Below are 44,462 nucleotides of genomic sequence, written 5' to 3'. Positions count from 1 at the left end.
AAGGTTTGCGTTTCGCAATTCGGGAAGGTGGCCGTACTGTTGGCGCCGGTGTTGTCGCTAAAATTATTGAGTAATTAGAATGAGTAACAATCAAAACATTAAAATAAGATTAAAATCCTTTGATCATCGGTTGATTGATTTGTCAACTCGTGAAATTGTAGAGACAGCAAAACGAACTGGTGCGCAAGTGCGTGGACCAATACCGTTGCCTGTCCGTAAGGAGAAATTTACTGTATTGACTTCACCGCATGTTAATAAAGATGCTCGAGATCAATATGAATTACGTACTCATAAACGCTTGGTCGTTATCGTTCATCCAACTGAAAAAACAGTAGATGCATTGATGAAGTTGGATCTGGCTGCTGGGGTTGATGTTCAGATTAGCCTTGATGACTAAATGTTAGGGTGAAGGATATTAAAGAGGTGTTAGAATGATGATCGGTTTATTAGGCCGTAAAGTCGGTATGACGCGGGTTTTCACGGCAGATGGAGTTTCAGTTCCTGTTTCTGTTGTTGAAGTTCACCCTAATAGAGTTTCCCAGGTTAAAACTAAAGAAACTGATGGTTACACCGCTGTTCAATTAACAGGCGGTACAAAAAAAGCAAGCAAAGTTAACAAACCTTTGACAGGCCACTTTGCAAAAGCTGAAATTGAAGCAGGTGATATGTCTGTAGAATTTTTAGTTGATTCAGAAGATGCATTTAAAGCAGGTCAGGTAATCACAGTATCGGATGTTTTTGCTGTGGGACAGTTTGTTGATGTTGCTGGAATCACTAAAGGTAAAGGTTTTGCTGGCACAGTCAAGAGATATAATTTTAGAACACAAGATGCTACTCATGGTAATTCCAGATCGCATCGTGTACCTGGCTCTATTGGTCAAAACCAAACTCCAGGACGTGTGTTCAAAGGTAAGAAAATGGCTGGTCATTTAGGTAATGTTCGTTGTACCGTTCAAAGCCTTGAACTAGTGCGCGTAGATGCAGAAAGAAATTTACTTCTTATCAAGGGTGCAATACCTGGTGCTCCTGGCTCACAAGTTGAGATTAAGCCTGCAGTTAAAAAGCAAGTGCGAGGTGAGTGATGGAAATTACTACTATAGATACAAATTCAAAATTAATACTTGACCAAGAAGTATTTGCATATGGTTATAACGAGGGCTTAATCCATCAAGCTGTGATAACATATATGAACAATGCGCGCAGTGGTAATAGCGCTCAAAAAACTCGCTCCGAAGTACGCGGCGGTGGTAAAAAACCGTGGAATCAAAAAGGTACTGGACGTGCTCGAGCTGGTACCATTAGAAGTCCATTATGGAGAAGCGGTGGGGTAACCTTTGCATCTAAAAAAAGAGATTATTCACAAAAAATTAATAAAAAAATGTACAAACGTGCATTACGTAGTATAATCTCCGAGCTTTGTCGCACTGGAAACTTGGTTGTTGTTAGTGATTTCCAATGTGAAAGCAAAAAAACCAAAGATTTTGTTAATAAAATGAGCCAACTCAATATTAATAACGCACTTATCGTGATGAGTGAAGTTGGTGAGAATGAATATTTTGGTTCAAGAAACTTAATTGATTATGATATCTGCGACGTCACAACTATAGATCCTGTTTCTTTACTCAGATTTGAAAAAGTTGTTGTTACAGAAGCTGCAATTAAAAAAATTGAGGAACAGTTACAATGAACGCTGAAAGATTGTTGATGGTTTTACGTGAACCACATACTTCTGAAAAAGCTACTGTCATAGCTGATAAGCTGAAACAGTTCACTTTCAAGGTATTGAAAACTGCAACTAAAAATGAAATAAAAATGGCGGTAGAGAATATATTTAACGTTAAAGTTAAAAATGTATCTGTTATCAACGTGAAGGGAAAAACAAAGCGTTTTAAACAAACAAGCGGAAAACGTAGTGATTGGAAAAAAGCATTTGTAACTCTTCATGCTGATCAAGATATTGACTTTACAGCTACCGAATAAGGCAGATTAAGATGGCACTATTAAAATCTAAACCTACATCGCCAGGAAAGCGTGGCGAATTACGCGTGGTTCACCACCATATTCATAAAGGGAAGCCGCATGCGGCTTTAGTTGAAAAACTGAAAAAAACTGGCGGACGTAATAACCAAGGTAGAATTACTGTAAGACATATCGGTGGCGGTCAGCGTAATCAATATCGCATCATTGATTTTAAACGTAATAAAGATGGAATTGAAGCACGTGTTGAGCGCATCGAGTATGATCCAAATCGTACTGCACTGATTGCATTAATTGTTTATAAAGATGGTGAAAGAAGATATATTATTGCACCAGCTAATTTGAATGTTGGTGACACAGTTATAAGTGGTGCTGATTCATCAATCAGTATTGGTAACTGTCTTCCATTAAAAAATATTCCTGTTGGTACTACAATTCATTGTGTTGAAATGAAGCCAGGAAAAGGTGCCCAGGTATTACGAAGTGCTGGAGCAAGCGGACAAATTGTTGCTAAAGAAGGTATTTATGCAACATTAAGACTTCGTTCTGGTGAAATGCGTAAAATTCATGTTCTTTGTAGAGCGGTGATTGGTGAAGTCAGTAATAGTGAACATAGTTTACGTGCATTAGGAAAAGCTGGAGCAAAACGCTGGAGAGGTATTCGACCAACTGTTCGTGGGGTAGCTATGAACCCGGTTGATCACCCACATGGTGGTGGTGAAGGCCGTACCTCTGGTGGACGTCATCCAGTGTCACCGTGGGGTGTTCCTACTAAAGGTTATAAAACCAGAAGTAATAAGCGTACTGATAATTTTATTGTCAGAAGACGTAAGAAGAAATAATTATTGAGAGGATATCAAGTGTCTCGTTCTATAAGAAAAGGTCCTTTTGTTGACCATCATTTGATTGCCAAAGTAGAAGCTGCAATTGAATCAAAATCTAAAAAACCAATCAAAACTTGGTCAAGAAGATCAACGATCGTTCCTGAAATGATTGACTTAACAATTGCTGTGCATAACGGCAAAGACCATGTTCCTGTCTATATAACAGATAATATGGTTGGTCATAAATTAGGTGAGTTTGCCATGACTCGTACATTCAAAGGCCACTCTGGTGACAGAAAGGCTAAAGGCAAATAAGAGGATATGATGGAAGTTACAGCAAAGTTAAAAGGTGCTCCCTTATCCGCTCAGAAGGGCAGATTGGTGGCAGATATGATACGAAATATGAATGTATCTGGTGCGCTTGATGTCCTCAAGTTTACACCAAAAAAAGGTGCTCAATTAATGCTTAAATTGTTAGAATCAGCAATTGCAAATGCTGAAAATAATAATGGCGCAGATATTGATGATTTAAAAGTAGGTATGGTCTGCGTTGACGAAGCAATGACATTAAAGCGTATTAGTCCCAGAGCTAAAGGACGTGCAAATAGAATTTGCAAACGTACCTGCCATATCACGATAAAAGTGTCTGACGAGGAATAGTAATGGGACAAAAAGTTAACCCTATAGGTATACGTCTTGGTATTATTAAGGATTGGAACTCTAAATGGTTCGCAGGTAAAAAATACGCTGAATTTCTAATTCAAGATATCAAATTACGTACTGAACTGAAAAAGAAGCTTATGGCAGCTGCAGTAAGCAAGGTTCTTATTGAGCGTCCTGCTAATAATGCTGTTGTTACAATACAAACTGCTCGGCCTGGTGTGATTATCGGTAAAAAAGGCGGTGGTATTGAAACGCTACGTAATGAAATTTCTAATAAATTAGGTGTGCCTGTTCATCTTAATATTGAAGAAATTAAAAAACCTGAACTTGATGCAACACTTGTTGCTGAAGGGATTGCGCAGCAGTTGGAACAGCGCGTTATGTTTCGACGTGCTATGAAACGTGCAGTAACCTCAGCTCTTAAAGCAGGAGCTAAAGGAATTAAAATTTGTGTTAGTGGTAGACTAGGTGGTGCTGAAATTGCTCGTAGTGAATGGTATAGAGAAGGTCGTGTACCTTTACATACTTTTAGAGCAGATATTGATTATGGCACGGCGGAGTCTAAAACTACCTACGGTATTATTGGTGTAAAAGTCTGGATCTTCAAGGGTGAAGTTCTCCCGCAAAAGAAAAGATCATCTGACGTTGCCCAGTGAGTGAGGATTAAGAATCATGTTACAACCTAAACGTACAAAATACCGAAAACAGATGAAAGGCCGTAACAGAGGTTTAGCTCTACGCGGCAGTAACATTAGCTTTGGTGAATTTGGTTTGAAAGCTCTTGAGCGTGGACGTTTAACTGCAAGACAAATTGAAGCAGCACGAAGAGCAATGACACGTCATATTAAACGTGGCGGTAAAATTTGGATTAGAGTGTTCCCAGATAAACCTATTACACAAAAGCCTTTAGAAGTAAGACAAGGTAAAGGTAAAGGTAGTGTTGAATATTGGGTTGCTCAAATACAACCAGGCAAGGTTTTATTTGAAATGGAAGGTGTATCCAGAGAGCTTGCTATGGAAGCTTTTGATCTGGCTAAAGCAAAACTACCTTTCAAAGTTATATTTGAAGAAAGGAAGGTAATGTAATGAAAAAAATTGATGAATTACGCGGTTTATCAGTAGAAGAACTGCAAAATGAATTGCTTTCATTGCGTAAAGAACAATTGAATTTACGAATGAAGAAAGCAAGTGGCTCACTAGATAAAACACATCTCATCACCATGGTGCGTAAGTCAGTGGCAAGAGTAAAAACAATGTTGACTGAAAAGGCAGGTAAGTGACATGTCTAATAGTGAATCAAATGCCAGAACAATGGTTGGAAAAGTAGTTAGTGACAAAATGGATAAAACTATAGTTGTGATGATTGAGCGTTCTGTTAAACATCCAAAGTATGGAAAAATTATGAAACGTAGATCAAAGTTACATGCTCATGATGAAAATCAAGTATGTAAAATTGGTAACATAGTAAAAATCCGTGAGTCAAGACCACTCTCTAAAACAAAAAGCTGGGTATTAGTCGAAGTAATTTCTTAATCAATCATGTTGATTTACTTTTAAAACCCTAAAAGGACTGATATAATCAGCAACCTTTTTCTGGTCGAAATCAGAGCTGGAGTAAAAAATGATCCAAATGCAGACGGTGCTCGAAGTGGCTGACAATAGCGGAGCACGTAAGGTTATGTGTATTAAAGTGCTTGGCGGTTCACATCGTAGATATGCACGTGTAGGTGATGTAATCAAAGTAAGTATTAAAGATGCAATACCCAGAAGTAAAGTAAAAAAGGGTGCTGTGATGAAAGCAGTAGTTGTTCGTACAGCACAAGGCGTTCGTAGAGACGACGGCTCTTTGATTCGTTTCGACGGTAACGCTGCAGTACTGTTAAATAACCAAAACGAGCCAATTGGTACTCGTATATTTGGCCCTGTTACTCGCGAGCTACGAGAGAGATTTATGAAAATAATATCTCTGGCTGCAGAAGTTTTGTGAGAAGGATTTAGATATGAAACGTATTAAGAAAGGCGATGATGTAGTTATAATTGCCGGCAAAAGTAAAGGTCATAGAGGTAAGGTTTTGCGTGTGACTGAAAATGGTGTTGTTGTTGAAGGCGGAAACTTAATCAAAAAACATGTTAAGCCTAATCCACAAAAGCCAGAAAATAAGGGTGGTATAATTACCCTTGAAGCGCCAGTACATGTTTCTAACGTTGCTCATTATAATCCCAACACAAAGAAAGCAGATAAAGTAGGGTTTAAATTTATTGATAGTAACGGGATAAGTAAGAAAGTTAGATACTTTAAATCTGACAATGAAATAATTGACCGTGTTTAATTAGGTGATTGAAATGGCAAGACTTAATGAATTTTATAAAAAAGAAATCATCCCTATGATGATGAAACGGTTCAAATATTCCAGCGTTATGGAAGTTCCAAAGCTGCTTAAAGTCACCTTAAATATGGGTGTTGGCGAAGCTGTTGGTGATAAAAAGGTAATGAATCATGCAGTTGAAGACATGACTTTAATTGCGGGACAAAAACCTGTTGTTACTAAAGCAAGAAAATCTATTGCTGGTTTTAAAATTAGGGAAGGATGGCCAATAGGCTGTAAAGTAACACTAAGACGTCAACGTATGTATGAGTTTTTAGACAGATTAATTTCCGTAACGTTACCGCGCGTAAGAGATTTTCGTGGTTTAAATCCTAAGTCTTTTGATGGAACTGGTAATTACAGTATGGGAATACATGAGCAAATCGTATTTCCTGAAATTGATTACGATAAAACAGATGGTATTCGTGGTTTAGATATTTGCATAACTACAAGTGCTAAAACAAATGAAGAAGCTAAAGCTTTATTAGAAGCCTTTAACCTTCCATTAAAAGATAGAGATAAAAAATAAGGGTGAAATTGTGGCTAAAAAATCAATGCTTATTAGAGAGTTAAAGCGTAGCAAACTAGTAAATAAGTACAGTAAACGCAGAAACGAATTGAAAAAATTGATTAAATCATCTGATGATTTTCAGGTAATTATGGATAGTCAGTTAAAGTTAGCTAAATTGCCTGTTAATTCAAATCCTGTTCGTTTTAAAACACGATGTCAGCAATGTGGTCGCCCACATGGGGTTTATCGTAAGTTTGCACTTTGTAGAATTTGCTTAAGACAACAACTAATGGTTGGTAATATACCTGGCGGAAGAAAATCCAGCTGGTAATTTTTTAATTGGAGAACGATTGTGAGTATGCATGATCCAGTTGCTGATATGCTGACCCGAATTAGAAATGGTCAACAAGCAAAGCATCAGCAAATAACTTTAACTTCTTCTAAATTGAAAGAAGAAATTGCTCGTGTCTTAAAGGAAGAAGGATATATTGAAAACTTCTTTGTAGAATCACTAGATAATAATCTTAAATTAATGACGATTAAGCTGAAATATTATCATGGCCGACCCGTTATTGAATTGATTAAGAGAATTAGCAGGCCTGGATTGCGAGTCTATAAGTCTTATAGAGATTTGACATCTGTTCCTGGTTTTGGCGTAGCTATTTTGTCTACATCACAAGGTATAATGACTCATATATCTGCAAAGATGAAAGGCGTTGGTGGCGAAGTCATTTGTGAAGTGGCTTAATACTTGCGAGGAATAATATGTCTAGAGTAGCAAAAGCCCCGGTAGTTCAACCTGAAAATGTTGAAATAACAATAGGTGATGGTGAAATTACTGTTAAAGGGCCTAAAGGAACACTAACCCAAAAAATTAATAGGTTAGTTAAAGTAACTAAAAACAAAGAATCTAATCATGTTGAGTTTGCGCCGGCAAAAAATGATCCTAAGGCTTGGGCTCACGCTGGAACAGCTCGTGCATTAGTAAGCAATATGGTTAAGGGTGTGACGGAAGGTTTTGTTGTTACCTTGGAACTGGTTGGTGTAGGTTATAGAGCACAATCTAAAGATAAGTCGATTACATTATCATTAGGTTTTTCTCATCCTATAGAATACCACTTGCCTAAAGATGTTTTAGTTGAAACTCCAAGCAATACTGTTATATTGCTGAAAGGAGTTGATAAACAAATTTTGGGTCAAGTTGCTTCTGAAATAAGAGCATTTAGACCACCAGAGCCCTATAAGGGTAAAGGTGTTAAACTTGCTGGCGAGTATATTGCTCGTAAAGAAGCGAAAAAGAAATAAGGTTTAAGTCATGAATAAACACAACACACGTGCTCGACGTGGATTAAAAGCAAAAGCACTGATTCGTAAATCAGGCAGAGCAAGACTAGTCGTTTATAGAAGTGGTTTGCACATTTACTCACAAATCATCGAAGCAGATAAGCTTGGTGATATAGTATTGGTGTCATGTTCAACTAATGATAAAGAATTGCGTACAAGCCTGACCGGTAAATGTAAAGTAGAACAAGCTAACCTAGTTGGTAAACTTCTTGGGAAGCGTGCAAGCGAGCGTGGCATTACTCAAGTTGCATTTGATCGTGCTGGTTATAAATATCATGGCCGAGTGAAAGCACTTGCAGAAGGTGCGCGCGAAGCTGGATTAGATTTTTAAGGAACGATTATGGCATTCGATGAATCATCAACTAAATCAGATGGCTACCAAGAGAAGCTTGTATCAGTTAATCGTACAGCTAAAGTTGTTAAGGGAGGCCGTGTTTTTGGCTTCGCAGTACTTGTTGTTGTTGGTGACGGCAAGGGCAAAGTTGGCTTTGGTAGAGGTAAAGCGAGAGAAGTTCCAATTGCTATTCAAAAAGCAATGGAGCAAGCTAAGAAAAATATGGTTTATATTCCACTTTCTGGATCAACTATATTTCACGAAATCACTTGGAATTACGGTGCTTCAAAGGTTTTTATGAAGCCTGCAAGTGAAGGTACTGGAATTATTGCTGGTGGCGCAATGAGAGCCGTCTTGGAAGTATTGGGCGTGCAAAATATATTAGCTAAAAGTATTGGTTCTACCAATCCTAGCAATATTGTAAGAGCTACAATCGCTGCTTTAACTAATATTGGAACCCCAGATTATGTTGCTGCCAAGCGTAGTAAAACTGTTGAAGAAGTTATGGCGGGCTAATTATGGAAAAGAAAATTAAAATAACTTTGGTTAAAAGCATTATAGGCAGAAAGCCAAAGCACATTTCTATCGTAAAGCAATTAGGTTTAGGTAAAACTAATTCGAGCGTATCTCATAATGATACCCCAGCAATTCGTGGCCTTATTAATAAAGTTGAGTATCTATTGCTGGTTGAGGAGAGTGTATAATGAATTTAAATTCACTATCACCAGATCCTGGTTCAAAACGTCCCAAAAAACGATTAGGACGTGGTATAGGATCCGGGCTAGGTAAAACAAGTGGTAAAGGTCATAAGGGGCAAAAAGCTCGTGCTGGTGGCTTTCATAAAATTAATTTTGAAGGCGGTCAAATGCCTATTCAAAGACGTCTACCTAAAATGGGTTTTAAGTCACGAGTTGGTAGAACTGTAGATCAAATATGCCTTAGTGAGCTTGCAAAGTTATCTGCTGACGTAATTGATCTAAACACATTACGTGAAGCAGGTCTAATTAGCAATTCAATTAGTGATGTAAAAGTTATTTTGTCCGGTGAATTAACTACTGCCATCAAGCTAAAAGGTTTAAGGGTCACTAAAGGAGCTCGTTTAGCCATTGAGGGTTTAGGCGGCAGCATAGAAGAGTGACTATGAAAAACCAAAAGCATAATGCAAGCCAATCACGTGGAGGATTGGCTGAATTGAAATCAAGATTACTTTTTGTTGTTCTTGGAATTTTAGTTTATCGCTTGGGAGCTCATATACCAGTTCCTGGTTTGGATCCTGCACGATTAGCTAACTTTTTTAATGAGCAGCAGAATACAATTTTTGGCTTATTCAATATGTTTTCTGGAGGCGCATTATCACGGGTGACTGTTTTTGCAATTGGTATTATGCCTTATATTTCTGCATCTATTATTCTTCAACTTTTTACTGTTGTTTCTCCTAAACTTGAACAACTAAAAAAAGAAGGTGAATCTGGACGTAGAAAAATAAATCAATACACTCGATACCTGACCTTGGTACTTTCGATATTTCAGTCTTTAGGAATGGCGCGTTGGTTAGCCGGACAACAGATTGCACTGCAAGCTGACTTCTCATTCTACTTTACTGCAGTGGTTACCTTGGTTACGGGAACTATGTTTTTAATGTGGTTGGGTGAACAAATTACTGAAAAGGGTGTCGGTAACGGTATCTCCTTAATAATCTTTTCAGGAATTGTATCAAGTATGCCCTCTGCTATAGCATCAGTTCTTCAACAGGTTAAAGAAGGGCAAATGCAAGCATTAACCCTAGTTATTATTGCTGTTGTTGTAGTGGTTGTAACAGGATTTGTAGTATTTATGGAGCGTGCACAAAGACGTATAAGAGTTAATTATGCGCAAAGAACGCAAGGTAGAAAGGTATATGCTGCGCAAACGAGTCATTTACCTTTGAAGATCAATATGTCTGGAGTAATACCACCTATTTTTGCATCCAGCATCATATTATTGCCTGCAACTTTAGCTCAATTTTTCTCACATACTAAGGGTTTGGGATGGTTGGCTGATGTTGGAATGGCTCTATCTCCTGGACAACCTTTGTATTTAATCGTGTATGCTGTTGCTATAATATTTTTTGCGTTTTTTTACGCAGCTTTGGTGTTTAACCCCAAAGATACTGCTGATAATTTAAAAAAATCTGGTGCATATATCCCTGGAATTAGACCAGGTGAACAAACAACTAAATATATTGATGGTGTAATGACTCGCTTAACATTAGTTGGCGCGATTTATTTGGTTTTGGTATGTCTTTTGCCTCAGATTTTGATGTATACATGGCATGTCCCTTTTTATTTCGGAGGAACGTCATTGCTGATTATCGTTGTTGTTATTATGGATTTTGTAGCTCAGGTACAAGCTCACTTAATGACTCAGCAATATGATTCTTTAATGAAAAAGGCTAATTTTAAAGGTACTAAATTACCTGGTCTTTTATGATCTTTATCGGAGTTAGGAATGAAAGTAAGAGCATCTGTAAAGCGAATTTGTCGCAATTGCAAGATTATTAAACGAAGTGGCACTATACGGGTAATTTGTAAAGATGCCAGACATAAGCAAAAGCAGGGTTAATATCCGCTTGATTTAATTTTATAAAAATAGTATTCTTCTGTCCCTTTCGACAGAACAAAATAACGTTCGGAGAAGTTAATGGCTCGTATTGCAGGAGTAAATATACCTGATCACAAACACATTGTGATTGCTTTAACAGCAATATATGGTATTGGTAAACCTACATCCTTGAAATTATGTTCAACAGTTGGTATTGAACCTTCAACAAAGGTATCAGAACTAACCGATGCTCAACTTGAGTCTTTGAGAACAGAAATTACAAAAATAACAGTGGAAGGTGATTTGCGTCGTGTTGTGACAATGAACATTAAGCGCCTTATGGATCTGGGATGTTATCGTGGTCTAAGACACAGAAGAGGATTGCCATTGCGAGGACAACGTACGAAAACTAATGCTCGTACACGAAAAGGTCGCAGAAAAGGCACTACCGTTTGATTTTTCATGTAGGAATGTAAGATGGCAATAACAAAGTCAAAACAACAAAAAGTACGCAAAAAGGCAAAACGTGTCGTATCAGATGGTATTGTGCACGTTCATGCATCTTTTAATAATACTATAGTTACCTTTACTGATAGGCAAGGTAATGCACTATGCTGGGCAACATCTGGTGGTTCAGGATTTAGAGGGTCAAGAAAAAGTACTCCTTATGCTGCACAGGTTGCTACTGAGCGTGCTGCTGCTGTTGCGAAAGAATACGGTATGAAATCTGTGGCTGTATTTGTTCATGGTCCCGGGCCTGGAAGAGAGTCCACTATTCGTGAATTAATATCACAGGATTTTAAAATTGTTGAAATTACCGATGTTACAGGTATACCTCATAATGGGTGTAAACCTCCTAAAAAACGTCGTGTATAAGACTCAGGAGTAATTAATGGCTAGATATCTTGGTCCAAAATGTAAGCTATCACGTCGTGAAGGTTGTGATTTATTACTTAAAAGTGGTGTCCGTGATCATAAGTCCAAGTGTAAATCTGAAAAGTTACCTGGACAACATGGTGATAAAAAACCACGCCTGAATGGTTATGGAATTCAGCTCAGAGAGAAACAAAAAATTAGAAGATTGTATGGTGTTCTTGAAAAGCAATTCCGTGGCTACTATAAAATGGCTGCTCGTATGAAAGGTTCTACAGGCGAAAATCTGATGTCTTTACTTGAAAGACGTTTGGATAATGTCGTGTACCGTATGGGTTTTGCAAGTACACGTGCTGAAGCACGACAACTTGTTACACACAAGGCCATACTTGTTAATGATAAAATAGTTAACGTTCCATCTTTACTAGTAAAACCTGGAGATGTTATATCTGTTCGTCAAAGAGCACGAAGCCAAGGTCGTATCCAAGCAGCTTTAGCTTTGTCAGAACAAAGAACTCCATGTGATTGGATTACTGTAGATACTTCTTCTTGCAAAGGGACATTTTCTACAGCACCAACGTTAACTGACTTATCTTCAGACTACAACGTAAACTTAGTTGTAGAACTTTACTCTAAGTAAGCTCGGAGAAATAGCTGAATGTATACTGAAATCAATGAAATGTTGACACCTAATGTTCTTAAGGTCCAGGCAGAATCGCCCTATAAAGCTAGAATAGTTTTGGAGCCTTTGGAGCGTGGCTTTGGTCATACTCTCGGCAATGCTTTGAGACGTATATTGTTATCATCAATGCCTGGAAGTGTAATTACAGAAGCTTCGATTGATGGTGTTCTGCATGAATACAGTACAATTGAAGGCGTACAGGAAGATGTTGTTGACATATTACTGAACCTGAAGCTAGTTGCAATTAAAATGACAGTTGGCGAAGAAGCCACAGTAACATTGAGCAAACAAGGTCCTTGTCAAGTTACTGCTGGAGACATTCAGCTGACTCATGGATTAGAAGTAATTAATCCTGGGCTGGTCATTGCTAATTTGAATGAAAAAGGCAAATTAAATATGACTTTGAAAGTTGAGCGAGGAATTGGTTTCCACACTACTGATTCATTTATTAGACATTTCGATGATGAAATAGAAAGAAAATCTGTTGGGAAACTTAAAATTGATAATAGTTTCTCTCCAGTTAAGAAAGTGGCTTACTATGTTGATAGTGCTCGTGTAGAAAACCGTACTGACCTCGATAAATTAACTATTGAGTTAGAGACTAACGGAACTATTGATGCTGAAGAATCAATACGGATCTCTGCTAGCATTCTTCAAAGACAACTTCATGCTTTTGTTGATATGAAATTTGAAGAATCTCGATCTGATAATAAAGAACGCAATGATTTTGATCCTATTCTATTACGCTCTGTTGATGATTTAGAGTTAACTGTTCGATCTGCAAATTGTTTAAAAGCAGAAAATATTCATTATATCGGCGACTTAGTACAAAGAACTGAAAATGAACTCTTAAAAACGCCTAATCTTGGTAAAAAATCTTTAACTGAGATTAAGGATGTTTTAGCTTCACGTTCTTTATCGCTCGGTATGAAACTTGAGAATTGGCCGCCAGCAAATCTTGGCGAATAAAGTTTAGGAGTTTTGGTTATGCGTCACCGTAATTCAGGCAGAAGTTTTAGCCGTACAAGTAGCCACAGAAAGGCTATGTTTGCAAATATGTGTTGTTCTTTAATTGAGCATGAGTTGATTAAGACTACTTTGCCTAAAGCTAAAGATCTTCGACGTTACATTGAACCTTTAATTACTGTTTCAAAGGTTGATTCCGTTGCTACACGTCGTCAAGCGTTCGATGTATTAAGATCTAAATCAGCTGTTGGTAAATTATTTAAAGATTTAGGCCCACGTTTTGTAGAGCGTCCTGGTGGATATATACGTATCATCAAGTGTGGTTATAGAGATGGTGATAATGCACCTATGGCAATTGTTGAGTTATTAGATCGACCTGTTGCCAGTGATGATGCTGAAGAATAAATTAGCTACTTCCAATTTGATAACCCGCATTTGCGGGTTTTTTTTTAGAAGTTAACGTGTAACCTGTTTAAAGTACAACCTAACTCGGGTTTACTTTGACATAATTCCTGGGGTCTGCCGTGGGTTCACTACGATTTTAATAAAGTAATATGGAATACGAATTTTCTTTTGCTTTATCGAATTAAATTCATGGTTGCTTATTCACATTCAACACTCTTAATACTTACAGTTTTTCTGTTGATTTTGGTTATAATAAGATGACATGCACTTCTTCATCTGCTCCAGCTTTTCAAGCTCTTTTTATAAGAAACACATTTTGATACATATATGGTAACTTGGTAAAATTAATATTTAAAAGAAATCTTAATAATTTTATGGATGATCATGGAGATAATGGATGTCTTCCTATATTTATTTAATAAATGAAAATCAAAATTTAGTTTATGTATTTATTAGAGCTGTATTGTTATTAGTAATAGGTACACTTTTGATTCGATTTGGTGATCGAAGGTTTAAATTAAACAACTCTTTTGATTTATTAATTATTGTGATTTCAGGTGGATTAATTAGTAGAGGAATAAATGGATCTACTACTTTTTTTTCTACAATTATTGGTTTAGCTGGCTTGATAGTAACGCATAAAATATTAGCTATATGTACTAGAAAATCTTTAACATTTGAAAGCTTATTTAAGGGTAAACGCTATCTTCTTATAAAAAATGGTATTCTTCAAACGAACGTGTTGCAAAGTTTAAATATCACTAAAAGTGATATAAAGGAACAAATGCGTCAACAAATAAATACTTCCTCTTTTGATAAAGTACTTTATTCATATTTGGAAAGAACAGGTCATATATCATTTATAAAAAAAGAGTGATAACTGGATTTAATTGAAAATACAGCGTCAGTTTTTTTAGATAGTATTCCTGGTGTCAGCTTTACTGCAAATAGGCTACAGTTATTTTAAAAGATATAAACGAGTAGTTATATCCGCCCTTATATATAAGGGCGGTAATAGACAATATAATGGCTTAGGTCCTGATGGAGTTAAAATGGAACATCATCATCCAATTGATCAAAAGCATCTTGAGGTACTTGCGCAGGTTGTTGTTTTCCAGCACTTTGGTTGCTTTGTGTAAATTGGGCTTGTGGTATTTCATCAAAGCTTGATGATGCTGCTCCTTTACTGTCAAGCATTTGAATGTCATTAGCTACAATCTCAGTAGTATATTTATCTTGACCTTGTTGATCTTGCCATTTTCTGGTTCTTAAACTCCCTTCAATGTAGAGTTTAGAGCCTTTGCGTACGTATTCACCAGCTATCTCTCCTAAACGGTTAAAACATACTACACGATGCCATTCAGTTCGCTCTTGTTTTTCTCCTGTTACTTTATCTTTCCATGCTTCACTCGTGGCAATTGATAGTGTAGTGACTGCATTTCCATTAGGTAAATAACGGACATCAGGGTCAACACCCACATTGCCAATTAGGATGACTTTATTTATACCACGTGCCATTTTAGATCTCCTGTATGCGAAAGTTAGGAAAAGAGTATACCTAATTTATATATCCCTTGCACTGATGAGTTAAAGATGAACTTTTAATTGTGTTACTAAATAGAAAAAACAAGACCTCTGGTTTGATATGCTTGATATTGATTCGGATCAGGTACAAACGATAATGATTGCTTAGACGTAAAACTGGCTTTAAGCAAACCAATTTTTGTCGTAGTGATGTAGTGTTCTTACACAAACTTGTGTCAATCGACTAAACTTTTTTGCATACTTTGTTTCATCTTTTTCCTCCTTAGTCATAAGGCTAATTTATGTTATAAGGTTTGAGTCAAGTACATGCTCAATCAAAGAGTGTTTTATCGGAACTGCAAACAAGTTCATGCAGACGAATAATTTGTTTTTGTGTCACTCTAGGGGTTGAGAGCGCTGGTAAGTTGGCTAAATCAAAAAAATCAATTTCAGAGATTTCTAAATTTTCTTTTGCTGTTCCCGACATAATTTCACAATGAAAAAAGCATTTATAAGTATGTGGCCACTGTAGCGGATGCTCATGTTTTTGTTTATCCCATAATGCCAGTAATCTGATTACAGAAACATCAAATCCAGTTTCTTCCTTAGCTTCTCTAATCACTGATTCTGATGCTGACTCATTTGTTTCTGCCCAACCGCCAGGCAAGGTCCACAATGCATCGGAACGTTCTTTAACCAATAAAATTTTATTATCTTTTAGAATAAATGCACGGACATCTACTTTAGGAGTAGCATATCCCTTTTCTAGTGAAAAGATTTGTTTTATCTCAGCGAGTGGAGTATCAGAATAATTCGCCATAAATGCAGAAGCAATCTCGCGAAGTCTTAAATAACGTTCTTTATCAAACTCATTATTTGAATAATTCAGTCCATTTTGAGCGATTGCTTGAATTTCAGTAATATACTTTAACCAACTAAGATCATTTTTAGACATGGTTTTTGTTATCCCTATAATGTATTTTTTGCTTTCAGCTATTGACTCTCACGTTACGTGATAGTTTAGAATCAACTTTCAGGAGAAAGTTGAATGAAATATTACCAAATTAAAGAAATTAGCCAAATGACCTCATTAACCATTAGGTCATTACAATATTATGATGAAATTTGCTTATTAAAACCAACAAAACGCTCAATAAGTGGTTATCGTCTTTATTCTGAAACGGATTTAATACGATTACAACAAATTACCACCTTAAAGTTTTTGGGTTTTTCTTTATCAATGATTAAGAAAATTATGGAAAATCCACATTTCGATGTGATGACGTCCATTGGCATACAAGCACGTGAATTAACCGAGAAAGCGATGCGAATTAATGAAGCAGCATCATTGCTCACTTATATTTCCACCCAAATGGAAATGAATCAACAAGTGAATTGGAAAAGCACGGCAAAAATTATAGAAATATTGGAGTTAAATACAATGAACGATCGAGTATTACAAAAATATCAATCCGAAGCGGAACAATCCGAATTAGGTAAAAAATCTGCATATGATGAAACTTATAATCCAGATCGATTATACCCTATTCCGAGGGCAGGAAAGCGACAGGAAATTGGGGTTGATCCAGTGCAATTACCTTTTTATGGCTTTGATTGCTGGAATCACTACGAGGTTTCCTGGCTTAATGCTAAAGGCAAGCCTATGGTTGCGATTGCTGAATTGTTTTATGACTGCAGTTCACCTAACTTGATTGAGTCAAAATCATTAAAACTTTATTTTAACTCATTCAACAATACACGAATTCAAAACGTTAATGAATTAGAAAATACAATTAAAAAAGACTTACAAAAATGCGTTGGTGCAGAAGTTTGGGTCCATATTCATCTTTTGGAAGAGACCATTGAGTTTGCTGTACAAAAGCCTTTAATAGGGGAATCGCTTGATGAGCTTGATATAGAGTGTTCTATTTATCTTGTTGAGCCTTCATTCCTCTCTATAAGTGATGAAATTGTGGAAGAAACCTTATTTTCCAATCTATTGAAATCAAATTGTCTCGTTACAAGCCAACCTGATTGGGGAAGCGTACAAATTACCTATGAAGGGAAAAAAATTAATCGAGAAGGTTTATTGAAGTATCTTATTTCCTATCGAAATCATAATGAGTTTCATGAGCAATGTATTGAGCGCATTTTTGTTGATATTATGAACTATTGTAAGCCCGAAAAACTGACTGTATACGGCCGTTATACACGACGAGGTGGCTTGGATATCAATCCGTATCGCTCTACGGAAAAGACTTCATTTGCAGGTAAAAATGTGCGCTTGGCCCGTCAGTAGCTTAATTGCGCCAACTTACGGATAGGGAGGCAAATAGGTGGGTTTGGCGCTAAGTGTAGCGCGCCAACCTACCTTAGATAGAGTGATAGAGCGAACAGAGTAAACTAACCAACTAATTGATGTTGTTCTTTGTCCATGCTGTCCGACAAGAAATAAAACAATTGCATATTCCTCCCAATAATATTTTACTGTGTTCTGTGGCTTGATGTTCCAAAGAAATTTTCATTTAAACACTCTATTAATTATCGATTTCCCTTATGAATTATTTTTTCAGCGCTGCCTACAAGATAGCGATCTCTGTTCACACGTAAATAAATTACCCGTTCATCTTCTGCGAATGCCACTTCAATTACTCCTTTAACATGTAACAATTCATTGATGATATTTACTTCTTTTCCAGTCCAGGAACAAGGTAAAATAAGTGTTGCAATAGAAACGTTTGATTTCATTGAAAAAGAAATAAGTAACCATAAAGCACTGAAGATAGTATTAGTAATAAAAATTCCCTTGCTGCCACTCCATTGATACAAAACACCTGACATTGCTCCACCAATAAAAAGGCCTAAAAATTGACTGGTTGAGTAAACGCCCATGGCAGTTCCTTTACTGTTGGGATTTGCCTGTTTGGATACTAATGAGGGTAATGCAGCTTCGAGAATGTTAAAAGCAATAAAATAAATTAACATAAGGAAGCACAGACTCAGCCAATTTTGAAAATTATAAGCTAATAATAATTGTGCTATTACCATAGTGAATACAGATAAAATAAAAACACTTTTCATGTGTTTTTTCCTTTCGGCAATCACAATAAACGGGATCATGAGTATAAATGAAATGAGCATAAGGGGCAGATAAAAATGCCATTGTTGTGATAAATGCCCTTGTTCCACCTGTTTTCTTAAAATGTAGGGAATGGCAAAAAATGTTGCTGTGAGAATAAAATGCTGGCAAAAAATGCCCATATTCAGGCGTTGTAATTGTAGATTAGAGATAACTTGTTTCAATAAAGCGGGATTAGTTTCACTATCAATATGAAAGGGTTCATTTACGGGTTTAGGAATGACTAAATGAAGCAATCCTATTCCTATAATCGCTAATAAAGTAGTAAGGTAAAAAATACCAGATAGACCAAAATGATGGGTAATGGATGGGCTAATGATCATGGCCAAGCTAAATGTTGTGCCTATGGTCATACCAATAACAGCCATTGCTTTGGTACGATGTTCGTCAGGCGTTAAATCAGCAAGTAAAGCGATTAAAACGCTACCAATTGCACCGGTGCCTTGTAAGGTTCTTGCAAGAATCATTCCATAAATAGAATCAGTTATGGCGCCCAACAAGCTGCCAAAAGCAAAAAGAATCAAGCCCACAGTAATCATGGGTTTTCTTCCTATTTTATCGGAAAGCATGCCAAAAGGCATTTGGAGAAGACCTTGCGCAAGGCCATAAATTCCTAGAGCAAGTCCCACTAAAGCAGGAGAGGCATTCTGCAAGTTTTCTGCATAAATACTAAATACAGGTATGAGTAAAAACAAACCGAGCATGCGAAAGGAAAAAATCGCGGCTATAGGAAACACAGTTTTAAACCAAGAATGCTTCATTCATTAATATATGTTTATCTTAATCGTGTGCCGATAGTACAAAGTTAGCTCTCTAGAAACAAGATATTTAATAATTTAATGATCTAATCATTGCTTTATCGATGAATAAAAATGAAAATGTAGCTATTGTAACTGCTTATCCAATGGTATCAATGTATAAGCACTTGGTATCTTGAAATCATGGCCTGGGTGGAATGAGGCGGACCCGGGTTTTATTGGGAATAAATTTCAGGGGTTCTGCTTCGTTTTCATCCAGGCAATATAGGGACTATGATTTCTTAAGTTGGTTTTATCAACAGTTGCATTTTTTATTCATTTAGATAAATTGAAGTTGATGAGGAATATTCCATGAGTTTGGTTTTTTCGGGTAAAGTTGGATTAATTACTGGCGGTGCACGAGGCATCGGTAAGGCGACTGCATTAAAGTTAGCTCAAGCAGGAAGTGATATTGCTATAGTTTATTACAACAGTTCTGATGAAGCCCAAGCTTTGGTTGAAGAACTCCATGCTATGGGCCGTAAAGCAATTGCTTTACAAGCTAATGTAGCAGATCATCAGTCTGTAAAAGAAATGTTAATTCAGTTTCGTGAACATTTTAATCACCTTGATTTTTTAATTAGTAATGCTGCGAGTGGTGTTTTAAAACCGGCACTTAAGATGTCAACCAAGCATTGGCGTTGGTGTCTGGAAACCAATGCTTTAGCATTAAATCATTTGGCTACAGAAGCCCGTTTATTAATGCCGAAGGGTGGTCGAATTATTGCCTTATCTAGCCTTGGTGCATCTCGGGCGATTCCCAATTACGCATTTATTGGTGCATCTAAAGCCGCTCTTGAGGCTTTAGTTCGTTCGTTGAGTCTGGAGTTGGCTGTTGATGGGATTACAGTAAATACAGTTTCTGCTGGAGTGGTTGATACTGATGCATTAAAGCATTTCCCTAATAGAGAGCAGTTACTTGATGAATATCAAGCCCACTCTTTGGCTGACAGACCCTTGACAACACAAGATGTAGCCAATGCTGTTTATCTCTTGTGCTTGCCAGAGGCATCTATGATTAATGGGCATACTTTATTTGTTGATGCAGGGTATAGTCAGGTCGGTTAATATCTAATCACGGTTAATTTTGTGTCTTTAAAAAAATCTATGGTATAATTCCAGGCTTTTTAAATTAGCTGATCTCTGAGGAACAAAATATGAATGTAGCAGACGTTTATCCTAAAGTTAGGGAAATTGTTGCTGATGTGTTAGTAATTGATGTAGAAGAAATATCTCTTAACAGTCGGTTGATAGCAGATCTAGGCGCTGAATCTATTGATTTTCTTGATTTGGTTTTCCAATTAGAAAAAGAGTTCAAAATTAAAATTCCTCGTGGTCAATTGGAAAAAAATGCACGTGGTGATTTGGCAGAAGATGAATTCGAGAAAGGGGGTATTATCACCGAACAAGGTTTGATTGCCTTGCAAAATTATTTATGTGAAGTTCCTGCAGAGCAATTCAAGCCAAATATGAAAGTAAATGAAATACCCATGTTATTTACCATTGAAACGTTTTGTAAATTAGTTGTTGCTGCGACCAAGGAGCAACAAACCGCTGGAGCTGAGGCTTAATTGGGTGTTACTTTAAAATCAAGTTAAAAGGACATAATAAATACTGATGAGATTCTTATTTGTTGATCGTATAGTAGAGTCATCTCCTGGGCGGTTGATCCGGGGAGTCAAACATGTTACCTCAAATGATACATTCCTCACAGTTGATGAACAGGGACGCCCCTGCTTTATCCCTTCTTTAATCGGTGAAACATTAGGACAATTGACCGCATGGAATGTGATGGAGCTTCAGGGGTTTACCCGCAGACCTGTTGCAGGTATCGTCGCCAGTGCTTCCATGCATCGACCGGCTTATGTAGGGGAGACTTTATTGCTTGAGTCATTTATTGATCGTTTAGATGATTCAGTAATGCAATACCATAGCGAAGCAAAGGTGGGTAATGAGCTTGTTTTTCGTATTGAAGGTGCTTTGGGGCCTTTATTACCTATGGCTGATTTTATTGATTTGGATGAAGTAAGGCAGCAATTTTCTGAAATTAATCGTCCTGGGGATTGGTCAGTTATTAGCAAGGAAAGTGCACCAGGATTGAACGACGATCTGATTATGAGTTTGGAATTGCCCATAGTGCCCATGACTTTTGATAGAGTTCGCTCCAGTCAGCCAGGAGTCAGCTTAGTCGCTGAAAAAAGAATATCACGAGCGGCTCCTTATTTTGCGGATCATTTCCCTAAGAAACCCGTATTACCCCTGACAGTATTATTGGAATGCAAGTTAAATTTGGCATATGAATTTATTCGACGGTCAGGATATTTAGGACACTATAAAGTGAGTGAATTGCGCAAAATAAAAATGAGTGAATTCGTTTATCCGGGTGATATTCTTGAGTGCTTTGTAACAGTCAAAAAACAAACAGATGATGGGTTGATCTTGGCTTATCGCACTGAGGTTGCAGGAAAACGTGTTTGTGTCGTGGATATAGTACTTGATTCCCAGAGGTAAATAAAGTGAAAAAAAGACGAGTGGCTATTACAGGTTTGGGAGCAGTTTCTCCTCTAGGACTTGATGTGCAGTCCACATGGTCCAATTTATTGGAGGGGCGTTCAGGAATTGCTGAAATCAAACAATTTGATGCCAGTGCTTTCCCAGCTTATATTGCGGCTGAGGTGAAAAATTTTACACTCGCTCCCAAATTAACTACAAAACGTAGTCGCTTTTCTGTACCTTTTACACGATATGCTCTTGAGGCAGCACAACAAGCGTTTGATGATGCAGGTATCTTGCCTACAAAACAAACGGCAGCACAGTGGGGCGTAGTTACGGGTAGCGGTATGATGACTGCTGAATTTGATTTTCTGTCTCGATTTCAACAAATTTGTGCTCAAGATGGTGAAGCGGATTGGGAGCGATTACTTGCTAATACACGAGAATTTTACAAATTATCTGATTTTGGTAAAACAACTCCAAACTCGGGGCTGTCTTTATTGATTCAACAATTCGGAATCAGAGGTTATGCTTCCTCAGTGCATACAGCGTGTGCTTCAGGAGGGCAAGCTTTAGGGTTGGCGATGCAAGTCATTCGCAGGGGAGAAGCTGATTTTATGTTGGCTGGTGGATTTGATTCAATGATTAATCCTTTGGGATTATCCAGTTTTTGCTTATTGGGTGCTTTATCTTCTTATAATAGTACACCTGAAACAGCGAGCCGACCTTTTGATGCAACGCGCAATGGCTTTGTCTTGGGAGAGGGTGCTGCTTTTTTAATTTTGGAAGAATGGAGTAAAGCAAAAGCTCGCGGTGCTCGTATTTATGCCGAGTTAGCCGGTGAAGGGAATACCTTAAGTTCTTATCGAATTACTGACTCACATCCAAATGGTGATGGAGCCATTCAGGCAATCGAACGTGCTCTCCAGGATGCGGGAGTTCAGGCTTCTGATGTGGATTATGTTAATGCACATGGTACCTCGACCAAGATGAATGACTTAAGTGAAACGAATGCAATTAAAGCAGTTTTTGGGGAATATATCGCAAACTTGCCTGTAAGTTCGACTAAAAGTCAGACCGGACATTTGATTGCTGCGGCAGGAGCGCTTGAAGCTGTATTATCAGTTAAATCCATAGAGCAGGCACAGATACCAAGAACTGCTAATTTAACGACTCCAGATCCAGAGTGTGATTTAGATTATGTAGTTGATGGGCCACGTGAACGCTCTTTAGGCGTGGTTTTATCCAATTCTTTTGGATTTGGTGGCTCAAATAGCTGTTTGTTATTTAAGCATCCTGAGTTTGAAGGAGCAGATCGATGAGTCAGAGCAATAGAGTATTTATTACTGGGCGAAGCGCCCTAACTGCATCAGGTGCTACCGCTGATGCTACTTGGGATGCGATTCTTTCTGGTAAAAACGGAATTGCTAAAATGAGCCACTGGGATTTATCAAGTTGGCCTCATGGACTGTGTGGAGAGTTAAAAGATTTTAATCCTGCGAAAATGTTACCGGATCGTAAGTTACTGAAAGTTATTTCACGTCAGGACGTGATGGGAATTAATGCTGCGGTACAAGCAATCGAGCACAGTCAAATGATTGCTTATCGCGATACCCTTGATGATCCTGGCTCGTTTAATGAGCAAACTGCTGTTTTTGTGGGCTCCCCGGGAAATAAATATTTTCAACAGTATGACTTTTTACCTTTACTGGCAAAAACTCAAGGAAATATGCAGCAATTTGCAGAGCACCTGTTCGAAACAGTTCATCCGATGTGGTTATTGCGAATATTACCTAATAATGTTCTAGCATACACGGGGATCACCTATGAATTTAAAGGTCCTAATCATAATGTAACGAATCATGCAGTGGGTGGAACGCAAGCTTTATTGGAGGCATATCATGCGATTAGCAGTGGGCTGGCAGAGCGGGCCGTGGTTGTTGCCTATGATATAGCTGAACCCCAAGCCTTGTTTTACTATGAGCAATTAGGTGTATTAAGTAATCAACATTTAAAACCTTTTGATGCAGCGCATGATGGCACAATTTTAGCTGAAGGTGCTGCTGCTTTGATATTGGAAAGTGAAGCAAGCATGCGAGCACGCTCTGCAACATGTTATGGAGAGATTATTGGTGGATTATCTACCACTGAAGCGGAAGGGTTATTTTCTCTGGATGCAAGCGGACAGCAACTGGCGGAGTTGATGCAGCGTACTTTGGACCTTGTTAAACTAAATGCTGATGATTTAGGTTTTATTGTTGCCCACGGTAATGGTAATAGTAAATCGGATTATAGTGAATCTCAGGCAATACAAAATGTTTTTGCCCAGCAGGAAATTCCAGTAACCGCATTCAAATGGTCTATGGGACATACCATATGTGCTTCCGGCCTGATTGACGCGGTAATGACAACCTATGTGCTTTCATCTAAATGTGTGCCCGGTATTGCTAATTTGCAAAATATCGCATCCAGTTGTAAAGGTTTATCTGTAAGTGCAGAGCATCAGCCTTTAAAAGGAGGCCCTTATGCATTGACGATTAATCGCGGCTTTGCCAGTATGAATGCCTGTTTGGTGATCAAAGCTTGTGACTGAATTAGAACGAAAAATTAATGAATTATCTGTAAGCTTGTTGGGTCGATTCGTATATAAATTTTTACCCTATAAGCGGCAAGTCATTATGGCAAATATTGATCGCGTTTATGGCGATCAATTAAATGACGCACAAAAAAAGCGACTTGCTGTATCCTATTACTCGCATTTACTTAAATCCTTTAAAGAAGCAATTTACTTGCGCTTTATGTCTGAAGATAAGTTACGTAATCAAGTCGAGGTTCGTGGCCATGAAAACATGTTGGCAGTTGTAGCACAACAAAAAGGGGTTTTGGTTCTTACTGGACATTTTGGCAATTGGGAAGTTGCGCCAATAGGTGGCGTTTTAAATTTTAAAGAATTTCAAGGGCAGTTTCATTTTATACGCCGTACTTTGTCAATCAAATTTATTGAGCGAAGTTTATTTAAGCAATACTACCAAGTAGGTTTAAACGTTATTCCTAAAAAGAATTCTCTAGATAAGGTTTGTGCTGCGTTAGAACAAAATCATGCGGTCATTTTCGTTCTTGATCAACATGCTTCTTTGGTTAATCGAGACGGTATTGCTGTAGAGTTTTTTGGAGTAAAGGCAGGAACTTATCGTAGCTTAGCGACTTTATCTCGTTATACTGGAGTCCCAGTAATTCCGGCAGCGGGCTATAGATTGCCCAATGGAAAACATGTCTTAGAGTTTTATGATCCAATCCCTTGGAAAGATTATGGAAGTGCTCAAGAATCGCTATACTATAATACATTAGCTTATAATCAAGCTTTAGAACGTATTATTTTAGCTCATCCCGAGCAATGGAACTGGATGCATAAACGTTGGAAACTTAAGTTGTAGTAATTCCTTTGCTACTGATTGTTTTTTTAAAAGAATCAATATGCTCTACTTCAAAGGTCTCTTCCTCTTTTTCTGGACTCTTCATTTTCGCAAAAAAACCTTCAGCCCAATGCAATGCACTTTGTGCATATACAGCAGCCTCGCATGTATATTCGGAAATCACTTTAGTTGCGTTTGCTACAAAGTCAGAGCTTTCTGAGCTTTTTAAAGGCTTAGTACTGGGTTTGATTACCAGTTCAGGCAGCAGACAATCTAATTCGTTGGAAACATAGTGTAGATGGTCTGAATCTTCATTGACTTGTGCAAGTAATGAATCCACCTCACAGCGGGGTCTTTCCTTTAACATCAACTCCAATAGACGAAATTGATTTATAATGAATGGATTTTGATTGTCTTTTAACCATTGATAAAGTCCTTCATATTCTTCTTTACGATTCATTACATAATGATATAAGCGGTGAAGTTTTTGTCTTGTGTTCAGTTCCTCTTTAGGCGTTGTTTGTAACGAGTAACTATCTAGAGCCCTAATAATATCTTTAAATTTTTCTTGTGTTAATGGCAGACGGATTTCGTTTAATAAATCCGGAAGATTTTTTTCTGACTCCTGAGTTGATACAGATTTTTTTATCCAATTATTGGATGGTTTTTTATTTTTTTCTCTAAGGTTCAATGATTCTGGAACGACGTATTCGGGTGAGTTAGGTTTAAAAAGGCCAGTCCATCCGTAAGTCCAACATCGTTTGAGCCATTTAATCAATCCAGAAAAGAATCCTTGTTCTTTAGTAAAATGTAACTCATGTTGTGCTTCCGAAAGTGCTTTTTGAGCAAAGAGAATAATTTCTTGATTTTTTTCAGAGTTCATATTTTTTAGTGCCAAAGTACACAAATCAATAACTCTTTGATAATTTTCCGCTCCCCCACGGAGACCAAAATAACGAATGATTCTCTTTGCATCAAATAAAAATAATTGATAGCTGACTTGCTCATCAAAAAAATCAGGATGGTTTAAAAAAGTAGTAAATATAGCTTCTTTTACCGTTCCATCTAATTCAGAACGTCCTAGCATGAAACCAATATGGTGTATTGCATTGGCTCGAATTGTGAGATTTTCAGATTGCTCATAAAATTCCATGTAATCATTAAGCAGTTTCTCAATTGACTCAGCATTACCTTTATAGTGTATTAAAAAATACTCAAAACAATTAATCAACTTGTCATGCTTAATTAACCCTTCTATAAAGGGGTTTTCATCGGGATCTGCTGAGGGTTTTTGTTCTTTTGCTCCTCCCCTAGGAAAAAGTGGATTTAAATGAACATGTTGCAGCATTCTTTCGATGTTAATTCGATTATTTTGATAAAATAATGCAACATTTCCTTTTAGTGCATTATTTCTTAAATAGCGATTCGTTAAATGAGCTGTTTTTTTTGCTAACTCTTTAAATGCAAGTTTATCGTTCAGGAAAAAAAGTAACTCAATTGCTTCGAGTGAAAAAGAATGGTTTTTATCTAATAATCTTTTAGATAATTGATTAATATAGTTCGCATAGGCTTTATTATAATGTCCATTAAGATAAAAGCGTATCGCCAAAATCAAATGAGATTCTTTGTTTGCATGATCTAGGAATTTAACAGGTATGCTATTAAATAATCCTAGATGTTCAATAATATTGAGAATGACTATTTCTTTCTGATTAGATTCCATTTTACTCAATTCATCAATGATATTATGTCCGGCAATGTTCATTAAATGAGCTAAGATGTAATGTGCATTAGGCATGGAGACAAAATGAGTGAGCCAATAAGTTAGAATCTTGTGTCTTTCATAGAGGGGATATCGTTCGATTAAAGCTTCTATTTGTGTCTTGGTTAATTGATGAAAATGAGGAATTGAGCAAAGAACACTGACTGCTGCTTCAGGTTCCAATTTACTAATCAATTGAGTTGAGAGCGTTTTAAAATCTAATTGATGAATCAGGAAATTAAGACGCGAAGGAATATGGAGATCTGGAAGGGTTAATCTGTTTAATATTGAATCACCTTTTAAAGAAGATAAGAATTCTTTTTGACTTAATAAGTAAATGATCAAGAGCGATTTTACCTGCGGATTTTTGACTATTTGAATGGATTCAAGAATATTGGGGAGTGTCAAATTTCCTTCTTCAAGAGTTTTTAAAAATTGGGATTGGCTTCCTCTATCCTTATTGATTTCCGTTAAATACTCTGAGTTTCCCATAGCCGCCTTGAATAAATCAAAACTTTGTATTTTGCTTCCTGTCATGGCACTCTCCTTTTTGCCAAGCACCCAGCTCCAAAATAGACTTCTTCCAAAAACGCTACTGAGGTGACAAATTGCTTTGTCGATGTGGTGCTTGAGTCCTTATGTGACTGAGTGTACAGTCCGGTTCGGCACTCTCGCTTCTCCTCGCACTTTGCAGCCTAATCTCGACTCTTGCGTCGAGTTGAGGTTATGTAAGTTTTGGAACGGTGCGAGTGTTAGGCGTTCTTTCAGGATAACTCTTTGTAAATAAAATTCAATACTTGTGTTAATTTTGGCATAGAAAGTGATATTGTTGAAAGATAAATTCAATAGGGCTCTAAAATAGGATGCCTTCATAAACAAAGACGGCTGGACCAGTCAGGATTATTGGTTCATTAAATGTTGCCCAGTCAATAAATAAATCACCGCCAGGCAACGTGACTTTGATTTGTTTGTCCAGTTGGTGATATAGGCGTCCGACAGCAGCAGCTGCAACAGCGCCACTTCCACATGCTTGAGTTTCTCCACAGCCACGTTCATAGACTCGTAATTTGATATGCTTTGGACTTACAATTTGCATAAATCCAACATTTGCCTGCTCAGGAAAGCCTGGATGCAGGCTGATTTGTTTTCCAACAGTATGAACCGGTGCTGTTTCTGTATTCTCAGTCAATAATACCGCATGTGGATTACCCACACTGAGTGCATGTAAACTTATTTTTTGATTATGCTCAAGCTCCAAAAAATATTCGGCGGCTTGCTGTTTTGCTCTAAACGGAATGGCTGATGGGGTTAATTGTGGAATACCCATATCGACACTGACGCTTGAGTCTGAATTGATATATAAATTCATCTTTGTAGTCGAGGTCGCCACAGTTAAGTGATTTTTATCAATTAAACCGTAGTATTTTGCAAATAAAGCAAGACAACGTGCTCCATTACCACATTGACCAACTTCCTGACCATCCGCATTGAAAATTCGATAGTTAAAATCGATACCATCCTGCTGACTGGATTCAATAAGTAAGCATTGATCAAAACCAACACCAGTGTTGCGTTGAGCCATACTGGCGATTTGTTGGGGGCTAAGATTGATTTTCTGATGGATCCCATCAATCACTATGAAATCATTGCCTAAGCCGTGCATTTTGGTAAATTTGATTTTCATAATTTGCACCATTAAATCAGTTATCTATTACTTGTGGCATTTTTTGTTGATTCTGGCAAATAAAGAGGCCCTTTTTGCCCGCAACCCAATAAGAATATGGGGATGCAAATCATAAATAAAAAGTAAATTCGTTTCATTGGACACAAAGTGATTAACAGTTAGAAGGTAACTATCCATTTATTTAAGTAAAAATTCAAGTAATAAAATACTAAGGCTGTAAGTAGACCTCTACATTTCTGAGTGGACCTGGCGATGAAAAGCATAGCCTGGGAAAACCTGAGAAAAACACGGGTTATCGGGCATTACCCGGGCTACAAATTCCAATTATATTAATAATCATTTATAAACATGTTTGCTTCATCAGTATCGTCAATTGAGATATCAAGCTCTTTTCTATATTTATTCATTGTGGAGACCACATTCTGTCCAGAAGATTGCCAGAAGTACAACGATTTTGTAGATGAATAGCCTACATGAGTATAAATTGCGAGTGCAATTAATCCTGGAACGATACCACTTAAAAGAATTCCTGCGGCAATTAAGGCATTTTGACAATATCGCTCCCAATCCGCATCACGATGCTTTTTGAGCTCTGCTTCAATAGTATCCAAATTTTTGTAAAATGAGCGCAAACGCATTTGGGGATGGGGAAAGTTTTCTTTATTTTGTAAAACAGTAAGCAGCCTATTTACCTTTTGAATCTTAAAATTTATCTTTTTATCCTCTTTTTCTATTTCATCATCGTGTTCCAACTCTGTAGGTCTATTGGATAATTGAGATTTGAGTAATGCTAAATATTCATTTGTTAATGGAATCAGTTTCTTATTTATGAGTAATAAATACTCAGCTTCTTTATCATTATTGAGTGCAGCACGGTATTCATTTTTTTTGTGCTTTTCAGCCACTAATGATGCATACGTTTTTTTTGCTTGCTCTTCTTTTTCCACTATTTGTTCCTGCATATTTTCGATGCGAACATTTAAATGCTGATTTTCCTGTTCTAAAACAGCTTTTTCGTGTTTGAGTCTATCAATGACACCGTATTTATTGATGGCATGACGTTCAACCAACTCCTGGAACGTGTTTTTTTCCGCAGGCGCAGGTAGTGCGTGGGGGCGATCTCGATAAAACTTTTGTGCGGCGATATCGATTAAAGCCTCAGCTTTTTTTCGAAGAGATAGCTCATGTTTATTGAAAATGGCTTCTTCAGTTACAAATAATCGACCGAGTGCCGCAGTATCATTAATAAAGACTCCGATTTGATGATACAGTTTTTCAAATTCATCAAATGAGCTGCCATAATAGTCGTTAAATCGTTCTGTAAGTTGTTCAATTAAATTTTCTTCCGTTCCCTCTTTAGGTAATTTTTCTCCCAATTGGTGGCAGATGTAAGCTATTTTTATAGTTACTGGATAATCTGTTAATTGAGCAAATTCATGGCTTTCGAAAATCCTACTGATTTCGGGATTAATTTCTAGGCCAGAATAACTTTCATCTTTATTAATTTGAGTTAATAAAGAATTAAAAAAGTATTTTAAATTGGCATCAGTTGGTGTTTGCAAACGATTCAATTTTTCGTCAAGGTTTGCATGTTGTTGCTCAACAGTCTGAGTAATTCCTTTTAAACTTAAATTAATCAGTTTTGCTACAAATTCTTTTATGGTTTCATTTTCAATGTTTGATAATTCATTAAATTCTTGAAATATGTCAATGATTGCTGCAAAAAGCTCTTCTTTTTCTTTTTGTTTACCGCTTTCGCTCCAATCGTCGCTCAGATATTGTTGGTTTACTCTTTGTATTAATGCGCCAAAAGAACTTAAAACATCTTGGCGTACACTTTCACTGTCAAGTATTGCTGTTGCTGCAATTGAGTGCTCAATATGTGAGGATGAAAGATTAGATATTTTTCTAATGTTTTTAGATAATACATTTTTCGCTGATTTAATCAATGCAGCCAAGTTATGATCTTCATGTGAAGCAACTTGGAGTATTTTGAAGAAATACTCTTTCATTAATGTACTGTGCTCTTCATTCACATATCCGATATTTTTAGGAAAAACTTCTGTTAAAAGACCGTATTTATGACCAGTACGCAGCATTTTTCTTTGAGGAGCTACGCCCATAAATGTGTAGTGAGTCGCATTAAACGCTTCATATGCAGATCTATTTTCATAAATTTTGTCATAAAGCTTGCGAAATATAGTTGGAAAATCAAGTTTTGCTACATCAATGCCCTCGCTAATGTCCATTTCTTCCAGAAATGCGAGATATTTTTTACCTAAGCTGGTATGTTCATGAAAAATTTCGCGTGCGTCTTTAAATTCAACCCCATGGGATGTTAAAAAATTTAGTAATTTAAAAATTATTAATTTTTGAACGTGTGTTGCTTTGGTATTATCGGGAGAAACGACAACGTTTTGTTGTGATGCATTACTTCCAGCAGAGCCTGTACCGTGATGTCCGGGCAGGGTATGTCGAATTATTATTTGTTCTGGATTTGAAGCATCGACATAGATTGGAGTAAAACCCCAATCAGAATGTTCATTTTCATAATAGACAAATTCGGCATGTTTTACAAAAGAAGGAAGAGTAAAAAATCGTTCGTCATACCATGTTACTGGCCAACAGTCTCCAGGAACCGGATCAATGATAAAAAGATTCATTGATGCATTGGCAATATTAGCTTTTAGCGTATTGAACCAGCGCTCTTGGTCTTGTTTGTCTTTAGGTAGTTGGGTTAATAAAGGTTTAATGATGTCAGGAGTATTATTAAAAGGTTTGCCATTTTTTCTGGCTGTTTGTTGCTGCGTTAGCTCTTTGATTAGTTGTTCGAAATTCTCACAAGAATTAATTGCTTTTTTTATCGCATCGAGTTCATGAGCAATCAGAACGGATTCAACCCCACCCCTGCTGTGTGCAATATCATTGAGGTCAGTTTGTCCGCGGACAAGAGCATTTAAAGCGATACCCAGGCCAATTCCAATTTTTTCGCCGACATCTGTTCCGTCTGTTTTGGGTCCATTAACAACAGTGGCTTCCGAAGATTGATAGGGGGCAGGTTGTTTGTGATTAATTACAGGGTTCTCTTTTGTTTTAATCAATGTAGAAACAATACTTAGACTTTCTCCCTTAGGGTAATATTCCTGTACTATATCCCCTTTTTTTAAGGGTTTAGCTTTTTTCTTGCTTTTTAGAGTGGGAGTATATACTGTATCGGTCCCTAGCATCGTAAGGGTAAATGGTTCTTCTTTTTCAAACATCTTTTGCTGCTTATTAATTCACACTAGCGAACTATAACTCATATTGAGTAAAAATGGAATATCATGTTCGATATTTTCGTCTTGAAATAAATCAATTGGATTTTATTTCAATCAATAAAGCCTCTATAAAATATCGAGAGTATATAACTTGCACTGTGTTGATGCATTAGCGATAATTTCTCTTTTTTGTCTGTGAGGGGATTTGTTTTGAATGTATTTATAAATGAGTCACAGGCTCAAACACAAGCATGTGTTATTTGGATGCATGGATTAGGTGCTGATGCTTCCGATATGATGAGTTTGGTCGATCAGTTAACGATTGAAGACGTAGCGATACGCCATGTATTTATTAATGCCCCCCAACGCCCAGTAACGTTAAACGGGGGGATGGTCATGCCTGCGTGGTATGATATTATTGGTGTCAAGTTAATTGATAGAGAAGATAAAGACGGAATTGAACAATCAGAATTGCTGATTCGTAAAGTTATTGATGAACAATTAAATGATGGTTTTACACACAATCAGATTTTCCTAGCAGGATTTTCACAAGGAGGAGCCATGGCATTACATACGGCTCTTCATACACCAGCTTGCTTGGGTGGAGTTGTTGCCTTGTCTGCTTATTTACCTTTAGCTGCACAGACCAGAGCAAATCTGGATAAAAGCACACCTTTTTTTATGGGGGCAGGACAATTTGATCCCCTGGTTTTACCTCAATGGACTGAATCAAGTAAAGAATGGTTATTGAAAAAAGGATATGAACATATTTCTTATTATAAATACTCTATGGAACATTCAATTTGTTTTGAGGAAATTAAAGATCTGAGTCTTTGGTTTAGACATAAAATTCGGGGAGAAGCATAATGCCCATAGTGAAAAAATCACGTACGGTCAATTATACTTGTGAGCAAATGTTTTCGTTGGTGAATGAAGTTGAGCGTTATGCAGAATTTCTGCCTTATTGTACAGAAAGTGTAGTACATCATCGTGATGAAGATGAAGTGCAGGCCACTTTAGTTATTGGTGCTGCAGGGATGAGTAAATCCTTTACTACACGTAATCGATTACAAATTAATAAAATGATCGAAATTCGTCTTGTTGATGGTCCTTTCACTCATTTAGAGGGCTTTTGGCGTTTTGATGAAACGGAAGATGGATGCAAAGTTTCATTTGACTTAGAATTTGAATTTGCCGGGCGTATGTTTTCCATGTTGCTTGGTCCAGTGTTTGAGCAAGTAACGGATAAAATGGTTGATTCTTTTTGTGAGAGAGCCAAGGCAGTTTATGGTGAAAATTGAGTTGGTATATGTAGCTGTAGATAAAAGTACGGTACATATGACTTTAAATCTAGAACAAGGGGCCACAGTTCTTGATGCCCTTAATGTCTCAGGAATATACGAGATTCATCCGGAAACGCGAAACATGGTCGTTGGAATTTATGCAAAACAAGTTTCTTTGGCGCATGTGCTTCAAGAAGGTGATAGAGTAGAAATATATAGGCCTTTGGTTTTAGATCCAAAAGAAAAACGACGTCAAAAGGCAACAACTACTCGCCGCCGTGTGTAATCCATCTAAGTCTATACAGATCGTTGCCGACGTCCCGCTGGGCGTAGGCAGCGATGTGAGTAAGAGATAGAGGCGGGGCTGAGGGTATAAGTTCTCAGTCTTTATTTAAGCCACAAAACACGCAAGTTCAGGTTATTCTTGATTAACATCTGGGTGATTAAGCGACGCAACGCCCGGTTTTAGCTTACTGCGCTCTATATGTGTGAGTCTATCGCTGTGAAAATATAAGCTTACGGTTGCCATAGTCGTATATCCACGGCCTCTACGCCAGGTGTATGCATAGTCCCAGCGGTCATTATTAAATGTAGGGCTTAACAAACTGGTTCCCATTAATATAGCAACATCATTTTTACTCATCCCTATTTTGAGACGATTAATTTTTGATTGTGGTAATAAATTCCCCTGCTGAGCTACTCGTCGAGAGAGATCAAAAGAGGAGCATTGGGTAAGAGCTAAGGTAAATACGATTCCAAGTAGAAAAATTATTATTCTCATTTTTTTGCCTATCGTGAAAAATTTCGCCATAATAACACGTCATTTACTGAAAGACACCTGGAGCATTAAATGGAAGAAAGTAAGCAGCTTAAGAATGCTGGATTGAAAATTACTTTACCGCGTTTAAAAGTATTACAAATCTTGGAACAATCTCCCAATCATCATTTAAGTGCGGAAGGTGTTTACAAGGCATTATTAGAAACAGGAGAAGATGTTGGTCTTGCAACAGTTTATCGTGTATTAACGCAATTTGAGGCAGCAGGGTTGGTTACTCGTCATAATTTTGAAGGGGGACACTCAGTATTTGAATTGAGTCAGGGAGCTCATCATGATCACCTGGTTTGCATCAAATGTGGTTGTGTTGAAGAGTTTGTTGATGAAATTATTGAACAAAGACAAAAAACAATAGCCGAACGCGCACATTTTCAGATGACAGATCATGCTTTAAATATTTATGGGATATGTCCTCGGTGCCATAAAGGCGAATAAAACATCCGTAGTTTTATTTTTCTTTTTTTCCAAGAAGAAAATAGGTCTTTACATCACCAATTCCCTTCATTTCCAAAATTCCTCGTGGTTCAACAATGAATTCATCTTGGAGCATAAAAGCCATTTTTTCAGAGATTTGGATTTGATTAGGGAGAGAAGTTTCTTCCAGTCGGCTGGCTAGGTTGACCACGTTTCCCCAGATGTCATAAACAAATTTTTTATGACCAATTATCCCTGCAATGACAGTACCATAGGTAATGCCAATACGAAATTGAAGTTGCATCTGATTTTCTTGATTGAAAGCCTGCATTTTTTCCAGAATAGCTAAAGCATAATTCGCAATGTTGATTGCATGCCTTGTTGTTTGTTCAGGTACACCAGATACAGCCATATAGTTATCACCAATGGTTTTAACTTTTTCTACATGATATTTTTCGGTAAGTTTGTCGAGTTCAGCAAACAATCGATTTAAAACATTTACTGTTTTTTTAGCACCCAATTGATCAGTTAATTGAGTAAAATTAATAATATCTGCAAACATAACACTGGCTTGGGAATATTCATCAGCAATATCCTCCTCTCCCATTTTCAAGCGTGAGGCAATCGACTCTGGCAAGATATTCAATAATAAAAGATCATTTTCCTTATTTACTTTAGATAATGTTTTTAATGCATGAATGATAAAAAAGAGCATAAGTAAGGTTGAGAGAAGTGAGAGCCCAAGTGCTAAAGCGATAATTTTTGACATTTCCAGATCAATTTTTTCGTTGATTAAGAATGTTCGACTATTTATGAGGGTAAAAAACTCCTGTAAGGGCTTCATTACTTTTAATTTTTCTTGCAAATAGTCATCGCCAAAAACCATTTGTTGGGCTAATTGGCGATTTGGTTTTCCAATAATCGTATAATTTCCTGACTTATCCTGATATTTTCCTTCAACCAGATTCATTGCTTTGATTTCGGTTTCTGCAAGTTTTTTACTTTGATTCTCAGCTTCAGTCAGCAAAGAGAATTCTTTTAGAGTAAAATGATGCTCCAACATCATTGCTGCTAATGATTTTGCTGGACCATAAGGTTGGGGGCGTTTATTACCAATGACCAAATCCCAATACAATTCGTCATAATTTTCAGGGCGAGGTGAGGTACCATTACGTATCGCTAAGATTTCGTTATAGTTATCATAGTACTTTTTTTCGCCTGTGATTACATACAGACGAGCCATCTCAGTTAAATCATCAGAGCTCTGGCGAAGTTGGTTCGCTAACGCAAACAATTGATAACGTTCATTTCCATCGATAACTTCTTGTACAGCAATGTGTTTTAATGAAAACAAACAAACGATAAGGCTCACAAGAGTGATTGCTAGAAAGAAGAAAAAATAGTATAGGAAGCGCGTGTTCTTAAGATGGAGTTTTCTTAGCACGTTTAACTCATTTTGGCTTATCTACTTACATTGAGAATAGCTCATTTATAATACTAGAGCTATTTCTAATAACTAATTTTAAATGCTATTCTTTAATAAAGAAGATATCTGTGCATTAGGAAATTTTTAGGACAAGCTCGGACTTGATCCTTAACTTAGTTCAGGGATTAATTAATGAAATTGCTATTTTTAGGGGCAGGTAGTGGTATCGGAACGGATTTTGAAAATTTCCAGTCAAATATGCTACTTCTAACGGATAGTGGTAAGAAACTATTGATAGATTGTGGTACGGATATTCGTTTTTCATTAACTAAAGCCGGATATCTTCCTCAAGATATTGATGCAGTTTATATTAGTCATTTGCATGCCGATCACATAGGTGGTATTGAATGGTTTGCCTTTCAGCGTAAGTTTGCTTCTTCTAATGGCCCACCTCAGTTAATCATTCATAAAGATTTGGTTCATCGGTTATGGGAGCATAGCTTAAGTGGAGGATTGAGAACGCTTGATGATAGAGAGGCAATTTTGAGTGATTATTTTTTGGTTAATATAGTCAAGGACGAGCACATTTTTAATTGGGAAGGGTTGAAACTGAATTTAGTTCAAACTATTCATATTTATTCTAATAAGAAGCTGATGCCAAGCTATGGTTTGGCCATTGGTTTTAAAGGAAAAACATTCTTCATTACTACTGATGCACGGTTTACTCCAGAGCGTTTTGAAAAATATTATCGAGATGCAACGCTTATTTTTCACGATTGCGAAACTATGGAAACCTCCAGCGGAGTACATTCTCATTTCAAGCAGTTAGATACATTGGATCCCAAGATTAAGGCAAAAATCTGGTTATATCATTACAATGATGGAGAGTTACCTGATGCTCAATCGCATGGTTTTGCAGGTTTTGTCCGTCGTGGCCAGGAGTTTGACCTTACTTAAGCGTAATATTATTTAGGCTAAAGCTCAGTATTTTGAAACAGTTGCTGCGTATCGACAAAAAGTATTAACCGCATTCCAGGAAAGAGGATAATCTGATTGGGATTTATCATAATAGGGTATGGATAAAGGCAAGGAGCATTCAATAGATAACTACCAGTCCCTTGAGCCTTTATCCTAATCAAGGTTTGTTGTATTAATCAAGATTAATAGTATATGAGTAGCTGCCAATACCATCGTATACTGTATTAATATAGCGAATTCCGTTGCAAGAAGCGCTAACAGTTGGATGGTTCATCAATGGACCATCTTTAATATCAAGAACACACCAATTCTCAGCATCGTAGGCAACAGTAACATGAGCATAGCCACTGCGACACTCGAAGCCATCTCTGATTTCAAAACTGCGAGGACCAATTAATTGAAGAAAAACATCCTGATCGCTAAATCCACTGACAACATAAATGCCAGGGTGGGATGCATCACTTAAACGAAAATAATCTTTATAACCACACCAAGATTTATTGTCTGCGTGCGCATTCATCATCATCAAGCTGGTGGCAGCCAATACCATCCATTTTTTCATAACAGAGCCCCTTTTTTATTATTAAATCCGGTGCGATTATAGGGAAGTATTGAGTATAAAACAATCACTCTGCTGCACTACTTAGTTGAACACACATAGGTCTGCAACGATCACGACAAGTATCTCATTTGAGTCTATAACCATAACAGAAAAATAACTGGCTTAGCAAATAAACCATAAAACCTAAAGTCAGGATAATTGCTCCAATGGAAAAATAAGTTGATCTCATTGCGGATCATTAAGCTGTTGAAAATAATGCGTTGATTTGAATTTTTTAGAATTTTTAAATGTGTTTAAATTGAGTAATGTATCAATATTTTTTTGGAAAATACATTAATGATCATATTATTTAAACTGATTATTAATTTCTAATTTTATAAAAATATGGTCTAGAATAATTTACAGAAGGAAAAATTTTAAAAACAAAAAGAGAGGGGAAAAACTATGAACACTCTGAAAAAAATAGCAATTGTAAGTATTTGTATTACAGCACTTGGCTTACTAAGCTCTTGTGGAACGGTTCACGGTTTTGGAAAAGATGTATCTTCCGTGGGTAAAGATATTCAAAGGGCATCACGATAATTTCTTCTTCTGCTCCCTATAGAAGATGCTATGGGGAGTATTCAGTTTATTGGTGGTTTTTAATTACATGGTGATACAAAAAGAAGTTTTTGAAACCTCATTCTTTTGAGCTCCATTTTTACTGCTAAATAAATGCAAGTGGATTGCAGGTGATTTTACAACAAATGGATTGATAGTCCCATCCCAAGGAATAAATTGTTCCATGCTACGAAAAAAACATAAGGTTGGAGGAGATAAAATAATTTTTTGTTCATATTGTTGACAAATTTTTAGCAATTCTTCTATTTTATTTTTAATTTCTTTAAAGACGTGTTCATCGTCAATTTCTCTATATCCATATGCTAAAGTAATGTGAAAATCATTGGGTATTTTATTTTCCAAGTCAAATTCTTTTGCAACTTGTTGAATTATTGTTTGCTGTTCTGGGGGTATGGATAAAATTAACTTTAATTCAGAAAAATAATTTATAGCGTCAATTGAAACTGAGGGATTGAATTGTAGTTCAATCAGTTTTTTATTAATACTTTGAAAAATCGTCAGTTTCTTTGATATAAAAGAAAGCCAATTTTCCGGGATTTCTTTTTGAGTATATAAATTACAGGTGGTCATGTGATAGCTTTGATAAGGCAGAGGGGAAAAATAGTCATATAGCACTGAAGTGCTTTTAAGATAATGGTAAATATTCTGCCATAGTTTTTGATTTATTTGTCCTGCATGAGCAATAATGGTCACACCGGAAAATTCCAGATAATTGCCTTGATCATCGATTTTCTTTGGAGAGGGCATAATACATAATATAATGGGGCATAGTTAATATTTTATTGACGTTATTGATAGAAAACAATTCTAACTTTTAGTAATTGCCATTTGTTGTTCTGTAATGACTTGACTCTCCATTAAATCATAAAAACTTTGAAGAGACTTTAGCTCAGGTTTATCATTGGATTTAAAATCTTTGAGTGCATTTAGTGTGGTTTCAATAATTGCTTTTGCTTGTTGCTTGTTTCCTTTGCTCAGTTCTATTATTGCATCGTTGAGATTTTTATTTAATATTACTTGTCGTTGCGCACCTTCTCTAAAGAATGAAAAATATTCTGATTTAACTCGAGTATCGTTTTGAGTCATTATCTGTTGCAATTTTTCAGCTAATCTTAAACAATCTGCAGCGTGATACGGGTCTTTTTGTGCAAGTTCTGAAAGATTTTTTCTGGAATCAACACTTAGTTTGGAATGAGTAATTAACTGAGGTATTGATTTTTTATCAAAATCTTTTTTTAGACTCCCTAGCTCTTCTTTTACAGCCCTTTTCTTAATCATATGTTCATTGTAGCGAATTGCTTTATCTAAGGCTTTATCAAATGCGTCTTTATTGCTATTTAAAAATAATTCCTCTAGATCTAAAGTACTAAAACCGTCAATGTCAGCAAACTCTTCTTGAATCTGAGCTAGACCCAAGGGGGCAACAAACTCATGTAAACTGTGTCCTCCAGCATTAAATAACAAGGCGGAAACATACAAAGCCAGGAACGCTCCCAATTTTTCTTTGGATGATAAAAGGGCTTCATCAGTGGTTTTTTTGATGTGTTTTATTACTTCATACGTTATTTGGCTTTCATGTATGAGTTCAGCGGCTTTAGCTAGAACTTCAGAGGTTACTTTACCGGATTCCATTATGCTTAGAACCAGATCGATTTGATTTTTTTTCGTGGTTTCATCGATTGTTTGACTTGGCGGTGTAACGTCATCAGTTGGTTTTGCCTGAGCATCCATATAATCGGCTAATTTCCTAAGCTCTTGTATTTTTGCTAAAGCGCGTATTTCACAGAGCATGGTTCCTGATATAGAGTTTGAGAATGGATGAACGAGGCGAGAAAAATTATCCTTAACCCATTGAGCATTAGGATCGTATGTTGATTGTTCAGAAGGTTTTAAAAACTCTTGGGTTTTGGCCATACGAGCTGGATCATCCAAAGAAACAGGATCGCTGCTTTGTAATAAACCAAGTGCACTGGTTGTTGTTTTACTCTGATTTGCTTTAGTTATTTTTCCTCTTTCCAGGTAGACTCCTTCACCATAAATATCTAATGGAAGTAAATGGGGTCCTTGAGAGGCAATGATCATTGCTACAAAAGCAGTAGAGACTATCGCGCTGATTTTTTGCCTTTGTTCCTCAGTAAACTCCGAAAATATTTCTTTCTTCTGAAGTTTGGTCAGATAATCGGCATACTCACGCTCTATGGCATCAGATGGGGAATATTCCCCTTGCAAAACTTCCTCGTATAGATCTGCATAAGAGCAATATGCAGTTCCTTTAACGGCGTCTAAATGTTGATTGATTTCGGCTAGAGTAAGTTTATCCAGCTTGCTGCTTAATGTTTCATAAGCCAAATGCGTCTCAAAATAACGACGAGTGCTGTCATGGGTAATATCTTCGGGAGCTCTGGAGATCTGAAACCCTGATAAAGCAGGATCTTTGAGGTAAGTATCGATTGCTAATTGAGTTGTTTCGTTTTTTGCTCCCGCCAAATATAAATGCTTCAATTCATTAGATTTCTCTGCATTATTACGGTATTTTGCCAGGAGAATTAATAAAGCTTGCCCTACAGTGATTTTCATAACTCAACTCAAATAAATGATAAAAAAAATATCCCATTGATTATAATTAAAGCATATTTTGCGAATTTTAGTTGACTTGAATTGTATTGAGTTGAATTAGTAGAATATTAAGATGTAATTTTGAATAGAGTGCGAATTCTGCAATTTTTTGCCCCCAATTCTTTTTTTATAAAAGGTTGCCATTTCCAGGAAGGGATATCGTAATTTTGTGAGTGAAATAGCTCATTTAAATGAGCTATTAATGCTTCTTTTTCTAATAAATCAGGAATGATTTGGATCGTAAATTGATTTAAGGCATGTTGTTGGATAGCATAATCCTCGAATTCAAAAGGAAAGGATGCCATTTTCTGGCGAATTAGGTCGGCAAAAAGCGGAAGCACTTTATTATTTTTGGTTGCATAACATATATCGCCTTCGCGGCCTTCAATTCCTGCCAGCTGAGTAAAAACTCCGTTTGATATTTCTTCAATTAAGACATCATCTAAACGATAGCGGATGATTGGTTGTGTTGTACGCAGCAGATCAGTAATAATAGGAACAAATCGCTTTTCATCCAGCCACTCTTTTTCAATAATTAAATATTCTTCATTCATTAATAAATGATTACTTTCTTTATCACTGATGGCTAAAAACCCTTCGGTGCATTGATAGACTTGTGCCACCTGACATTGAAAGAGGTTGCTGATAATTAGTTCATCGCGTTTTTCCAAAACTTCAGCAACAGCAAATATTTTTTCAGGGGTAATTGATAAACGGTGCTTTTCTCTGGATAAAGCCAGTAATACAGAGGTTGGCGCTGAGATAATGGTAGGCTGTATTTCATTTAAACGATCAATATGATCTTCGAAATTTTCGAGTAAATCAAAAAAATAGAATTGAATTTTTTTTCTTTTACTCAGCGTTGTATAGAGTCTGCTATTTGCTCTGAGAAAAAAGGCAATGCGCTCTTTTCTCTTGAGTCCTTTGGGTAAGGATTTAGCCAGTAAAATGCCAGCCCAGGCATCACGTTCTTTTTCATTGGCAAGAAATAAACCTCGACTTCCGGATGTTCCAGATGAAAGCCCAACCGCAATGTCATTGATTAAAGCAGAAAAATCACGTGTGTGTTCTGCTGCTAAAGCCAGTTTCAAGGCATGGTCTTTTTTTATTTGTACCGTATTTATCTCATCAAAATGCTGCATCATTATTTTTTTATTGATAATTGGCCATTCATTGAACGGTTTATGCAAATAGGGTTGATAAAAAGGGGATTTGTACAAGGTCGTTTTTACGAGCTTTTTAAATCTTTTTTCCTGATAAGCAGATAATTGGTCCCGTGATTTGAAGCGTTTTTTAAGAAAATGTGTCTTAAAGTAATAATAAAGTAGCCTAAGCATCATTGTTGACTCTCCAAAAGACGAGCGCGTATATGTTGGCAATGAGATGGAATAATATCGATTTTTTTATTATTTTTAAAAAGTTGATGCAATTTCTTGATTGTTTGTATATACGCCTCTTTATTATCATGAAGCAAATAAGTGAGGAGACTTGGATAAACAAGATTTTTAAAGGTTTCTTGGTGCCAACAGCTGTCTGCAACTAAAAAAGTTTCTTGAGCTGCTTTAAAATACAAACCAATTTGTCCCTTAGCATGACCCGGCAAAGGAATAGCAATAAGTTGATCATCACTAAAAAGATCAAATCCGGCAGTAAAGGGTGATAAATTTGGTTTCAGTACTATTTCATTTTTTAACACAACCAAACGTTCATAAAAGTCTTTAGGAAGTAGCTCGGGTAAAAATCCCTGCATCAATGCTTTTATTCCTGCTTTGTGACGGATGTCGTTTATGGCATCAGGATGACAGAAAAATTGGGCATTAGGGAAGTCTTTTAAACCACCAATGTGATCCGCATGAAAATGAGAAATCACAATTGCTTTGATCTCCGAGGCTTGGATATTATGTTCTGCTAATTGTTCTTTAAGAGATTTTTTTAACACCATAGGCGTTAAGCGCCGGTAGATGGAAAAGGGAAATTTTTGTGTTAAGTCATTGAATCGGCGGCTATAGCCTGTATCAAATAGGATATAACCTTGGAAAGGGTGTTTAATTAAAGCACAGATTGCAGGGTATTCATATTGTTTCCAATGACCGCTTTTTAAAGTCATTTTCTCACAATGTGTGCAATATCCCGCTTCAAATAATTGATACTCTATCATGATCTTCGATACCACTCGGCAAAACGTTCTATTCCTTGATTTATAGTGATTTTTGGTCGATAAACTAAATCTTTTTGAGCTGCTTCAATGTTTAAGGTTTGCCCCATACATAAAACAGCTGCACTGTAGCGAGTCAAACGCGGTTCTTTATGAATAAAGGGAAGATTATAGAGTTTTTCCATGCAGCCAGCATATGTTTTTGCAATTGAATAAGGGATAAATTTGGGTATCAATGGTTTGTGTAATGCGCTAAAAAGTTTCGAAATAATGGTCATTAAAGCTTGTGGCTCCCCATTAGTTATGTTGTATTTTTTGCCGCAAAATTTCTGTTCTGCCTGTGCTGCTAAAAGTAAACTGTCTACTACATTTTCGACATAGGTAATATCAATTATATTGTTCCCATTACCAATAACAGGCAGGATACCTTTTTTTTCATTCTGGAGCATGCGAGGCAAAATGGCACGATCATAAGGGCCGAAAATAGCACGTGGACGTAAGGTAATCACATTCATGTTTTTTTCTTGATAGGCCTTATCCACCAGAGACTCAGCGAGTAATTTGGTTTTTACATAATAGTTGGCTGGTTTTGAAGGTAATGCTGCATCTTCCTTGATGTTATGTTGTTCGGTGAAATTAAAATAAATACTTGGTGATGAAACATGAACTAATCGTGTATTGGGGGGCGTTGCTTCAATTACATGTTGAGTACCTAGTACATTGGCCTCATAAAAATCTTTATATCGTCCCCAGGGGCTGGAAAGAGCCGCGCAGTGAAAAATGGTTTTGGCATCCTGCGCTACTTTTTTTAATTTCTCTTTATCGAGTAAGTCCAGGGTTATAAATCGTGCCCCAGATTGATTAAGGATTTTACCAAGCTGTACATTACGTCCTAAAGCGATTACTTCATGACCGTTTGCGATTAATCGTTGAGTTAAATTGAGTCCAAGACAACCTGTTGCTCCGGTAACAATACAAACCATATTAATACTCCAAAACTAAACCACCCGCGGCTAAACCGGCGCCGGTACCCATTAACAGCACTAATTGTCCTCGTTGCAATTGCTTGCTGTCAATCAAAGTGCATAATGCAGTAGGAATGGAAGCTGCAATTTGATTTCCATAATAAGGATAAATTGAAACAAATTTTTCAGTTGGAATATTCAATCTTTTTTGCACATGATGCATCGCGAGCAGACTTGCTTGATGCGGGACAAACCAATCGATATCATTCATAGAGAGACTGGCTTTATTTAAAAGATTCTCTATGAGGTTATCTAATAATTTGGATGCCAGTTTGAATACTTTTTTACCTTCCATGTAAAATAGGCTTTGTTCTATGTTCTGTAACGGATTTTTTGCTGGCAAACGTGTACCCCCAGCTTCAATTTGGCAGAATGTAGAGCCAATACTGTGAGTCTCATGATGCGACGATAAAATTCGATTTGTTCCTTCATTGCTTTTTTCAAGTATACAAGCAGCAGCTCCATCACCAAAAATGGTGCAGGTTTCCATATCTTGCCAATTTAATCCCACTGAAGCAATGTCACTGGAAACAATAAGAACACGTTTATATCGTGCTCCCTCAACTAAATACGATGCAATGTCTAAGGCACTAATAAAACTTAAACACGTGCTGTTTATATCAAAACAGGCCGTTCCTGATTGTTCCAAGCCCAATTGTTTTTGAATTAATGCAGAAGTGCAGGGAATTGCTTGTTCTCCCACGCCGCAAGCACTGATGATGGCATCAATTTCTGTTAATTTAATATTTGCTTGTCGCACTGCAGCCAACGCTGCTTGTGCACCCATATAAGAGGTTGTTTCATCTGGAGATGCAAAGTGACGCGAAATCAATCCAGATTTTTTTTGTACACTGCCTTTGGGTAGATTAAGTTGAAAATCGAGTTCTGTAGAAAGAACTTTGTTTCTGGGTAAATAACATCCCATTCCTGTGACTTTTACAGCAGGCATATTC

Annotated in this window: 59 protein-coding genes and 1 pseudogene; 44 read left to right on the top strand and 16 right to left on the bottom strand. The window is 36.9% G+C overall.

Annotation, left to right across the window (positions count from 1 at the left end; translation table 11 throughout):
- The 30 genes from Ltuc_RS15115 to Ltuc_RS12235 form a co-directional block, all read left to right on the top strand.
- Nucleotides 1-74, top strand: a 74-nt coding sequence (locus tag Ltuc_RS15115) for an EF-Tu C-terminal domain-related protein (RefSeq protein ID WP_202814033.1), incomplete at its 5' end; no start/stop codon positions are given.
- Between the two features lie 5 nt (nucleotides 75-79).
- On the top strand, nucleotides 80-397 hold the full coding sequence (rpsJ, locus tag Ltuc_RS12370; RefSeq protein WP_019233361.1) for a 30S ribosomal protein S10: 318 nt from the start codon (nucleotides 80-82) through the stop codon (nucleotides 395-397).
- 34 nt (nucleotides 398-431) lie between these two features.
- Nucleotides 432-1,082, top strand: coding sequence for a 50S ribosomal protein L3 (rplC, locus tag Ltuc_RS12365; protein WP_058521546.1), 651 nt, complete (start codon nucleotides 432-434; stop codon nucleotides 1,080-1,082).
- A complete protein-coding gene (gene rplD / locus Ltuc_RS12360) occupies nucleotides 1,082-1,687 on the top strand; it encodes a 50S ribosomal protein L4 (protein ID WP_058521545.1) in 606 nt (201 codons plus the stop codon). The genes rplC and rplD overlap by 1 nt, the downstream gene beginning before the upstream one ends.
- Nucleotides 1,684-1,980, top strand: a complete 297-nt coding sequence (rplW, locus tag Ltuc_RS12355) for a 50S ribosomal protein L23 (protein WP_019233364.1) — start codon at nucleotides 1,684-1,686, stop codon at nucleotides 1,978-1,980. Before rplD ends, rplW begins: the two co-directional genes overlap by 4 nt.
- A gap of 11 nt (nucleotides 1,981-1,991) precedes the next feature.
- A complete protein-coding gene (gene rplB / locus Ltuc_RS12350) occupies nucleotides 1,992-2,819 on the top strand; it encodes a 50S ribosomal protein L2 (RefSeq protein ID WP_058521544.1) in 828 nt (275 codons plus the stop codon).
- 18 nt (nucleotides 2,820-2,837) lie between these two features.
- Nucleotides 2,838-3,116 (top strand): 30S ribosomal protein S19, encoded by a 279-nt coding sequence (gene rpsS / locus Ltuc_RS12345; protein ID WP_058521543.1) that lies wholly within the window; start codon nucleotides 2,838-2,840, stop codon nucleotides 3,114-3,116.
- A 9-nt stretch (nucleotides 3,117-3,125) separates the two neighbouring features.
- Nucleotides 3,126-3,461 (top strand): 50S ribosomal protein L22, encoded by a 336-nt coding sequence (gene rplV / locus Ltuc_RS12340; RefSeq protein WP_010654827.1) that lies wholly within the window; start codon nucleotides 3,126-3,128, stop codon nucleotides 3,459-3,461.
- A 2-nt stretch (nucleotides 3,462-3,463) separates the two neighbouring features.
- Nucleotides 3,464-4,120, top strand: coding sequence for a 30S ribosomal protein S3 (gene rpsC / locus Ltuc_RS12335; RefSeq protein ID WP_058521542.1), 657 nt, complete (start codon nucleotides 3,464-3,466; stop codon nucleotides 4,118-4,120).
- A gap of 16 nt (nucleotides 4,121-4,136) precedes the next feature.
- Nucleotides 4,137-4,550, top strand: coding sequence for a 50S ribosomal protein L16 (gene rplP, locus Ltuc_RS12330; RefSeq protein ID WP_003633085.1), 414 nt, complete (start codon nucleotides 4,137-4,139; stop codon nucleotides 4,548-4,550).
- The gene (gene rpmC, locus Ltuc_RS12325) at nucleotides 4,550-4,744 is read left to right on the top strand and encodes a 50S ribosomal protein L29 (protein WP_019233368.1); all 195 of its coding nucleotides are present in this window, start codon (nucleotides 4,550-4,552) and stop codon (nucleotides 4,742-4,744) included. Before rplP ends, rpmC begins: the two co-directional genes overlap by 1 nt.
- Before the next feature lies 1 nt (nucleotide 4,745).
- Nucleotides 4,746-4,997, top strand: a complete 252-nt coding sequence (gene rpsQ / locus Ltuc_RS12320) for a 30S ribosomal protein S17 (RefSeq protein WP_019233369.1) — start codon at nucleotides 4,746-4,748, stop codon at nucleotides 4,995-4,997.
- Nucleotides 4,998-5,085: 88 nt separating this feature from the next.
- Nucleotides 5,086-5,451, top strand: coding sequence for a 50S ribosomal protein L14 (gene rplN / locus Ltuc_RS12315; RefSeq protein ID WP_006872243.1), 366 nt, complete (start codon nucleotides 5,086-5,088; stop codon nucleotides 5,449-5,451).
- A 13-nt stretch (nucleotides 5,452-5,464) separates the two neighbouring features.
- A complete protein-coding gene (gene rplX, locus Ltuc_RS12310) occupies nucleotides 5,465-5,794 on the top strand; it encodes a 50S ribosomal protein L24 (protein WP_058521541.1) in 330 nt (109 codons plus the stop codon).
- 13 nt (nucleotides 5,795-5,807) lie between these two features.
- Entirely contained in the window at nucleotides 5,808-6,359 is a 552-nt protein-coding gene (rplE, locus tag Ltuc_RS12305; RefSeq protein ID WP_058521540.1) for a 50S ribosomal protein L5, read from the top strand.
- A gap of 10 nt (nucleotides 6,360-6,369) precedes the next feature.
- The gene (rpsN, locus tag Ltuc_RS12300) at nucleotides 6,370-6,672 is read left to right on the top strand and encodes a 30S ribosomal protein S14 (protein ID WP_058521539.1); all 303 of its coding nucleotides are present in this window, start codon (nucleotides 6,370-6,372) and stop codon (nucleotides 6,670-6,672) included.
- Nucleotides 6,673-6,699: 27 nt separating this feature from the next.
- Complete coding sequence (gene rpsH / locus Ltuc_RS12295) at nucleotides 6,700-7,089, top strand: 30S ribosomal protein S8 (protein WP_202972337.1); 390 nt, start codon at nucleotides 6,700-6,702, stop codon at nucleotides 7,087-7,089.
- Between the two features lie 17 nt (nucleotides 7,090-7,106).
- Nucleotides 7,107-7,646, top strand: a complete 540-nt coding sequence (rplF, locus tag Ltuc_RS12290; protein WP_058521537.1) for a 50S ribosomal protein L6 — start codon at nucleotides 7,107-7,109, stop codon at nucleotides 7,644-7,646.
- A gap of 10 nt (nucleotides 7,647-7,656) precedes the next feature.
- Nucleotides 7,657-8,016, top strand: a complete 360-nt coding sequence (gene rplR / locus Ltuc_RS12285; RefSeq protein ID WP_058521536.1) for a 50S ribosomal protein L18 — start codon at nucleotides 7,657-7,659, stop codon at nucleotides 8,014-8,016.
- A 9-nt stretch (nucleotides 8,017-8,025) separates the two neighbouring features.
- Complete coding sequence (gene rpsE / locus Ltuc_RS12280; protein ID WP_058521535.1) at nucleotides 8,026-8,535, top strand: 30S ribosomal protein S5; 510 nt, start codon at nucleotides 8,026-8,028, stop codon at nucleotides 8,533-8,535.
- A 2-nt stretch (nucleotides 8,536-8,537) separates the two neighbouring features.
- Nucleotides 8,538-8,723 (top strand): 50S ribosomal protein L30, encoded by a 186-nt coding sequence (gene rpmD, locus Ltuc_RS12275; RefSeq protein WP_058521534.1) that lies wholly within the window; start codon nucleotides 8,538-8,540, stop codon nucleotides 8,721-8,723.
- Nucleotides 8,723-9,157: a 50S ribosomal protein L15 gene (rplO, locus tag Ltuc_RS12270; RefSeq protein ID WP_058521533.1), complete on the top strand. Its 435-nt coding sequence runs from the start codon at nucleotides 8,723-8,725 to the stop codon at nucleotides 9,155-9,157. Before rpmD ends, rplO begins: the two co-directional genes overlap by 1 nt.
- Before the next feature lie 2 nt (nucleotides 9,158-9,159).
- Nucleotides 9,160-10,488 carry a preprotein translocase subunit SecY gene (gene secY, locus Ltuc_RS12265; RefSeq protein WP_058521532.1) on the top strand — a complete coding sequence of 443 codons (1,329 nt, stop codon included), beginning with the start codon at nucleotides 9,160-9,162 and terminating at the stop codon, nucleotides 10,486-10,488.
- 18 nt (nucleotides 10,489-10,506) lie between these two features.
- The gene (rpmJ, locus tag Ltuc_RS15110) at nucleotides 10,507-10,620 is read left to right on the top strand and encodes a 50S ribosomal protein L36 (protein WP_010946099.1); all 114 of its coding nucleotides are present in this window, start codon (nucleotides 10,507-10,509) and stop codon (nucleotides 10,618-10,620) included.
- A gap of 78 nt (nucleotides 10,621-10,698) precedes the next feature.
- Entirely contained in the window at nucleotides 10,699-11,055 is a 357-nt protein-coding gene (rpsM, locus tag Ltuc_RS12260; protein WP_058521531.1) for a 30S ribosomal protein S13, read from the top strand.
- A gap of 21 nt (nucleotides 11,056-11,076) precedes the next feature.
- Nucleotides 11,077-11,475, top strand: a complete 399-nt coding sequence (gene rpsK / locus Ltuc_RS12255) for a 30S ribosomal protein S11 (protein ID WP_003633055.1) — start codon at nucleotides 11,077-11,079, stop codon at nucleotides 11,473-11,475.
- A gap of 16 nt (nucleotides 11,476-11,491) precedes the next feature.
- Nucleotides 11,492-12,112 (top strand): 30S ribosomal protein S4, encoded by a 621-nt coding sequence (gene rpsD / locus Ltuc_RS12250; protein WP_058521530.1) that lies wholly within the window; start codon nucleotides 11,492-11,494, stop codon nucleotides 12,110-12,112.
- 18 nt (nucleotides 12,113-12,130) lie between these two features.
- A complete protein-coding gene (locus Ltuc_RS12245) occupies nucleotides 12,131-13,123 on the top strand; it encodes a DNA-directed RNA polymerase subunit alpha (RefSeq protein WP_058521529.1) in 993 nt (330 codons plus the stop codon).
- An 18-nt stretch (nucleotides 13,124-13,141) separates the two neighbouring features.
- Nucleotides 13,142-13,525, top strand: coding sequence for a 50S ribosomal protein L17 (gene rplQ / locus Ltuc_RS12240; RefSeq protein ID WP_058521528.1), 384 nt, complete (start codon nucleotides 13,142-13,144; stop codon nucleotides 13,523-13,525).
- Between the two features lie 397 nt (nucleotides 13,526-13,922).
- Nucleotides 13,923-14,402 carry a DUF421 domain-containing protein gene (locus tag Ltuc_RS12235; RefSeq protein ID WP_058521527.1) on the top strand — a complete coding sequence of 160 codons (480 nt, stop codon included), beginning with the start codon at nucleotides 13,923-13,925 and terminating at the stop codon, nucleotides 14,400-14,402.
- Between the two features lie 170 nt (nucleotides 14,403-14,572).
- Here Ltuc_RS12235 and ssb read toward each other — a convergent pair whose 3' ends face one another.
- Both ssb and Ltuc_RS12225 read right to left on the bottom strand, forming a co-directional pair.
- The gene (gene ssb, locus Ltuc_RS12230) at nucleotides 14,573-15,043 is read right to left on the bottom strand and encodes a single-stranded DNA-binding protein (RefSeq protein ID WP_058521526.1); all 471 of its coding nucleotides are present in this window, start codon (nucleotides 15,041-15,043) and stop codon (nucleotides 14,573-14,575) included.
- Between the two features lie 337 nt (nucleotides 15,044-15,380).
- Nucleotides 15,381-16,004 (bottom strand): NUDIX hydrolase, encoded by a 624-nt coding sequence (locus Ltuc_RS12225; RefSeq protein WP_058521525.1) that lies wholly within the window; start codon nucleotides 16,002-16,004, stop codon nucleotides 15,381-15,383.
- 93 nt (nucleotides 16,005-16,097) lie between these two features.
- Here Ltuc_RS12225 and Ltuc_RS15810 point away from each other — a divergent pair.
- Nucleotides 16,098-16,250: pseudogene (locus tag Ltuc_RS15810) on the top strand (MerR family DNA-binding transcriptional regulator); the annotation flags it as partial.
- A gap of 240 nt (nucleotides 16,251-16,490) precedes the next feature.
- Nucleotides 16,491-17,348: an NADPH-dependent 7-cyano-7-deazaguanine reductase QueF gene (gene queF / locus Ltuc_RS12220; protein ID WP_058521679.1), complete on the top strand. Its 858-nt coding sequence runs from the start codon at nucleotides 16,491-16,493 to the stop codon at nucleotides 17,346-17,348.
- 242 nt (nucleotides 17,349-17,590) lie between these two features.
- On the opposite strand, the gene Ltuc_RS12215 is transcribed toward queF, so the two are convergent.
- A complete protein-coding gene (locus Ltuc_RS12215) occupies nucleotides 17,591-18,949 on the bottom strand; it encodes an MFS transporter (protein WP_058521524.1) in 1,359 nt (452 codons plus the stop codon).
- 348 nt (nucleotides 18,950-19,297) lie between these two features.
- On the opposite strand from Ltuc_RS12215, the gene fabL reads away from it, so the two are divergent.
- From fabL to Ltuc_RS12185, 6 genes are all read left to right on the top strand, one after another.
- Nucleotides 19,298-20,053: an enoyl-[acyl-carrier-protein] reductase FabL gene (fabL, locus tag Ltuc_RS12210; RefSeq protein ID WP_058521523.1), complete on the top strand. Its 756-nt coding sequence runs from the start codon at nucleotides 19,298-19,300 to the stop codon at nucleotides 20,051-20,053.
- A gap of 89 nt (nucleotides 20,054-20,142) precedes the next feature.
- Nucleotides 20,143-20,556: an acyl carrier protein gene (locus Ltuc_RS12205; RefSeq protein WP_058521522.1), complete on the top strand. Its 414-nt coding sequence runs from the start codon at nucleotides 20,143-20,145 to the stop codon at nucleotides 20,554-20,556.
- A 46-nt stretch (nucleotides 20,557-20,602) separates the two neighbouring features.
- Entirely contained in the window at nucleotides 20,603-21,496 is an 894-nt protein-coding gene (locus Ltuc_RS12200; protein WP_133138305.1) for an ApeI family dehydratase, read from the top strand.
- A gap of 5 nt (nucleotides 21,497-21,501) precedes the next feature.
- Nucleotides 21,502-22,800: a beta-ketoacyl-[acyl-carrier-protein] synthase family protein gene (locus Ltuc_RS12195; RefSeq protein ID WP_058521521.1), complete on the top strand. Its 1,299-nt coding sequence runs from the start codon at nucleotides 21,502-21,504 to the stop codon at nucleotides 22,798-22,800.
- A complete protein-coding gene (locus Ltuc_RS12190) occupies nucleotides 22,797-24,071 on the top strand; it encodes a beta-ketoacyl-[acyl-carrier-protein] synthase family protein (RefSeq protein ID WP_058521520.1) in 1,275 nt (424 codons plus the stop codon). The genes Ltuc_RS12195 and Ltuc_RS12190 overlap by 4 nt, the downstream gene beginning before the upstream one ends.
- The gene (locus Ltuc_RS12185) at nucleotides 24,064-24,912 is read left to right on the top strand and encodes a lysophospholipid acyltransferase family protein (RefSeq protein WP_058521519.1); all 849 of its coding nucleotides are present in this window, start codon (nucleotides 24,064-24,066) and stop codon (nucleotides 24,910-24,912) included. Before Ltuc_RS12190 ends, Ltuc_RS12185 begins: the two co-directional genes overlap by 8 nt.
- Here the strand turns inward: Ltuc_RS12185 and Ltuc_RS12180 are convergent.
- The 4 genes from Ltuc_RS12180 to Ltuc_RS12170 all read right to left on the bottom strand — a co-directional run bounded on the left by Ltuc_RS12180 (nucleotide 24,902) and on the right by Ltuc_RS12170 (nucleotide 31,597).
- A complete protein-coding gene (locus Ltuc_RS12180) occupies nucleotides 24,902-27,190 on the bottom strand; it encodes a hypothetical protein (RefSeq protein ID WP_058521518.1) in 2,289 nt (762 codons plus the stop codon). The two genes, Ltuc_RS12185 and Ltuc_RS12180, sit on opposite strands and share 11 nt — an antisense overlap.
- 316 nt (nucleotides 27,191-27,506) lie before the next feature.
- The gene (gene dapF / locus Ltuc_RS12175) at nucleotides 27,507-28,337 is read right to left on the bottom strand and encodes a diaminopimelate epimerase (RefSeq protein ID WP_058521517.1); all 831 of its coding nucleotides are present in this window, start codon (nucleotides 28,335-28,337) and stop codon (nucleotides 27,507-27,509) included.
- Between the two features lie 20 nt (nucleotides 28,338-28,357).
- A complete protein-coding gene (lptM, locus tag Ltuc_RS15105) occupies nucleotides 28,358-28,474 on the bottom strand; it encodes an LPS translocon maturation chaperone LptM (RefSeq protein ID WP_083498084.1) in 117 nt (38 codons plus the stop codon).
- A 192-nt stretch (nucleotides 28,475-28,666) separates the two neighbouring features.
- Nucleotides 28,667-31,597 carry a hypothetical protein gene (locus tag Ltuc_RS12170; protein WP_058521516.1) on the bottom strand — a complete coding sequence of 977 codons (2,931 nt, stop codon included), beginning with the start codon at nucleotides 31,595-31,597 and terminating at the stop codon, nucleotides 28,667-28,669.
- 207 nt (nucleotides 31,598-31,804) lie between these two features.
- On the opposite strand from Ltuc_RS12170, the gene Ltuc_RS12165 reads away from it, so the two are divergent.
- Genes Ltuc_RS12165 through Ltuc_RS12155 form a run of 3 tightly spaced genes read left to right on the top strand, consistent with a single transcriptional unit; the run spans nucleotide 31,805 to nucleotide 33,163 of the window.
- Entirely contained in the window at nucleotides 31,805-32,461 is a 657-nt protein-coding gene (locus Ltuc_RS12165) for an alpha/beta hydrolase (RefSeq protein ID WP_083498083.1), read from the top strand.
- Nucleotides 32,461-32,895 (top strand): type II toxin-antitoxin system RatA family toxin, encoded by a 435-nt coding sequence (locus Ltuc_RS12160; protein WP_058521515.1) that lies wholly within the window; start codon nucleotides 32,461-32,463, stop codon nucleotides 32,893-32,895. The genes Ltuc_RS12165 and Ltuc_RS12160 overlap by 1 nt, the downstream gene beginning before the upstream one ends.
- Nucleotides 32,882-33,163 (top strand): RnfH family protein, encoded by a 282-nt coding sequence (locus Ltuc_RS12155; protein ID WP_058521514.1) that lies wholly within the window; start codon nucleotides 32,882-32,884, stop codon nucleotides 33,161-33,163. Before Ltuc_RS12160 ends, Ltuc_RS12155 begins: the two co-directional genes overlap by 14 nt.
- A gap of 132 nt (nucleotides 33,164-33,295) precedes the next feature.
- On the opposite strand, the gene Ltuc_RS12150 is transcribed toward Ltuc_RS12155, so the two are convergent.
- Nucleotides 33,296-33,688: an outer membrane protein assembly factor BamE gene (locus tag Ltuc_RS12150; protein ID WP_058521513.1), complete on the bottom strand. Its 393-nt coding sequence runs from the start codon at nucleotides 33,686-33,688 to the stop codon at nucleotides 33,296-33,298.
- Between the two features lie 39 nt (nucleotides 33,689-33,727).
- On the opposite strand from Ltuc_RS12150, the gene fur reads away from it, so the two are divergent.
- Nucleotides 33,728-34,147, top strand: a complete 420-nt coding sequence (fur, locus tag Ltuc_RS12145) for a ferric iron uptake transcriptional regulator (RefSeq protein WP_019233405.1) — start codon at nucleotides 33,728-33,730, stop codon at nucleotides 34,145-34,147.
- A gap of 13 nt (nucleotides 34,148-34,160) precedes the next feature.
- Here fur and Ltuc_RS12140 read toward each other — a convergent pair whose 3' ends face one another.
- Nucleotides 34,161-35,570 carry an adenylate/guanylate cyclase domain-containing protein gene (locus Ltuc_RS12140; RefSeq protein ID WP_058521512.1) on the bottom strand — a complete coding sequence of 470 codons (1,410 nt, stop codon included), beginning with the start codon at nucleotides 35,568-35,570 and terminating at the stop codon, nucleotides 34,161-34,163.
- 174 nt (nucleotides 35,571-35,744) lie between these two features.
- Here Ltuc_RS12140 and Ltuc_RS12135 point away from each other — a divergent pair, with 174 nt between their 5' ends.
- Complete coding sequence (locus Ltuc_RS12135; RefSeq protein WP_058521511.1) at nucleotides 35,745-36,509, top strand: MBL fold metallo-hydrolase; 765 nt, start codon at nucleotides 35,745-35,747, stop codon at nucleotides 36,507-36,509.
- A gap of 193 nt (nucleotides 36,510-36,702) precedes the next feature.
- Here Ltuc_RS12135 and Ltuc_RS12130 read toward each other — a convergent pair whose 3' ends face one another.
- Complete coding sequence (locus Ltuc_RS12130) at nucleotides 36,703-37,092, bottom strand: hypothetical protein (protein ID WP_058521510.1); 390 nt, start codon at nucleotides 37,090-37,092, stop codon at nucleotides 36,703-36,705.
- Between the two features lie 444 nt (nucleotides 37,093-37,536).
- On the opposite strand from Ltuc_RS12130, the gene Ltuc_RS12125 reads away from it, so the two are divergent.
- Nucleotides 37,537-37,674 carry an entericidin A/B family lipoprotein gene (locus Ltuc_RS12125; RefSeq protein WP_058521509.1) on the top strand — a complete coding sequence of 46 codons (138 nt, stop codon included), beginning with the start codon at nucleotides 37,537-37,539 and terminating at the stop codon, nucleotides 37,672-37,674.
- A gap of 63 nt (nucleotides 37,675-37,737) precedes the next feature.
- On the opposite strand, the gene Ltuc_RS12120 is transcribed toward Ltuc_RS12125, so the two are convergent.
- From Ltuc_RS12120 to Ltuc_RS12095, 6 genes are all read right to left on the bottom strand, one after another.
- Nucleotides 37,738-38,460 carry a DUF1868 domain-containing protein gene (locus Ltuc_RS12120; protein ID WP_058521508.1) on the bottom strand — a complete coding sequence of 241 codons (723 nt, stop codon included), beginning with the start codon at nucleotides 38,458-38,460 and terminating at the stop codon, nucleotides 37,738-37,740.
- 60 nt (nucleotides 38,461-38,520) lie between these two features.
- The gene (locus tag Ltuc_RS12115) at nucleotides 38,521-40,290 is read right to left on the bottom strand and encodes a hypothetical protein (protein WP_133138304.1); all 1,770 of its coding nucleotides are present in this window, start codon (nucleotides 40,288-40,290) and stop codon (nucleotides 38,521-38,523) included.
- A 107-nt stretch (nucleotides 40,291-40,397) separates the two neighbouring features.
- Nucleotides 40,398-41,669, bottom strand: a complete 1,272-nt coding sequence (locus Ltuc_RS12110) for a F390 synthetase-related protein (RefSeq protein ID WP_058521507.1) — start codon at nucleotides 41,667-41,669, stop codon at nucleotides 40,398-40,400.
- Nucleotides 41,666-42,487, bottom strand: coding sequence for an MBL fold metallo-hydrolase (locus Ltuc_RS12105; RefSeq protein WP_065236218.1), 822 nt, complete (start codon nucleotides 42,485-42,487; stop codon nucleotides 41,666-41,668). The genes Ltuc_RS12110 and Ltuc_RS12105 overlap by 4 nt, the downstream gene beginning before the upstream one ends.
- On the bottom strand, nucleotides 42,484-43,467 hold the full coding sequence (locus Ltuc_RS12100) for an NAD-dependent epimerase/dehydratase family protein (RefSeq protein WP_058521505.1): 984 nt from the start codon (nucleotides 43,465-43,467) through the stop codon (nucleotides 42,484-42,486). The genes Ltuc_RS12105 and Ltuc_RS12100 overlap by 4 nt, the downstream gene beginning before the upstream one ends.
- 1 nt (nucleotide 43,468) lies before the next feature.
- The gene (locus Ltuc_RS12095; protein ID WP_058521504.1) at nucleotides 43,469-44,458 is read right to left on the bottom strand and encodes a beta-ketoacyl-ACP synthase III; all 990 of its coding nucleotides are present in this window, start codon (nucleotides 44,456-44,458) and stop codon (nucleotides 43,469-43,471) included.
- Nucleotides 44,459-44,462 lie beyond the last annotated feature (4 nt).

It is taken from the genome of Legionella tucsonensis, assembly GCF_001468035.1.
Lineage (GTDB): Bacteria > Pseudomonadota > Gammaproteobacteria > Legionellales > Legionellaceae > Legionella > Legionella tucsonensis.
Note: the sequence above shows the minus strand (reverse complement) of the source record. Positions and strands in the feature narration are given on the sequence as shown.

What these genes read in the sequence shown, in the direction of transcription:
- Ltuc_RS12120 (WP_058521508.1), bottom strand. Translation starts at nt 38,460, where the DNA reads ATGCCCTCTCCAAAGAAAATCGATGATCAAGGCAATTATCTGGAATTT.
- rpsK (WP_003633055.1), top strand. Translation starts at nt 11,077, where the DNA reads ATGGCAATAACAAAGTCAAAACAACAAAAAGTACGCAAAAAGGCAAAA.
- rplE (WP_058521540.1), top strand. Translation starts at nt 5,808, where the DNA reads ATGGCAAGACTTAATGAATTTTATAAAAAAGAAATCATCCCTATGATG.
- Ltuc_RS12225 (WP_058521525.1), bottom strand. Translation starts at nt 16,004, where the DNA reads ATGTCTAAAAATGATCTTAGTTGGTTAAAGTATATTACTGAAATTCAA.
- rpsM (WP_058521531.1), top strand. Translation starts at nt 10,699, where the DNA reads ATGGCTCGTATTGCAGGAGTAAATATACCTGATCACAAACACATTGTG.
- secY (WP_058521532.1), top strand. Translation starts at nt 9,160, where the DNA reads ATGAAAAACCAAAAGCATAATGCAAGCCAATCACGTGGAGGATTGGCT.
- rpsD (WP_058521530.1), top strand. Translation starts at nt 11,492, where the DNA reads ATGGCTAGATATCTTGGTCCAAAATGTAAGCTATCACGTCGTGAAGGT.
- fur (WP_019233405.1), top strand. Translation starts at nt 33,728, where the DNA reads ATGGAAGAAAGTAAGCAGCTTAAGAATGCTGGATTGAAAATTACTTTA.
- Ltuc_RS12095 (WP_058521504.1), bottom strand. Translation starts at nt 44,458, where the DNA reads ATGCCTGCTGTAAAAGTCACAGGAATGGGATGTTATTTACCCAGAAAC.
- rplD (WP_058521545.1), top strand. Translation starts at nt 1,082, where the DNA reads ATGGAAATTACTACTATAGATACAAATTCAAAATTAATACTTGACCAA.
- rplR (WP_058521536.1), top strand. Translation starts at nt 7,657, where the DNA reads ATGAATAAACACAACACACGTGCTCGACGTGGATTAAAAGCAAAAGCA.
- rplN (WP_006872243.1), top strand. Translation starts at nt 5,086, where the DNA reads ATGATCCAAATGCAGACGGTGCTCGAAGTGGCTGACAATAGCGGAGCA.
- Ltuc_RS12205 (WP_058521522.1), top strand. Translation starts at nt 20,143, where the DNA reads ATGAATGTAGCAGACGTTTATCCTAAAGTTAGGGAAATTGTTGCTGAT.
- rplV (WP_010654827.1), top strand. Translation starts at nt 3,126, where the DNA reads ATGGAAGTTACAGCAAAGTTAAAAGGTGCTCCCTTATCCGCTCAGAAG.
- rplF (WP_058521537.1), top strand. Translation starts at nt 7,107, where the DNA reads ATGTCTAGAGTAGCAAAAGCCCCGGTAGTTCAACCTGAAAATGTTGAA.
- Ltuc_RS12100 (WP_058521505.1), bottom strand. Translation starts at nt 43,467, where the DNA reads ATGGTTTGTATTGTTACCGGAGCAACAGGTTGTCTTGGACTCAATTTA.
- Ltuc_RS12135 (WP_058521511.1), top strand. Translation starts at nt 35,745, where the DNA reads ATGAAATTGCTATTTTTAGGGGCAGGTAGTGGTATCGGAACGGATTTT.
- rplC (WP_058521546.1), top strand. Translation starts at nt 432, where the DNA reads ATGATGATCGGTTTATTAGGCCGTAAAGTCGGTATGACGCGGGTTTTC.
- rpsJ (WP_019233361.1), top strand. Translation starts at nt 80, where the DNA reads ATGAGTAACAATCAAAACATTAAAATAAGATTAAAATCCTTTGATCAT.
- Ltuc_RS12235 (WP_058521527.1), top strand. Translation starts at nt 13,923, where the DNA reads ATGTCTTCCTATATTTATTTAATAAATGAAAATCAAAATTTAGTTTAT.
- rplX (WP_058521541.1), top strand. Translation starts at nt 5,465, where the DNA reads ATGAAACGTATTAAGAAAGGCGATGATGTAGTTATAATTGCCGGCAAA.
- Ltuc_RS12155 (WP_058521514.1), top strand. Translation starts at nt 32,882, where the DNA reads ATGGTGAAAATTGAGTTGGTATATGTAGCTGTAGATAAAAGTACGGTA.
- rpmD (WP_058521534.1), top strand. Translation starts at nt 8,538, where the DNA reads ATGGAAAAGAAAATTAAAATAACTTTGGTTAAAAGCATTATAGGCAGA.
- ssb (WP_058521526.1), bottom strand. Translation starts at nt 15,043, where the DNA reads ATGGCACGTGGTATAAATAAAGTCATCCTAATTGGCAATGTGGGTGTT.
- fabL (WP_058521523.1), top strand. Translation starts at nt 19,298, where the DNA reads ATGAGTTTGGTTTTTTCGGGTAAAGTTGGATTAATTACTGGCGGTGCA.
- Ltuc_RS12130 (WP_058521510.1), bottom strand. Translation starts at nt 37,092, where the DNA reads ATGAAAAAATGGATGGTATTGGCTGCCACCAGCTTGATGATGATGAAT.
- Ltuc_RS12200 (WP_133138305.1), top strand. Translation starts at nt 20,603, where the DNA reads ATGAGATTCTTATTTGTTGATCGTATAGTAGAGTCATCTCCTGGGCGG.
- rplQ (WP_058521528.1), top strand. Translation starts at nt 13,142, where the DNA reads ATGCGTCACCGTAATTCAGGCAGAAGTTTTAGCCGTACAAGTAGCCAC.
- Ltuc_RS12160 (WP_058521515.1), top strand. Translation starts at nt 32,461, where the DNA reads ATGCCCATAGTGAAAAAATCACGTACGGTCAATTATACTTGTGAGCAA.
- rpsE (WP_058521535.1), top strand. Translation starts at nt 8,026, where the DNA reads ATGGCATTCGATGAATCATCAACTAAATCAGATGGCTACCAAGAGAAG.
- Ltuc_RS12190 (WP_058521520.1), top strand. Translation starts at nt 22,797, where the DNA reads ATGAGTCAGAGCAATAGAGTATTTATTACTGGGCGAAGCGCCCTAACT.
- rplW (WP_019233364.1), top strand. Translation starts at nt 1,684, where the DNA reads ATGAACGCTGAAAGATTGTTGATGGTTTTACGTGAACCACATACTTCT.
- Ltuc_RS12245 (WP_058521529.1), top strand. Translation starts at nt 12,131, where the DNA reads ATGTATACTGAAATCAATGAAATGTTGACACCTAATGTTCTTAAGGTC.
- queF (WP_058521679.1), top strand. Translation starts at nt 16,491, where the DNA reads ATGAACGATCGAGTATTACAAAAATATCAATCCGAAGCGGAACAATCC.
- Ltuc_RS12115 (WP_133138304.1), bottom strand. Translation starts at nt 40,290, where the DNA reads ATGAAAATCACTGTAGGGCAAGCTTTATTAATTCTCCTGGCAAAATAC.
- Ltuc_RS12110 (WP_058521507.1), bottom strand. Translation starts at nt 41,669, where the DNA reads ATGATGCTTAGGCTACTTTATTATTACTTTAAGACACATTTTCTTAAA.
- rpmC (WP_019233368.1), top strand. Translation starts at nt 4,550, where the DNA reads ATGAAAAAAATTGATGAATTACGCGGTTTATCAGTAGAAGAACTGCAA.
- Ltuc_RS12150 (WP_058521513.1), bottom strand. Translation starts at nt 33,688, where the DNA reads ATGGCGAAATTTTTCACGATAGGCAAAAAAATGAGAATAATAATTTTT.
- rpmJ (WP_010946099.1), top strand. Translation starts at nt 10,507, where the DNA reads ATGAAAGTAAGAGCATCTGTAAAGCGAATTTGTCGCAATTGCAAGATT.
- dapF (WP_058521517.1), bottom strand. Translation starts at nt 28,337, where the DNA reads ATGAAAATCAAATTTACCAAAATGCACGGCTTAGGCAATGATTTCATA.
- Ltuc_RS12170 (WP_058521516.1), bottom strand. Translation starts at nt 31,597, where the DNA reads ATGTTTGAAAAAGAAGAACCATTTACCCTTACGATGCTAGGGACCGAT.
- Ltuc_RS12105 (WP_065236218.1), bottom strand. Translation starts at nt 42,487, where the DNA reads ATGATAGAGTATCAATTATTTGAAGCGGGATATTGCACACATTGTGAG.
- rplP (WP_003633085.1), top strand. Translation starts at nt 4,137, where the DNA reads ATGTTACAACCTAAACGTACAAAATACCGAAAACAGATGAAAGGCCGT.
- rpsH (WP_202972337.1), top strand. Translation starts at nt 6,700, where the DNA reads ATGCATGATCCAGTTGCTGATATGCTGACCCGAATTAGAAATGGTCAA.
- lptM (WP_083498084.1), bottom strand. Translation starts at nt 28,474, where the DNA reads ATGAAACGAATTTACTTTTTATTTATGATTTGCATCCCCATATTCTTA.
- rplB (WP_058521544.1), top strand. Translation starts at nt 1,992, where the DNA reads ATGGCACTATTAAAATCTAAACCTACATCGCCAGGAAAGCGTGGCGAA.
- rplO (WP_058521533.1), top strand. Translation starts at nt 8,723, where the DNA reads ATGAATTTAAATTCACTATCACCAGATCCTGGTTCAAAACGTCCCAAA.
- rpsC (WP_058521542.1), top strand. Translation starts at nt 3,464, where the DNA reads ATGGGACAAAAAGTTAACCCTATAGGTATACGTCTTGGTATTATTAAG.
- Ltuc_RS12125 (WP_058521509.1), top strand. Translation starts at nt 37,537, where the DNA reads ATGAACACTCTGAAAAAAATAGCAATTGTAAGTATTTGTATTACAGCA.
- Ltuc_RS12180 (WP_058521518.1), bottom strand. Translation starts at nt 27,190, where the DNA reads ATGACAGGAAGCAAAATACAAAGTTTTGATTTATTCAAGGCGGCTATG.
- rpsQ (WP_019233369.1), top strand. Translation starts at nt 4,746, where the DNA reads ATGTCTAATAGTGAATCAAATGCCAGAACAATGGTTGGAAAAGTAGTT.
- Ltuc_RS12215 (WP_058521524.1), bottom strand. Translation starts at nt 18,949, where the DNA reads ATGAAGCATTCTTGGTTTAAAACTGTGTTTCCTATAGCCGCGATTTTT.